At 44.8% G+C, this 44,289-nt stretch carries 34 protein-coding genes and 2 tRNA genes (1 of these 36 only partly in view); 16 read left to right on the top strand and 20 right to left on the bottom strand.

All coding sequences use genetic code 11. The features are described from left to right. The 3 genes from I3257_RS08245 to I3257_RS08235 form a co-directional block, all read right to left on the bottom strand. Positions 1 to 625 (bottom strand): thrombospondin type 3 repeat-containing protein (locus tag I3257_RS08245; protein ID WP_238049379.1); only part of this gene is annotated, 625 nt, incomplete at its 3' end. Positions 626 to 664: 39 nt separating this feature from the next. Continuing rightward, the gene (locus I3257_RS08240; protein WP_238049378.1) at positions 665 to 1,933 is read right to left on the bottom strand and encodes an FAD-dependent monooxygenase; all 1,269 of its coding nucleotides are present in this window, start codon (positions 1,931 to 1,933) and stop codon (positions 665 to 667) included. 73 nt (positions 1,934 to 2,006) lie between these two features. Further along, positions 2,007 to 3,314, bottom strand: a complete 1,308-nt coding sequence (locus I3257_RS08235) for an FAD-dependent monooxygenase (RefSeq protein WP_238049377.1) — start codon at positions 3,312 to 3,314, stop codon at positions 2,007 to 2,009. A gap of 630 nt (positions 3,315 to 3,944) precedes the next feature. On the opposite strand from I3257_RS08235, the gene I3257_RS08230 reads away from it, so the two are divergent. Both I3257_RS08230 and ybeY read left to right on the top strand, forming a co-directional pair. Beyond that, on the top strand, positions 3,945 to 5,039 hold the full coding sequence (locus I3257_RS08230) for a PhoH family protein (RefSeq protein ID WP_045451672.1): 1,095 nt from the start codon (positions 3,945 to 3,947) through the stop codon (positions 5,037 to 5,039). A 152-nt stretch (positions 5,040 to 5,191) separates the two neighbouring features. Continuing rightward, positions 5,192 to 5,806 carry an rRNA maturation RNase YbeY gene (ybeY, locus tag I3257_RS08225; protein WP_238049376.1) on the top strand — a complete coding sequence of 205 codons (615 nt, stop codon included), beginning with the start codon at positions 5,192 to 5,194 and terminating at the stop codon, positions 5,804 to 5,806. Positions 5,807 to 5,823: 17 nt separating this feature from the next. Here ybeY and I3257_RS08220 read toward each other — a convergent pair whose 3' ends face one another. Both I3257_RS08220 and I3257_RS08215 read right to left on the bottom strand, forming a co-directional pair. Further along, positions 5,824 to 6,699: a mechanosensitive ion channel domain-containing protein gene (locus I3257_RS08220; protein ID WP_045451667.1), complete on the bottom strand. Its 876-nt coding sequence runs from the start codon at positions 6,697 to 6,699 to the stop codon at positions 5,824 to 5,826. A gap of 108 nt (positions 6,700 to 6,807) precedes the next feature. Next, positions 6,808 to 7,695, bottom strand: coding sequence for an energy transducer TonB (locus I3257_RS08215; protein ID WP_060490580.1), 888 nt, complete (start codon positions 7,693 to 7,695; stop codon positions 6,808 to 6,810). A gap of 518 nt (positions 7,696 to 8,213) precedes the next feature. Here I3257_RS08215 and I3257_RS08210 point away from each other — a divergent pair. Next, on the top strand, positions 8,214 to 8,993 hold the full coding sequence (locus I3257_RS08210) for a hypothetical protein (RefSeq protein WP_238049375.1): 780 nt from the start codon (positions 8,214 to 8,216) through the stop codon (positions 8,991 to 8,993). 141 nt (positions 8,994 to 9,134) lie between these two features. Here the strand turns inward: I3257_RS08210 and I3257_RS08205 are convergent, their stop codons facing one another. The 14 genes from I3257_RS08205 to ndhC form a co-directional block, all read right to left on the bottom strand. Then, positions 9,135 to 9,980 carry a ferredoxin--NADP reductase gene (locus I3257_RS08205; protein ID WP_238049374.1) on the bottom strand — a complete coding sequence of 282 codons (846 nt, stop codon included), beginning with the start codon at positions 9,978 to 9,980 and terminating at the stop codon, positions 9,135 to 9,137. 165 nt (positions 9,981 to 10,145) lie between these two features. Then, the gene (gene nuoN, locus I3257_RS08200) at positions 10,146 to 11,624 is read right to left on the bottom strand and encodes an NADH-quinone oxidoreductase subunit NuoN (RefSeq protein ID WP_238049373.1); all 1,479 of its coding nucleotides are present in this window, start codon (positions 11,622 to 11,624) and stop codon (positions 10,146 to 10,148) included. A gap of 3 nt (positions 11,625 to 11,627) precedes the next feature. Then, positions 11,628 to 13,253, bottom strand: coding sequence for an NADH-quinone oxidoreductase subunit M (gene nuoM / locus I3257_RS08195; protein WP_201539525.1), 1,626 nt, complete (start codon positions 13,251 to 13,253; stop codon positions 11,628 to 11,630). Between the two features lies 1 nt (position 13,254). Beyond that, positions 13,255 to 15,129, bottom strand: a complete 1,875-nt coding sequence (gene nuoL / locus I3257_RS08190; protein ID WP_238049372.1) for an NADH-quinone oxidoreductase subunit L — start codon at positions 15,127 to 15,129, stop codon at positions 13,255 to 13,257. Between the two features lie 4 nt (positions 15,130 to 15,133). Further along, positions 15,134 to 15,442, bottom strand: coding sequence for an NADH-quinone oxidoreductase subunit NuoK (gene nuoK / locus I3257_RS08185; protein WP_045445153.1), 309 nt, complete (start codon positions 15,440 to 15,442; stop codon positions 15,134 to 15,136). 98 nt (positions 15,443 to 15,540) lie between these two features. Further along, the gene (gene nuoJ, locus I3257_RS08180) at positions 15,541 to 16,287 is read right to left on the bottom strand and encodes an NADH-quinone oxidoreductase subunit J (RefSeq protein ID WP_201605368.1); all 747 of its coding nucleotides are present in this window, start codon (positions 16,285 to 16,287) and stop codon (positions 15,541 to 15,543) included. After that, positions 16,284 to 16,832 (bottom strand): NADH-quinone oxidoreductase subunit NuoI, encoded by a 549-nt coding sequence (gene nuoI, locus I3257_RS08175; protein WP_238049371.1) that lies wholly within the window; start codon positions 16,830 to 16,832, stop codon positions 16,284 to 16,286. Before nuoI ends, nuoJ begins: the two co-directional genes overlap by 4 nt. 68 nt (positions 16,833 to 16,900) lie before the next feature. Further along, positions 16,901 to 17,944 carry an NADH-quinone oxidoreductase subunit NuoH gene (nuoH, locus tag I3257_RS08170; protein WP_238049370.1) on the bottom strand — a complete coding sequence of 348 codons (1,044 nt, stop codon included), beginning with the start codon at positions 17,942 to 17,944 and terminating at the stop codon, positions 16,901 to 16,903. A 1-nt stretch (position 17,945) separates the two neighbouring features. Continuing rightward, the gene (gene nuoG, locus I3257_RS08165) at positions 17,946 to 21,008 is read right to left on the bottom strand and encodes an NADH-quinone oxidoreductase subunit NuoG (protein WP_238049369.1); all 3,063 of its coding nucleotides are present in this window, start codon (positions 21,006 to 21,008) and stop codon (positions 17,946 to 17,948) included. 10 nt (positions 21,009 to 21,018) lie between these two features. Continuing rightward, a complete protein-coding gene (nuoF, locus tag I3257_RS08160) occupies positions 21,019 to 22,443 on the bottom strand; it encodes an NADH-quinone oxidoreductase subunit NuoF (protein WP_238049368.1) in 1,425 nt (474 codons plus the stop codon). Beyond that, on the bottom strand, positions 22,440 to 22,949 hold the full coding sequence (gene nuoE / locus I3257_RS08155) for an NADH-quinone oxidoreductase subunit NuoE (RefSeq protein WP_087815841.1): 510 nt from the start codon (positions 22,947 to 22,949) through the stop codon (positions 22,440 to 22,442). Before nuoE ends, nuoF begins: the two co-directional genes overlap by 4 nt. A gap of 187 nt (positions 22,950 to 23,136) precedes the next feature. Next, positions 23,137 to 24,912, bottom strand: coding sequence for an NADH-quinone oxidoreductase subunit C/D (gene nuoC / locus I3257_RS08150; RefSeq protein ID WP_238049367.1), 1,776 nt, complete (start codon positions 24,910 to 24,912; stop codon positions 23,137 to 23,139). A 246-nt stretch (positions 24,913 to 25,158) separates the two neighbouring features. Next, entirely contained in the window at positions 25,159 to 25,827 is a 669-nt protein-coding gene (locus I3257_RS08145; RefSeq protein WP_025653094.1) for an NADH-quinone oxidoreductase subunit B, read from the bottom strand. A gap of 120 nt (positions 25,828 to 25,947) precedes the next feature. Then, positions 25,948 to 26,571, bottom strand: coding sequence for an NADH-quinone oxidoreductase subunit A (gene ndhC, locus I3257_RS08140; RefSeq protein WP_055124534.1), 624 nt, complete (start codon positions 26,569 to 26,571; stop codon positions 25,948 to 25,950). A gap of 901 nt (positions 26,572 to 27,472) precedes the next feature. Here ndhC and I3257_RS08135 point away from each other — a divergent pair. The 6 genes from I3257_RS08135 (at position 27,473) to I3257_RS08110 (ending at position 34,709) form a co-directional block, all read left to right on the top strand. Beyond that, the gene (locus I3257_RS08135) at positions 27,473 to 29,506 is read left to right on the top strand and encodes a UvrD-helicase domain-containing protein (RefSeq protein ID WP_060490569.1); all 2,034 of its coding nucleotides are present in this window, start codon (positions 27,473 to 27,475) and stop codon (positions 29,504 to 29,506) included. A gap of 112 nt (positions 29,507 to 29,618) precedes the next feature. Further along, complete coding sequence (gene mgtE, locus I3257_RS08130; protein ID WP_201581019.1) at positions 29,619 to 31,022, top strand: magnesium transporter; 1,404 nt, start codon at positions 29,619 to 29,621, stop codon at positions 31,020 to 31,022. A 110-nt stretch (positions 31,023 to 31,132) separates the two neighbouring features. Beyond that, the gene (gene dut, locus I3257_RS08125; protein ID WP_045444733.1) at positions 31,133 to 31,597 is read left to right on the top strand and encodes a dUTP diphosphatase; all 465 of its coding nucleotides are present in this window, start codon (positions 31,133 to 31,135) and stop codon (positions 31,595 to 31,597) included. Between the two features lie 90 nt (positions 31,598 to 31,687). Next, on the top strand, positions 31,688 to 33,466 hold the full coding sequence (locus I3257_RS08120) for a phosphomannomutase/phosphoglucomutase (RefSeq protein ID WP_238049366.1): 1,779 nt from the start codon (positions 31,688 to 31,690) through the stop codon (positions 33,464 to 33,466). Between the two features lie 82 nt (positions 33,467 to 33,548). Further along, entirely contained in the window at positions 33,549 to 34,463 is a 915-nt protein-coding gene (gene argB / locus I3257_RS08115; protein WP_238049365.1) for an acetylglutamate kinase, read from the top strand. 12 nt (positions 34,464 to 34,475) lie between these two features. Beyond that, entirely contained in the window at positions 34,476 to 34,709 is a 234-nt protein-coding gene (locus tag I3257_RS08110) for a hypothetical protein (protein WP_055124538.1), read from the top strand. A gap of 31 nt (positions 34,710 to 34,740) precedes the next feature. Here I3257_RS08110 and I3257_RS08105 read toward each other — a convergent pair whose 3' ends face one another. Beyond that, positions 34,741 to 35,112: a Spx/MgsR family RNA polymerase-binding regulatory protein gene (locus I3257_RS08105; protein WP_238049364.1), complete on the bottom strand. Its 372-nt coding sequence runs from the start codon at positions 35,110 to 35,112 to the stop codon at positions 34,741 to 34,743. 226 nt (positions 35,113 to 35,338) lie between these two features. On the opposite strand from I3257_RS08105, the gene leuS reads away from it, so the two are divergent. The 7 genes from leuS to I3257_RS08070 form a co-directional block, all read left to right on the top strand. Then, on the top strand, positions 35,339 to 38,026 hold the full coding sequence (leuS, locus tag I3257_RS08100; RefSeq protein ID WP_238049363.1) for a leucine--tRNA ligase: 2,688 nt from the start codon (positions 35,339 to 35,341) through the stop codon (positions 38,024 to 38,026). 73 nt (positions 38,027 to 38,099) lie between these two features. After that, positions 38,100 to 38,819 carry a hypothetical protein gene (locus I3257_RS08095; RefSeq protein WP_238049362.1) on the top strand — a complete coding sequence of 240 codons (720 nt, stop codon included), beginning with the start codon at positions 38,100 to 38,102 and terminating at the stop codon, positions 38,817 to 38,819. Positions 38,820 to 38,877: 58 nt separating this feature from the next. Then, entirely contained in the window at positions 38,878 to 39,954 is a 1,077-nt protein-coding gene (gene holA / locus I3257_RS08090) for a DNA polymerase III subunit delta (RefSeq protein ID WP_238049361.1), read from the top strand. Positions 39,955 to 40,189: 235 nt separating this feature from the next. Beyond that, positions 40,190 to 41,530 (top strand): efflux RND transporter periplasmic adaptor subunit, encoded by a 1,341-nt coding sequence (locus tag I3257_RS08085; protein WP_238049360.1) that lies wholly within the window; start codon positions 40,190 to 40,192, stop codon positions 41,528 to 41,530. Between the two features lie 192 nt (positions 41,531 to 41,722). After that, positions 41,723 to 43,672, top strand: coding sequence for a MacB family efflux pump subunit (locus I3257_RS08080; RefSeq protein ID WP_238049380.1), 1,950 nt, complete (start codon positions 41,723 to 41,725; stop codon positions 43,670 to 43,672). A 335-nt stretch (positions 43,673 to 44,007) separates the two neighbouring features. After that, positions 44,008 to 44,083 (top strand) — tRNA-Lys (locus I3257_RS08075). 159 nt (positions 44,084 to 44,242) lie between these two features. After that, a tRNA-Lys gene (locus I3257_RS08070) sits at positions 44,243 to 44,289 on the top strand; it runs 129 nt beyond the window's last position.

Here is a 44,289-nt window from a genome sequence, read left to right as displayed (position 1 = left end):
TTTCAGTTTCAGTTTCAGTTTCAGTTTCAGTTTCAGTTTCAGTTTCAGTTTCAGTATTAGCACCTTCATTATTAATACCAAGCTGAATTTTATCCCTGCAATCAAACGCCAAAATTTTATCAGTAACAATCCCTTGCTCTACTAAATAATCTTTGACTAATTTCACGCGATTACTCGCTAAGCGCCTATTATTAGGCGTGGCGTTAGTGGCTTGACGGTTTTCAGCTTCAGTTTTGGAGATATGGCCTGATAAAATGGTAACTAAATTAGGGTTATTACGCGTTTTTTCAGCGACCTTTTGTACTTCAGTTAAATAAGCTTCGTTGGTTAGGGTAAAACTATCTGAGGTGAAATAGACTCGAATATCCATTACTAGTGACCCAATCAGATTGACCGCCACTGGACAGCCATAGGGATCAACCTTGACCCCTTCAGCAGTGTTGGGACAGTTATCAAGTTCATCGGGCACGCCGTCATTGTCTGTATCTGCAAGTGGCTCTATCAATACTTTAGGTGTGTTGTCTACATTTTTATCTATTGTATTATTTTTAGGTGTAGATTGGCAGGAGGCTAAAATAAAACTAGCTATTACGACAGCTATCGCCATCCATGACTGAGTCTTCATACGCTATCCTTAGTTTAGTTAATAACTTCATTCAAACCTCTAAACCCCACTCGCCTGCTTAGCAAACAGTCTCATCAATGGCTTGATTTTGCCAACGCGATACATACCTTCATTACGAATTTGTTGAATAGGACGCATCTGTGCAAGCGACCCTGCGAATAGCCAATTAAGCGCGGAAAAGCTATGCATCATCAGGCTATTATGTGGACGACGCAAACGCTCGTAGCTACGCAACGTTTGATTGCTGCCCCAACTGGTTCCACCACTACGTTCAAAATCATGTGCCAATTGCTCGCTTAAAGCCTGTACATCGAGCATGCCCAGATTCAACCCTTGACCCGCCAGTGGATGGACGCCATGCGCTGCATCACCGATCAAGACTAGGTTGTCCGCGACGTAGCTTCTCGCTCGTTGCGCGGTCAGTGGAAAACTAGCGATTGATTCAATCTGAGTGATAGCACCTAGCTCATAGTTACTGGCAGCAGCCAATTTATCAGCAATGACGCGCGCGTCCTCCTCTATCAACGCCAATGCTTGATTACGCGGCAATGTCCATACGATCGACTGCCAATGTTGTGGGTTGGCTTTATCTGCATCAGTAATATCAGCGAGCGGCAATAACGCCAGCGTACCTGTGGGCAGCATCGCCTGACGGGCAGTCGCTTGATGCGGTTTTTCGGTGTGAATCGCACAGCAAATAGCGGTTTGATTATAATCGAGTGTGTCCAGCCCAATCGCCGCTTGCTGGCGCACAAATGAGCCACGACCATCGGCACCAACCAGCAGCATCGCATCGATAGCAGTATGATTGTCTAGCGTCACCCGGTAGCCTTGATCTGCACCTAACCAATCCATGTTTGTAACTTTTTGCCCCGCGATAATGGTTAGATAGTCACTGATATCATCTTCATACAGGCATTGCCATAACGCATGCTCAATGACAGCAGGCTCGACCATGCTACCGAGCATTTGCGGTAAATGATTGTTAGGATGATTATCGCCGCTATCGCCAAATAATAGCTCACCCATACCGTTTAGTTGCCATACCTGCATTTGCGAATAATCGGCTTTGCGCTCTGATGCTGCTATCTTTTGCCATGCGCCCACGTCTTTAAGTAAGTTAATACTAGCAAGACTCAAGGCATAAACGCGCGCATCCCGCTTGCCAAGCACCTGTTGCCATTCTGAGTCATCACGTGCAGAGCGAGCATCAATTAACGTCACAGGCATTTTTGCTTGCGCCAACTTTAAAGCAAGCGTTGCCCCAACAATACCGCTACCGATAATCAGCGTATGATTATTTTTCATAAGTTATTCCTACAGTTAAGTACAATCGTATAGAACATTGGTCTAAACCGTTAATATACCGTGATATGGCAAACTAGGACTTTAATCCCATAGCATAGTTAGCGACTAGTGGCTTAATATTTGGCAGTTTATCAAAGGCAACCAAGGCCACATTCCTTGCCAACTTGATGGCTGGATTAGGATGGGTAAAACCATGTACCACGGCATCACAGAAGCGAATGACGCGTTTTTGATCGCTTAGACGTGCTTTTTCATAGCGTTTTAACAGTTGCGTATCGCCGATGTCTTCGCCCTTTAGCACTTGCGCGCTCATCATTTGTGCCAGCACATGGGCATCACGCATACAGAGGTTAAAACCTTGTCCAGCGACAGGGTGCAAGGTATGGGCAGCATTGCCCATGATGACACAGCGACCCTCTACTTGCTTGTCTGCCAGTACACGTGTCAATGGATAAGCGCCGCGGCGACCAGCAGCGACAAACGTGCCCGCACGCTCACCAAAGGCTTGCTGCAATGTCGCTAAGAAATGCGCATCATCTTCTAAGTATTTATTTTCTTCACCTTTTGGACATACCCAAACCACAGAGCGTCTATAGCCATTTTGATAGTCGTCATTGCCGTCACCTTCTGGATCGGTCAGTGGCAACACCGCCAGTGGCCCTGCTGGACTAAAACGCTCTATCGCCACATGTGCGTGTGGCTTGTCAGTTTCTACCACACCGACGATAGCGGTTTGCTGATAATCATAAATCGTCGTGCCAATATTTAATAATTGGCGTACCGTCGAATCGCGACCATCGCAAGCGACTAAAACACTGGCCTGCAATTGCTGCTCATGTTCCTCTTCACCATAATAGTTAAAGCTGAGCGTCACCCCATCCGCTTGTTGGGTCACGGCGCTGACACTGGCATTATCGATCAAAGTGATTAATGGCTCTTGCTGCGCGGCTAATAAAAGCTTACGTCCGAGCCACGCATTTTCCATCACTTGTCCAAATGACTCGACCCGCTCTTCAGCTTTATTTAATTGTGCACGCCCAAAGCTGCCTTGCTCACTAATCTGCACCGCATCGATACGACAAGCATGACTTTGCAACTCATCCCATAACCCAATCTCTTGATAAATCTGTACCGTACGACGTGACAGTGCTGTATTGCGGCTGTCTAAATAATGGCTGCGATTGCTGTCATCATTTGGGCTGATGGTTGGGTAGCTATTTTTTTCTAATAACGTGCTAGCAATACCATGATGTGCTAGTAACAGTGCAAATGACAATCCCACATGACCACCACCAGCGATGAGGACTTGCTGCTCAGTAGCTGCCTTTTTATGTTCAAACTTTTTTTTAGCATTCGATAAATTTACATCAGTATTTTGCATTATTATTCCTAATTTTCATGTCTATTTTACGCTGTTGGGCGCACGCACTATAAGCGATGAATGATCGCTAGAATTCTTTTAATTTTTTAGGGCGTATTGAACATTCGAACATTCACACATCGGCATAGCATTAGTCGAATGTGTCATACGCCCTAACCTTCGTCAGCTTTCATCATTTTATTCATATTTTAAACTCAGCGATAAAGCACTACGACATCATCCATAGATTACCACAGATCGCCTCCAACTCTGTCGCCTTAACAGTAGCCAAAACGTATACCTGAAACGCTTGATTTCGTCACGCTCTAAACGTGATTTACAATGCCGTAACCCGCTCAAAATTAGACATAAAAATATCAATGTCGATAAGCGGTTGCAATCGTCGTACAAAAACAGTGGCATCTGTTCGACGTATGGCTTGAAATTTAAAATCTATCGACCATAATAAAGGCAAGACCGTTACTTATCATCACTCCTAAAACGAATAATAATTCTACGTCATTTCTATCTCTATAACGTAAAGCCAAGACCATAACGACCGACCATTTTATCTCTTAAACCCGCAATGCCATCAAAACCAAATCATAGCATTGGGGTACATAATAAAAGGATAATCGCTTGACTGATTCCATGAGCCGCCGTATAAAGTTTGAATCATTGACACCCGCACAGCTCAAAACCGTGCTTGGTGAATACAACAATCACATGAAATATATCCAACAACGCCTCGATATCAAAATCATGCAGCGTCAAGGTGACTTCTGTTTGAGTGGCGACATATCGAATGTCGAGCGCGGTGAACGTATTATTTATAAACTGGTAGATGAGGCACAGAATACCAAGGACATTAGTGCAGCGGAGCTACATCTTATTATCCAATCGAGCATTTCTCGTGATGAAGATATGGAAGCGGATGAGCAAGAAGCCAAGGATAATGCAGACGCTGAGGCGGACTTAGAATCAGCTCACGAGTTTACGCCAGTTAGCTTACGCACGCGTAAAGGTCGTATCATTCCTCGCGGTGGCAATCAGCAGACCTACGTCCAAAACGTACTGAACTCTGATGTCTCATTCGGTATTGGCCCTGCTGGTACGGGTAAGACCTATTTAGCCGTGGCTTGCGCCGTGGATATGCTTGAGCGTAATGAGATTGAGCGGATTTTATTGGTGCGTCCGGCGGTAGAAGCTGGTGAAAAACTGGGCTTTCTGCCAGGTGACTTGACGCAAAAAATCGATCCCTACTTGCGTCCATTATATGATGCGCTATATGAGATGATCGGCGTTGAAAAAGTGGGCAAGCTGATTGAAAAACAAGTCATCGAAATCGCACCCCTTGCCTATATGCGCGGTCGTACGTTAAACAACTCGTTTGTCATCTTAGATGAAGCGCAAAACACCACGCCTGAACAGATGAAAATGTTTTTGACCCGTTTGGGTTTCGGTTCACGAGCAGTAATTACAGGTGATATTACACAGGTCGATTTGCCACGTGGTCATAAGTCAGGCTTAGCGCAAGCAATGGAAATCTTAAGTGGTATTGAAGAAATTCATATCACCAAGTTTGATTCAAAAGATGTGGTACGTCATCAATTGGTACAGAAAATTGTAGAAGCCTACGATGTTTATGATGAAGAACAAGTAGCATTAGAAGAAAAGCGTAAGTTTGAGCGCAGAAAAGAGCAAGAGCGTAAACAAGTTATTGCTAATGCTGCAGCCAAGCTATAAACGGTCTAGCCTGCTACTTAATGTTATAAAAATGCAAAGCCGGATTACTATCAGTAGTCCGGTTTTTTACGACTAGCATTTTTTAGGTTTAGTCATAGGTTCTATCGAATGATAAAGTACACCATCTTACAATAAAGTAAAAGGATAATGGCATGAGCCAAGAGAAGGGTAACAACAGTTTTGACAACCATGATGCAAATGAGCGTGCTGGCGATGATGCCAGTTTGGCAGTACTTGATATCAGTGCCACCAGTAGTATCGATGATGACATACTAGACACTTTTTATGATCGTAAGCACTTACAGTCTGTGATGATGGCAGCGTTGGATTATATCGATAGGCGCATTAAAGAAGGTCTAACGCTACCCTATTTTGTAGATATCGACCCTGAGCTATGGCAAGAAAAATCTAAAGCATTAGACATATACATTACCGATGAAATTGAGGGTCAGGCATTAAATCTGGAAGCACGCGGTAAGGATTATGCGACCAATATTTTATCTTATCCAAGTGATCTGCCAGCCGCAATTATTGAGCTGATGCCAACGCTCCCCCTCGGTGAGCTGGTCATCTGTCATGGCGTCATAGTACGTGAGGCCGCAGAGCAAGAAAAGACAACCGCACAGCACATTAGCCACTTACTGATACATGGTGTGCTGCACTTATTGGGTTTTGATCATGAGCTTGGACAAGCCGAGCAAGATGAGATGGAACGGTTTGAAATTGAGATTTTAGCAGATCTCAGCCTTCCAAACCCTTATACTTAATTCATATTTTTTAGCGACTAGTCTTTGGTCATCGGTAGCTTTTGTGCTTGACTCATCTGATTAATCATCTGATCCAGTCCTTTAACATGGACATTACGCTGCGGGAATGGAATGTCGATTTTTTCATCATCTAAGGCGTATTTGAATTGCTCCAGCAAATCACACTGCATGGTCCACCAGTCAGCATTGGTTGTCCAAATATTTAGCGTCAAGTCTACCGAGTTATCACCCAAATTGGTGACGCGTACGATAGGTTCAGGGTCAGTAAAGGCCAACGGATTATTTTTTGCCAAATTCAACATCACGTTTTTGGCAGTTTTGATATCGGCATCATAGCCAATACCGACCGTGATATCGACACGGCGGTTGGGTAGCGCCGTATAGTTCGTCACAGCTGAAGTCGTAATATCACTATTTGGGATAATGATATCGTGATTGTTTATCGTCGTTAGGTGGGTATTGACCAAAGTAATTTCTGTTACGGTCCCTGTGTAGCTGCTGATTTGCACATAATCGCCGCGCACAAAGGGGCGAAACGTCACAATCATGATGCCAGCGGCAAAGTTAGACAACTGATCTTTTAGTGACAGACCAATGGCTACTGCAGCGCCGCCCAATATAGCGACGACCGAGGTGGTCTGTACGCCAACCTTACTCAAGGCAGCTAATGCAACCACGACCAGTAGCACCCCATAGATTAGACGACCTAAAAAGTTCGCAACGGTGTCATCTAAGCGACTACGCAACATCATTTTGTGAGCAACGGTGACTGCCTTTTTGGCAAGCCAGCGACCTACGACGAATATTAATATCGCTAGCGCAACTTTAATGACCAAGCTTAATGCGTTACTGGTTAAGTTGGCAACATCTATTGTAAAACCTAAAAATTCCATACTGACTCTTTATTTTATAGCGGTGTGTGGTATTCGTTTGTTATAAATATTGGTATCTTATCTGTTTGCAGCGTAGCTAACGCTCATCATCTATATATTGAATTCGCCCTAATAAGTAACATCCACTTTATCGCTGTAACGATAGGTACGTATCAAACGTAGCTCAACAATATCTTCCATGTCTTTGGTGAATTTACCAAAGGGCGCTGCTTGGCGTACCGATTGCTTTGCTGCTTCATCTAATAATGTGGAGTTGGAGCTTTCAAGCAGACGTATGGCTTTAATATTACCATCACTACTGATGATGACCATAAGGCGTACTTCGCCCGTGATACCTTGTGCCCGTGCCTGCATGGGATAATGCAAATTCCCAATGCGTTCGACATGCTCACGGAAGGTGTTAATATAATCAGCCGCAGCACCACGCGTCGTCGAGTTGCTATCGACCGTCACGACTTTTGATTTGGTTGCATAGACTTGCTGACGTTGAGACAGCTGTGTCTCTAAGGTAGCGATTTGTTTACGCAGACGCTCTTCTTGCGCCATCATATCATCTTGTGCTTGCTTGCTATCATTATCAGACTCCACACTCGCTTGACGCCAGCTTAAGGTGGTACGCAGATAGCTTTCTTGATAATGCTGCTGGCGTACTTGACGCTGTAGGCTAATAACATCTTGCGTTTCACTTATTTGCTCAGCAGACAATGGGCTGATTTGGTCGTTCTCTTGTCTTAATTGCTCCTCCACTGTGCCGCCACCTTCTTGGGAAGCATTAGCAATAAAGTGAGCGTCTTCATTTGGCTGCATATTGTCAGTTAGCGCTTTTGCCACATCTTGCATCATTGCTGCAGGATCTTTGCCCATCGAAAAGCCAATACCAAAAATAATAATGGCGTGTACGGCCACAGCGATAACGATGGCCACCGGTAAACTAACATCCCGCTTAGGAGCTTGCGCGGAAAAATGATAGCTTTGTGAATCTTTGATATAGGCCACAATGGGTCTCAGCTTATGAATATGAGCTTATAAATACAAGACAGCAAATAATAAGCGTTATGATAATGGGCAGGATTTATACTGACGCTATCATAACATGACATAGAATTCTGTCGCTAGCACAACCGTTGCCGACTCATTTTAATCCACTTACACATGATTTATCTCCTTTGGTCAATTTATTGACGAGCGGAACCAGCAAAAATGATATAACACCAATGCGGCTATATCATAGCTAGACCGTATTTTGAACATATAAGCATTACCAATTAAATGATTTGCGACAAAACCCATGTGTCCATTTTGAAGCCATCATATTTGTTATATACTGTTTTATAATTTTTGTGTCATTAGGGCGGGTTAAACAGGCATAAATAGACAGGGCTGATTTAGAAAAAATGCTTGTAATGACCACTCGCCAGCTTTCATTAAAGAACAGTCTGTCTGTCATTTTTTAATCAGTCGCTCTTTATGCCATTGAGTCAGCTACCTCCCCTATAATTATAAGGATAATAAGTTTGAGTGATTTTGATAACAGGAATAATTCAGACAATTTTGATGAATTTTTTGAAAATATGGGCTATCGTTTCGACGAATCATTTAGCGATGGTTGGGAGCGCCTTACCCAATCAATCAAACAGATATATCATAGAACGACTGATAAATTCGAAGATGAGTTGTCGCTGCCAGTGGCACAGATTTATGTCAATGATGCGCTGCAGAAGTTCGTCACTGATAATGTAAAAGCCATCTTAGAGTTACGTGTTGAGATGCATGATGACTGGTTCCGCTTATACTGTACGGTCGATGCTGGTGGCATTTATGCAGAGGTGGCGAGTAATTTTAGTTTGATTCATGTACAGCTCGATCGTAACGTCCAGCGATTTGTCTTTGGTCAACAGACTTATACTGATGTGCTAAATCTACGTTGTGAGTCGTTTATTAAGCGCCAAGGTATCAAACTGTTTATTTGGTTTTATCACACTATTCTGAAAAAAGATCCTTTAGGCTTTATTCTCTCTTATATCAATATCGCCCGTGCAAAAGACGAGGTTATCTACCTTGATATCAATCGCTGGTTAAAAAAGAACAAAAAAATCATGAGCACTTTGCATAAAGTTCAAGTCAACTATGGCGAACTTGAAGAAGAGCAAATGATTTTGAAAACTCAAATCAATTATCGTGATTTATTGGCTGCCAGCAGTAACGAAGATATTATCGGCGATGATGATGAGCCTGAGCTGATGCAAGGCCCTATTAATCCAATCGATGATGCGACTGAACCGAGTCAAGTATAAATCCCTCAGTATAAAAATGACGTTTTTTAGTTAGCAAAAAAGCGCTGACACTTAGAGACTACTTTTGTCTTTTAGCGTCAGCGCTTTTTTATCAAGCAAATTTTCAATGGCTTCTAAAGCGTGCCGTCATCAATCATACAACTACCAGTAATTTTCTACTGCAATATTTCCCTCGCCGCGACGATTCATCACCAGACCTAAGGTCTTGAGCGCTTCTTTGGTGTCTTCCACCATGTCTGGATTACCACATAACATGACGTGCGTGCTATCAATATCTAAGGCTATCCCTGCGCGCTCTTGTAGTAGCGTGCCATCCAGCAGCAGCTTGGGCAGACGCTCTGTCAGGGCGCCTTCGACAGGTTCACGGGTAACGATGGGAATAAAGATTAATTTTGCAGGATTATCAACCAGAGAACCAAAATCTTCTTGCAAGCTTTCAATCTTGTCAATATAGGCAAGCTCTTCTATCGAGCGCGCACTATAAGCCAATATGATGTGCTCGTAATCTTCCCACGTCTGCAAATCTTGTAACATTGATAAAAATGGTGCCAAGCCCGTTCCAGTCGCGAGCAGCCATAAATCTTTTGGTAAAGGCTTTTGATAACGTGCTAACGTCAAAAAACCAAACGGCATAGTATTGAGTAGTAGCTCATCGCCCACTTCTAAATGCTGCAACTGCGACGTAAATGCACCATCAGGAATCACAATAGAGAAAAATTCTAATACTTCATCAAACGGCGAAGAGACGATGGAATAAGCCCGAAAGATGTCTTCGTTTAGTTTCTCCTTCTGTTCTTCATTAGCGGCGGCATTACCTGCTGCACGCTGCTGTTTATAATATTTTAATTGACTGGGATTGACGCCCAAACGTACAAATTGACCCGCAGTAAACTTAAAGCTATCAGGACGGCTGACAGTGAAGCTAAATAGGTTTGGTGTCCACGTGGTCTTACTAAGCACGGTTACTGTCTGAATATTATCACTCATAAGAATTATCGACTCACTTTTTAGTAATCATTATTTTTATCAAAACTTTGAACGACACACAATAAAAGATGCGCCAAGCTTATCATAAAGCTGGCGCATCTTGGGTTTCTGACCGTAATAACAGATAAGCAGCGGTATCAGCATACCCCTACTTACCCTTTTTATTTACCAAATACGTGCCAGACTTGCCCATTCAATCATGCTGTTTGGCAAAATACCAAAGAAGATAATCATCGCAGTTACCGCAATAACCATAATCCCGCCAGTACGCATCGCCCATTGGCTAGAAACGTCAAACTCAATGAACTGTTTAGGACGTTTAAAGAGGGTGAGCATTACGCGCAGATAATAGAATAAGCCGATCGCACTACCCAAGATAATCATCGCTGCTAAGAACCAATTGGTTCCTTGTACCGCTGCCAATATCGCAAATAGCTTGGTAATAAAACCAGCCGTCAACGGAATGCCTGCCAATGACAACATCATAATAGTCATAACCGCAGTCAATACGGGACGACGCCAAAACAGCCCTTGATAATGAGTCAGCTCATCAGCCTCACCAGATAAACGATAAGGGCTCGACATCAAGGTTACAACGCCAAAGGCACCGATAGAGGTTAATGCATAAACCGCCATATACATACTAGAGATACTATCCGCTGCCGCGCCGATACTGACGATGACAATCAACATATAACCCATATGGGCAATGGATGAATAACCCAATAGGCGTTTGAGGCTGGTTTGACGTACTGCTAATAAGTTACCGATCAAAATAGATAAAGTTGCCATGACCATTAACAGCATTTGCACCGATGGCAATGCCAATAAAGACGTATCGATTAAGAAACGAACCGCCAAGCCCATCATAGCTACTTTTGATACCGATGCTAAAAAGGTAGCGATTGGTGCTGGAGCGCCTTCGTATACATCTGGTGTCCACATATGAAACGGCGCAGCAGAGAGTTTGAAGGCGATACCAAACATCATCATCGCCGCACCAAGTATCAGAAGTGGCGACTCAAAAACATCACCCAATACCATACTGATTGGCTTAAAGGCGAGCGAGCCTACTTCGGCATAGATAAATGCCATACCCATGAGTAATGTCGCCGATGCCGTCGCTGACAGCACCAAGTATTTCAACCCTGACTCGAGCGAGCGGTTGCGCATATAGGTATATGACAGCATGCCGTATAGCGGTATAGACAGCATCTCTAAGCTCATAAAGAATGACGCTAAATGCTGAGCACTGACCATCAGCAAAGCACCAATCGTCGATAGCAACATGAGCAAATACAGCTCTTCTTTATTATCCTTGAGGTTGGCTAAATACGCATAAGATAACGTACAGCAAGCCAATGCACAGATAAAAATAATCACCATATTAAACTGAGCAAAGTTATCAATAACGAATAACTGCTCAGCATTTGGTACGAGAGTACCGCTATTCACAATCCCTGTCATTTGCCCAATGAGGGTAAACAGACCAATATTTAAGCCGACGACCGTTATCGTACCAGTCACCATATGTGAGCGTTTAATTGCGATGGCAATCATGACCACCAATACCGTAATAACGACGGCAATGATTGGCGCATAAGGCAACAATCCCATCAAATCATTCATCGTAATATCATTCATGACTTAACGTGCCTCCATTGCATCAAGCAGTTGCGACGCATCTACTTGTGTGACTTGACTGTATATATAAGCATTATTGATCCACTGCATCGCATGACTTGAAGTATCAAGGAACGGCTGTGGATATAGACCAAGCCAGACCAAACCTGCAGCGAGCATCAATAACAATGACAACTCACGCTTGCCCAAATCTTTTAATGGACGCGTAGGCAAACCATGTGCTTTGGTTTCTTGCATGGCGACTGCTTCGATGTTATTTTTGCCAAATAATGCACGGTGAATCAAAATAAGCGAGTATAGCCCTGCTAGTACCAGACTGAATGTTGCAAAGACCACAAATACTGGATACTGAGCAAAAGCACCAAATAAAATCATGAACTCGCCGATGAAGTTACCTGTGCCCGGAATACCGAGCAATGCCGCACAGAAGAACATCAGTATCGGTGCGTAGTAACGGAACTGACCCCACATACCACCCATCAAGGTTAAATCACGCGTATGTAGACGCTCATATAACTGCCCTGCCATGATGAATAGCGCTGCTGAGCTTAAGCCATGTGCCAGCATCTGAATCATCAGACCTTGCAAGCTGAGTAAGGTTCCAGCATAAATTGCCAATACCACAAAGCCCATATGCGAGATACTGGTATAAGCCAGTAGACGCTTCATATCGGTCTGCATAAAGGCGAGCCATGCGCCATAAAAGATACCAATCGTACCCAAGGTCATGGCAATCGGCGCAAAATCTTGTGATGCTGCTGGGAATAACGGCAACACAAAACGAATCAAACCATATGCGGCGGTTTTAATTAGCACCCCTGCCAAATCCACTGAACCTGCCGTTGGGGCTTGTGCGTGCGCATCTGGCAACCAGCCATGGAACGGAATAATCGGCAGCTTAACGGCAAAGCCAATAAAGAAGCACAGCATGATCGGATATTCCCAGCCGCCAAGTGACGTACCGAGCAAATCATTATAATTAAAGCTGACCACCCCTTTTTGAGCGTAGCTGATAATGACCAATATCAAAATACCGACCAGCATAATAAGCCCAGACGCTTGGGTATAAATAAAGAACTTAGTCGCTGCGTATTCCTTGGTTTTGCCAACCACATCATGACCCCAAATAGCGATCAAGAAGTAGATAGGAACCAGCATCATCTCCCAAAAGAAGAAGAACAAGAACAGATCAATGGCTAAGAAAACACCAATAACGCCGCCCAAACTCCACAAAAGGTTGAGATGGAAAAAGCCGACTCGACGCTGAATCTCATTCCACGAACAAGCCACTGCAGCAATACCGAGCAATCCTGTCAACGCCACCATCATCAGTGACAAGCCATCCATCGCTAAATGGAAGCTAATACCAAAGCTCGGTATCCATGGCACACTAAATTCAGCAACCCAAGGCACAGCAGCGTCTGGCGCAATGACTTGTTTACTCATGCCACTAAAGTCGCCGTATTGCCACATCACTAGCGACAACACAAAGGTCAACGTCATACCGATTAGAGCAATCCAGCGCGGCAGACGTTTATTAAAGCGCTCGACCAACCAACATAGCAATCCTGCAATAAAGGGAATTGCGATTAATGCTGGTAGCATCCACGTTTGTTGTAACTCAATCATCTTATACCACCGTCATCATTACCAGCACTAGTAATACAGCCATGCCCAAGCCAAAGCTTGCAGCGTAACCTCGAAGTGACCCAGTTTGCGTCGCAGACAATACCTTATTACCAGCAGATGCCAGCTTAGGTAAGACGAGCCACGCTTTATCGATAGGGTCGGCTTTAAATAAGCGGCCGATGAACAAAAAGGGTTTTACAAAAATTACATCGTATAGCGCATCAAAACCTAGACCATGATAACACCAGTGATATAGCGCCCCACCAACACGTGAGCGCTTAAAGCGGGTGAGCATGCGACCTTTATCCACCACATATAATAGCGCCGCTATTATTAGACCAGCCAGCATCGCACCCATGGCGATAAACTCAGCCGTATGCTTACCATGCGCTTGACCAGCGACTTCCAATAAATGCCCAACACTCTCTGGCAAGACGCCTTGTAATGGTGGAGTGATAAATGCACCCACTGCCGTTGATAATACGAGCAACACACTAAGTGGCAGCCAATACGACACACCAGATAACTTATGCGCGTGGGTCTTTTCTTCACCAAAGAAGATAATCCAAATCATACGGAAAGTATAAAGTGCGGTTAAAAATGCGCCGAATACACCCATATAGAATAAGACCATGTGACCGGTTGCATAACTCTCCCAAAGAATCGCTTCTTTAGAATAAAATCCGACCGTGACCCAAGGTATTGCCGCAAGTGCACCGCCACCAACAATATAGCACCAAAAGACCAACGGTATCTTTTTACGTAGACCGCCCATCTTAAAGATGTTTTGCTCATGGTGTACCGCAAGGATGACGGCACCTGATGATAAGAATAACAGGGCTTTAAAGAAAGCATGGGTCATCAAATGGAAGATCGCCCCTTGCCATGCCCCAACGCCGAGTGCTAAGAACATATAGCCAATTTGGCTCATGGTTGAATAAGCAAGAATACGTTTGATGTCGGTTTGTGCCAGCGCACAGAATCCAGCAACGACCAACGTCAACGCCCCTACGCCGCCGACCCAATATAATAAAATACCAGGCGTCAGCTCAAACAATGGATGTAGACGAGCGATTAAATAAACACCTGCCGTGACCATCGTTGCCGCGTGAATAAGCGCTGATACTGGCGTCGGACCTGCCATTGCATCAGCAAGCCATGTATGTAGTGGTAGTTGGGCTGATTTACCCATCGCGCCGCCAACCAACATCATGGTGGTCAACATCATCGTTGGATTGTTGATATCGAATACTTCTGGCGCACGGGTAATAATCTCTTGAATATTAAGCGTACCGAATTCGCGGAATAATAAAAACAGACCGAAGGCTAAGAATACATCACCCACGCGCGTCACCGTAAAGGCTTTCATCGCTGCAAGACCATTGGCGCGGTCATGGTAATAAAAACCGATCAGTAAGTACGAACAGATACCAACGCCTTCCCAGCCAAGATAAAGCAAGAACAAGTTATCTGCTAATACTAACAATAGCATACTGGCAACGAACAAGTTCATATAGCTAAAGAAACGGGCAAAGCCAGTGTCACCTTTCATATACCAAGCGGCAAAGAGATGGATTAAAAAGCCAATCCCAGTGATGACACCCGTCATCGTCAGTGCCAAACCATCAAAGCTCAGACCGAAACTTGGGGCAAAATCCCCGACTTGGAACCATGTCCAAAGCGGAATCTCTACGACCGTTCCTGCTGGATTATTGGTTAAAAAAGTATAACTAACGATTAGCGTGCATAGTGCTGATAACAGCATACTACCGACACCGACAATCGCTGCCACCTGCTCTGTTAGCTTGTCGCGCATAAAGGCCAAAATCAAAAAGCCAACGAGCGGGAATATAAAGGTTAATGGTAATAAACTCATGACATCATCCTTTCATCTCATTGGCGCTATCGACATCGAGATGCCCACGCTGATGATAAAACCGCAATAATATTGCCAAACCAATGGCGGCCTCTGCTGCTGCCAAGGTCAAAATAAAGATAAACATAATCTGTCCATCTGGATCAACCCAACGACTGCCTGCCACCACAAATGCTAATGCTGTTGCATTCATCATGATCTCAAGGCTCATTAGCATAAATAGGAAGTTACGTCGTACCATGACGCCGCACAGACCAATGGCAAATAAGATACCTGCCAAAATCAGTCCATGGCTCATGGGTATCATGCCCAGTACATTCTGCGCCTCAGCAACCGGCTGTACTAAGCCGGCGACCTCGTGGGCAAACGGCACGTTTGACACATCTTGTGCCACGCTCGCTGCTAGTACCATTAGTCTGACTCCTTGCGCGTGACTTTATTCACACCCAGCTGCGTACCTGCATTCATACTTACATAGTCATGCGGGTCAACATCTTTATATTCGTAAGGTTCTGCCATTTTCGCCGCGTCAGCATCTATAGGCATGCCGTGATCATCGTAGTGTTTGATACTTGCGACATTAGCATTAGATCCTTGACTATCATTACTGTGGTTTGCATTAACAGTAACTTCATCAGCGATAGACTCTTTACCCAAATGATAAGCGGCGACTAAGGCTGCCAATAGTAGCAATGCAGCCACTTCTATCAACATCACATATTTAGTAAATAGCACCGTACCGACTGCTTTGGCAGATATTGTCGAGCCACCAATCATTGCCGCTTCGTCATGACCCATACCAATCATCGCATACAGCACAACCGCGATAATAATCGTTAACCCTGTCGGTAGCGCCCAAGTGCCCGCATCAAGCCAGCGCTCTTCACGCTCATCATTGCTCATGCCTAAATTAAGCATCATAATAACAAAGACAAATAGCACCATAATAGCACCGGCATAGACGACAATCTCTAACGCACCAGCAAATGGCGCGCCTAGGACGAAAAATATCCCTGCGATTGCCAGTAATGACACAATCATCGATAAGATAGCATGCACTGGATTGGCTTGAGTCACGACGCGCAGACTGGCAAATATGGCCACTGCTGCAAGCGAATAAAACCCAGCCAGTTCAGGATGGTTCAAAATATTCATCATGGTAGCAAGCTCCTTAGATCAATCGGTGCAGCTTCGTTTTGTGCTGCGCCTTTTGGTTTGTCCGCTACCGCCATACCCGTCACACGATAATAGTTATAATCAGGATATTTACCCGGCCCTGAAATGAGCAAATGCTCTTTTTCATAGACCAAGTCTTGGCGCTTATATTCACCCAACTCAAAGTCAGGCGTCATTTGAATGGCTGTCGTTGGACACGCCTCTTCACACAAGCCACAAAAAATACAGCGCGAAAAGTTAATTCGAAAAAACTCTGGATACCAGCGACCGTCGTCACGCTCAGCTTTCTGTAATGAGATACAGCCGACGGGACACGCCACCGCGCATAAATTACAAGCAACACAGCGTTCATCACCATCCGGGTCACGCGTCAGCACAATACGTCCACGAAAACGCGGCGGCACAGGTACCGGCACCTCAGGATAAAGAATGGTGTCACGCGGTCTGAGCGCATGACTATTGACCATCCACATGCTGCGGACAATGGTAAATAGTCCAATGACGGTCTTTTTTATGGTAGTAAACATGGGATTATTATCCTTATCAGCTTTACCCTAGTTCATCAATGATGGCTAGTGATGGCTACTAGTAATGACTATAACGTTGGGGAAAAGATCAAAATGACCGCAGCAGTAACCAACAGATTAATCAGCGTTACTGGCAGACAAACTTTCCAGCCAAAGTTCATCACTTGATCATAACGCGGACGCATGAGTGAGCCTCGAGCCAAAATAAACATGGTCATAAAGAACAGTGTTTTAATCATGAACCAAAAAGCTGGTGGAATAAATGGAATATCTAAATTAAAAGGTGCAAGCCAACCACCGAAGAACAAACAAGTCATCAAGGCAGAAATCAAGACAACGTTGACATACTCTCCGATAAAGAACATACCGAACTTCATGCCAGAATATTCAACATGATAGCCTTCAGCCAGCTCTTGCTCTGCTTCTGGCTGATCAAATGGATGTCTATGCGTAACGGCAACACCAGCAACGACAAAGGTCAAAAAGCCAAAAAACTGTGGGATGATATACCAGCCGTCCGCTTGCGCTTCGACAATAGCGCGCAAATTAAATGAGCCTGTCAATGCGACTACGCCCATCAGTGATAAGCCCAAGAAGACTTCATAACTGATCGTTTGTGCAGCAGAGCGCAAACCACCCAGTAGCGAGAATTTATTGGCAGAGGCCCAACCACCGAACATCACTGCATAGACGGCAATACCTGCCATCGCAAAGAAGAACAGAATACCAATGTCCCAATCAGCCACGCCAAGCGTCGGCGAGATAGGAATAATGGCAAATGAGGCCAATGCGGTAAACATCGCGACCGCAGGTGCCAAGGTAAACATAAACTTATCGGTAAAGTTCGGCGTCCAATCTTCTTTAAAGAAGATTTTGAGCATATCAGCAACCAGCTGCAACGAACCAAAGGGTCCGACGCGGTTTGGACCGTAACGGTCTTGCCAGAGTGCTAGCATGCGGCGCTCATAGACAATCATCATAGCGGCAACCATAACCACGACCAAGAAGATGACCAGTGATTGCCCGACCATAAATAAAATGGACCAAGCATCAAAGCTCATGCTACCAGCCAAGAAGCTTGGCACATCAGGGATAATACGGGTAACTTGCATATTACACCTCCTGTGTGGTGGTCGGTGCTGTGTTCATTTGCGCAGCATCGTTATTGTTCATCATATCGTTAGCCATGCTACCCATCATCGTCACTGGTGCATCCACTTTGCGAACCGACGCTGGCATTGATGGATGAATAATACTCACCTGCCCAACTGGGTAACCAATACAGCCTTCTGCTAAATAACCGACTATCTGTACTGGCAAGGTGATTTGTTGCTTATCAATCTCAATCGCTAAGTAATCGCCATTAGCGATGTTCCAGTCCTTAGCATCATCCATCCCGATACGCCATGCAGCAACAGGCAGTTGCTTCGCAACCACTGGGCTACGTGACGCCATCATAGAGCTGGCATAAATATTATGGATAGGCACCAGTTTGGCTTGTCCTTGCTGCATATCCGTCGTCGTCACAGATATAGCATCTGGTGCAACATATTGACGTGTTTCTAAACGTGCTAGCTGATCGAACATGCGCACACCTGGATCACCATTTTTCAGATGACCGCCGACCTTATCTTGGTATTTGTTCCACGCTTGCGGTGAGTTCCAACCTGCCGCATTGGCAAAAGGAATCATCGAGCTTGGTGTTTCTTTACCGCTATAACCTTCCATTGAAAAGGTCAAACCGGTGTCTAAATCTTTTGGCTGCATCGGCTCATGCACAGATATCGGCGCACGCATGGCGGTACGGCCTGAATAACGACGCGGCTGACGAGCAATTTTAAGACCCGTCATACGGTAATCGGCATCAGGAGCAGCATTTTTAATACCCGCAAGCTTAGGATGTGTAGCAATTAATGCATTGATGACGTCATCTAGCTGCGTCCAATCGACATCACGACCCTCGATGATGCTATGCACGGCATGTAACCAGCGCCAGCCCTCTTTAATACTGCTCATTGGATGATAGTATTCGTTGTCGTAAACTTGGAAGAAACGCTGTGCACGACCTTCAGCCGATATCAACGTACCGTCTGCTTCTGCAAAACTAGCCGCAGGTAATACAATATCGACATCTTTGTGCCAATCAAGCAACTGATGATCTAGCGCAATGACGGTTTTGTCGGCTAATAGTTGAGTCAACTTACTGGCATCAATGGCATCAGTCAGCTGATTTTCAGCGACGATGACCACATCGAAATCAGTCGCTAACAATTCTTCGACTGACTGACCGCCAAGCATGCAAACACCCATACTATTGGCATCGGTAACCGTTAGGTAAATACCTGCTTGTGCCTGATATTTATTGTTTACTTCTTTCAGCTCAAGTTTTTTAGCAGGAGCGCGTTCTACATTGTCTTGAGTTTCTGTATCAACACCGCTTTCAGGTTTGTTTGGTTTAGCAGATAGCTCTTTATCTTCTATTTGCGCTTGCTCATCACGAACTTGAGCATTATGCGTGTCCACTTGCTGCTGTTCAGTCGCTTTAATGGCTGAGCGTTTTTGCGTCAATGCTTGAGTAATCTGCGCCGCTGCTTCGATCAACGTGGTAGACGATAAGCTGCTACCCGAGATAACCAACGGCTTATCAGCTTGAATCAAGTCATAAGCGATTTGCTTCGCTAATGCTTGCATACCGTCAGTATCAGCACTAGCATCAGCATTTTGTTCAGCTGTTTGTGGGTCTGTTATGTCTGCTAAATCATTAGCGAAATTGACAATTTCATCAGCCACTTTGAAACCAAGTTTAGTAATATCTTCAGGGGTCGCCACCACACTCACTTTACTGATGTCTTCTAGCTTAGTTTGCACTACATCGATGACATAAACTGGGCTTAACGCATCTTGAGCAATACGTTTAACAGGCTCGGCAAGCCACGGCTGTGTTTGTAGCGCCGCTGCCATTTTTAGGCCTTCGTTTTTTGCCGCTTGGCGTACTGACAGCGCGACACGCGATGAGGTTTGGGTGATATCTTCACCCAATACCAATACCGCATCATAGCTTTCGATAGCAGTCATGCTTGGGTTATAAATACCATCAGTACTCAATACTTCAATGCATTTATTGACCAGTGCTTGCTGCTGATGATTGAGACCTGTTGAAAACTTATCAAAGCCAACCAGATTTTTTAGTGCAAAGTTGGTTTCTAAACTGGCACGAGGTGAGCCAATACCAATGACTTTTTTATCTTTGATACGTTTGATAGTTTCATCGAGTGCATAGTCAATATTGATTTTGACATGCTTATCGTTGATACGCTCAAGCGCTTGGGTTGGACGGTCATCACGATTGACATAGCCATAACCGAAGCGACCACGGTCACATAAGAAATAGCGGTTTACTTCACCGTTATAGCGGTTTTCAATACGGCGTAATTCACCATAACGTTCACCTGGTGAGATGTTACAACCTGCTGAGCAACCATGACAGATGCTTGGCGCATATTGCATGTCCCATTTACGGTTATAACGCTCAGAATGCGTTTTATCGGTAAAGACACCCGTTGGGCATACTTCCGTTAAGTTACCTGAGAATTCGCTTTCGAACTGGCCATCTTTATCACGACCAAAGTAGACGCGATTGTTTGAGCCGTAAACACCCAAATCTTCGCCGCCTGCGTAGTCTTTATAAAAACGGACACAGCGATAGCAAGCGATACAGCGGTTCATCTCATGCGCGATGAATGGGCCAAGCTCTTGGTTATGATGCGTGCGTTTGGTGAAGCGATAACGACGACGGCTATGACCTGACATATAGGTCATGTCTTGCAAATGGCAATGTCCGCCCTCTTCGCAAGTTGGACAGTCATGTGGATGGTTGGTCATCAGTAACTCAACCATCGACTTGCGGAATGCTTTGGCTTCATCGTCAGTAACAGAGATATACATGTCATCGCCCGGAGCGACCATACATGACATCACAAGACGACCACGACCTGCTTCCATGTCTTCTTTGTTTTGGAATTGCTTGACCGCGCACTGACGGCACGAGCCTACTGAGCCAAGGGCTGGATGATAACAAAAATACGGCACATCAATGCCTAGTGATAAGCAGGCTTGTAGCAAGTTATCTGCGCTATCTACTTCGACAGTGGTTCCATCAATATGTATGACTGCCATGCCGCTCTCCTTATTTCACTTCTGGCTGTTGATTGGCTGCCGCATCAATGACATCGACACCAACCGCCTGCGCGATTTTTTGATCAAACTCTGGACGGAAATATTTAATCGCACTCATCAGTGGTTCCATCGCACCCGGCGCATGTGCACAGAAAGTTTTACCAATCCATAAGTCACGCGTAAGGCCTTCTAGCTTTTCCACATCGCCGACTTGCCCTTCACCATCATTGATAGCAGTAAGCAGTTTGACACCCCAAGGCAGACCGTCACGGCATGGCGTACACCAACCGCAGGATTCGCGTTGGAAGAAAATCTCGAGATTACGAACGAGTGGCACCATATCTTGCGCTTCATCAACGACCATAATTAGCCCAGTACCCATACGGCTACCTGCTTTTTGAATGGTGTCAAAATCCACCACCACATCTAAATGCTCAGTGGTTAAAAAGTCAGTAGAGGCGCCACCTGGTAGCCAAGCTTTCAGTGTTTTACCTTCTTGCATACCACCCGCTAAATCCTCAATGATTTCGCGTGCCGTATAACCAAACGGTAACTCCCACAGACCTGGATCATTGACTAAACCTGAGCAGCCAAACAGTTTGGTACCCGGTGTCTGGCTCTTGCCTTTGATGTTAGATAATGACTGATACCATTCAACACCATGGTTTAGGATGGCTGGCATGTTACACAAGGTTTCAACGTTGTTGACGACGGTTGGACGACCCCATGCACCAGAAATTTGTGGAAACGGTGGTTTGGTACGTGGATTAGCACGGCGACCTTCTAAGCAATTAATCAGTGCCGTTTCTTCACCGCAGATATAGCGTCCAGCGCCAGTATGCACGTGCAAGTTAAAGCTAAAGTCTGAACCTAAAATATTCTTGCCCATTAGATTGTTGGCCAAGCATTCTTCGATAGCAGTGACCAAACGCTGGGCGGCTAAGATATATTCACCACGGATAAAGATATACCCGTCAGTTGCACCAATCGCATGAGCGGTAATCAACATACCTTCAATCAGCTGAAACGGTAGGCGCTCCATTAATAGACGGTCTTTAAAGGTGCCCGGCTCCATTTCATCTGCATTACAGATGAGGTAACGTGGCAAGCCATCTGGTGGTGACATGAATGTCCACTTCAAACCAGCATTAAAACCTGCACCGCCACGACCTCTGACGTTGGCAGCTTTAATCATATTGCCAACTTCTTTAGGCGATTGAATCAAAGCTTGCTTTAAGCCATCAAAGCCTTTTAACGACTCATAGGTGGTCAAATCTAGTACGGCATCATGATGTGCTAGACGCCATGTTAACGGTTTGGTTTCGCTAGTCGCTGTGGCTTTATCACCATAAATTGGAATGCGCTGCTCATTGAGCTGGCTAGGTGCTTTGCCTTGACTACGTTGAGCAATCTGCTCTGAAAGCGTTAATCTCATGCGTATAGCTCCAATAATTGCGTTACCTCTTCAGGCTGGACTGGACCATAGGTGTCTTCGTCAATCAACACAGCAGGGCCTTTGTCACAATTACCTAAGCAGCAAATTGGCAATAGCGTAAAGCGACCATCAGCCGTCGTCTGACCATACTCAATACCCAGCTGCGATCTGATCTCAGCAGACAAGGCTTCATAGCCTGTCAAATAACAAGCCACTGAATCACAAATAAGGATAACGTGGCGACCGACAGGCTGACGATAAATACGGTTAAAGAAAGTAGCAACCCCGTCCATATCTGACATCGGAATGTCTAGAATATTGGCAATGGCATTCACTTGTGCGTCATCGACCCAGCCGTTGCGCTTTTGCACGATTTTTAGCGCGTCTAGCGAAGCAGCACGTGCTTGCGGGTAATGGTGCATAAACTCATGAATAGCCGCAATTTCCTCGCTAGTGAGGATGCTTGCCACATCTACTTTTGGCATTTTGTCGGAAACAATTTTCATAGTCTTCTATCTGTCCTCACTCATCACGCTTTATCAGCTAATAGCGACAGTCTTATAAGTGTCGCTATATGGCAAGATATCAACATTTTGGTGTGCCATTTGGCAATGATATATTGATAAACGTATTTCTTTAATAACGATAATTTTCTGATCAAAGCATTAGATTAAAGTATTAGCTGTCACAGTACTAACGATCACAATCAGCCATCACAATATCAATCGATGCCAAATACATAATGGCATCAGAGACGAGCGAGCCATTAATCACCGATGGCATCTGCTGCAAATGCGCAAATGTCGGCGTACGAATACGGGTACGATAGCTCATCGTCGCCTTATCTGAGGTGATGTAATAGCTGTTCAGACCTTTGGTCGCTTCTACAATCGTCGTACACTCGCCCGCTGGCATCACAGGACCCCAAGATACTGAGATAAAGTGATTAATCAAGGTTTCAATATCGTTCAAGGTACGGTCTTTCGGCGGTGGTACAGCGAGTGGATGATCGGCTTTATAAGGGCCTTGTGGCATATTATCCATACACTGGCGAATGATACGCAATGACTGACGCATCTCTTCGACTTTGACCATACAGCGATCATAAGCATCACCGTTGTAACCGACTGGCACTTCAAAGTCGTAATTCTCATAGCCCATGTATGGACGCGCTTTACGCAAATCAAAGTCAACGCCTGTCGCGCGCAGACCTGCACCCGTAACACCCCAAGCAAGTGCTTGCTTGGCATTGTACTGAGCAACGCCTTGGGTACGACCTTTTAGCACGCTATTTTGCAATGCCGCTTTGACATATTCGTCCAAGCGTTTTGGCATCCAATCTAAGAACTCACGAACCAGACGCTGCCAGCCACGTGGCAGATCAGCAGCCGTACCGCCAATACGGAACCAAGCAGGATGCATACGATAGCCAGTCACGGCTTCGATGACGTCATAGGCTTTTTGGCGATCGGTAAACATATAGAATACCGGGGTCATGCCGCCCGCATCCTGAATGAACGTACCGACAAATAGTAAGTTATTGGTAATACGGAAAAACTCACTCATCATCACGCGAATGGTTTCAGCGCGCGGTGGAATCGTAATTCCTGCCAGCTTTTCAACCGACATGATGTACGGCAGCTCATTCATCACTCCACCGAGGTAATCGATACGGTCGGTATAAGGAATAAATGAATGCCAAGTTTGACGCTCAGCCATCTTCTCTGCGCCGCGATGGTGATAACCGATATCAGGGATACAATCGACGACTTCTTCACCATCAAGCTGTAGTACTAAACGGAATGCACCGTGAGCAGAGGGATGGTTAGGACCGATGTTCAAGAACATAAAGTCTTCATCACGACCTGAGCGTTTCATGCCCCATTCTTCTGGGACAAAACGCAGGTTTTCTTGCTCGTATTGTTGCTTTGCGGTGTTCAAGAAATACGGGGTAAATTCAGTCGCGCGCGCATGATACTCTTTACGCAGTGGATGACCTTCCCAGTATTTTGGCAATAAGATACGGGTCAAATGCGGATGACCGGTAAAGACAATACCGAACATGTCCCACACTTCACGCTCATACCAGTTGGCATTTGGCCAAATATTGGTAGCGCTCGGCACATTGACATCGTCTTCACTCAGCGCGACTTTAATACGTACGTCACTATTACGCTCAAGCGACATTAGGTGATAAAACACTGTAAAGTCACTGTCAGGCAACCCTTGGCGATGTTGGCGTAAGCGCTCATCTATCGCTGACAAGTCAAATAGCATGACGTATGGCTGGGGTAATTTACGCAGGTATAGAAGAATATCCAGCAAATCAGCACGTGCCACCCAAACCGTTGGAATCTCATCCACAGTGTGCTGCACGACAAACTTACCGGCATACTTCTGCTCCAGCTCGGTGATAACCGCTGGAACAGGCTTAATGTTAGGATCTATGTTTTCGACTACCGTGACCATGAATGATGTATTCCTTCATTAATCATCATTGAGCTATGTTGAGCCTAACCGAGCTATGTTAATCATAACTGAACCATGTTAATCATAACTGAACTACGCTAAACATAAGCGAACTACGATGAATATATGCGTACTGAGCACTTTTACGGATTGTGTATGATTGAGCCAAGCTAAAACATGATATAGCCAAATAATTTATGCCTAATATGCTATTTATCAAATGCAGTTTGGCTGCAGGCTCGCTGATTAAATACTGTCTGGGCTACGCAAATTTTTCACAGCGATACGATCTGCTTGCTTACGGTCACGCTCAGGCGTCATTTGTGGCTGATAGATACCCTGATCATTGACATGAATACCTAGCGGGCGACGCTCTTTAGTAATCGACTCTTGCAGCAACATCAAGCCTTGGATCAACGCTTCTGGACGCGGCGGACAACCGGGCACATAGACATCAACAGGGATAATTTTGTCCACACCTTGCACGACCGAATAGATATCATACATACCGCCAGAGTTGGCACAGGCACCCATCGAGATAACCCATTTTGGCTCAAGCATTTGCTCATACAGGCGCTGAATAACCGGTGCCATTTTGACAAAACAAGTACCAGCGACGATCATCACATCCGCCTGACGGGGCGACGCACGGATAACTTCGGCACCAAAGCGTGACAAATCATGAACGGCGGTTAAGGTGGTGGCATATTCGACATAACAGCAAGAGGTACCAAAGTTAAATGGCCAAAGTGAGTGCTTGCGCCCCCAGTTTGCTGTTGAATGGACGAGGTCTTCGAGACGACCCATAAAGACGTTTTTATTCACTTCGTCTTCGATTGGATCATTGACCGTTTGACTGGTCTGTGCAGGATAGACATCTGCATCAGGGTTGGCTTTTGTTAATGTGTATTTCATAACATACAACCTTTATATTAGGCGAAGCGCAGCAATCATCTTGCTTCCGCTATCGCCTTAACTTCTATTATTAATAAGCGACCATTTTGCAGTAATGTGCCACAAGACCGTCAAAAGCGATTAGCGTTTGACTTTGTCTTGTTGCGCAGATGTAGCAAAATCCATGGAAGTCACATTACCAGTAGTATTAATATGATCGATATTTTGCAAGTGACGACGGTTGGTCTCGATATTGTTCGAGACATTAATCTGCCCTGAAGACTGGGCTGGTATCTTGCCAGTTGGATCGACCATCAGCTCATCGACGCCATCAAACTGCGTAATATCTGCCAAATTAAAACCTGCCGGAGCTGCATATAGACGTGGTTGCTTGCGACGCTTGTCCGATGGTGCCCAATTCATCGCACCCAGACTGAGCTCGTATACCAAGCCTATGATCAAGATGGTAATGAATATCGCGGCAGCGGCGAAGCCCAACCAGCCTGCTTCACGTACTGAAACGGCATAAGCGTATAAATATAGCGCTTCTAAATCAAAGATAACGAAGAAGATTGCCACCAAATAGAATTTGGCAGACAAACGAATACGGGCGTTGCCAGCTCCGACAACACCCGCTTCAAATACTTCTTCTTTTTGTGAGCCCTGAGAGCGACCGCCAAGCAAACGCGGCACAACCAGCATAAAGACCACTAGCCCAATGGCGGCTAAGATAAAAGCAATGGCTGACCAATTAAAAGCAGACATGATAATACGTGCTCCTCACCCAATCGAGTGTCAAGCGCAGCGCACATACTCACAAACTATAGAGTGGTAATGGCGACTGGCATAACGCAGACGAAAACACAAAGTAACTGCCATTGGGTCTTAATAACTCAATGGCTCATATAGATACTGTGCTGGTAATAACCAATTATCAAGCTTATTGACGACGATGTCAGACATGACCAACTATAGATACTCCGATATATAACGGAGAAAGGCTGGTCGCCTAACGCATCTTCTAACAACGTAAGATCAACGTATTAAATCAATATCATATTCGATAGTTTATTTAATTGATTTAATAGCTCATTACACGTGGTCAACAATGACGAGACAACTGGCATAAATTATTTACGTACTATACGCATATCAGTGCCTAAAAGCTAGTTTTTAACTGTATTGAACGGTCACTTTATAGGTGAAAGAAACATGTTTTTTTTGCCATGAATTATGATATAGACGTTACCTTATATTAAGCCCAAATCCACATTTTTGAATGGACGCTAGTATATATAGTATAAGTCACGAAAAATTAACGCTTTTTTACTGGGTGCCGATCCTTGAACTCCTCCCCAATGTGACGGTTTTTGCTTTATAATAACCCGCCTAATTGCATGGTAGTATCAGCGGCTGTTTTAGCGATGGCTCTCTTGATTAATTGTCACAAAATATTAATGGTCATGAGCGTGATTAGCGGATAGGTTGATTAACCTTATCGACGCCATGTTTTGATATCGAGATGATGCAACAAGCTATAATGCTATGTTGCCGTCTTGCGCTATCGATCTGCCTCATACGTGCCGTTTTTATCTCACTGAGCAACACTTGATATCAACACTCGTCTTTTTTGCTTTCTTTTTGCTTTTGTCTTACAGGTCACCTTATGAGTCAACTTAATCCCAAACAACAAGAAGCGATGCTCTACGTATCCGGTCCATTGCTTGTGCTAGCAGGTGCCGGCTCCGGTAAGACATCGGTGATTACCCGCAAGATTGCGTATCTAATCGAAGAATGCAACATGCCAGCCGAGCGTATCACCGCGGTGACCTTTACCAATAAAGCGGCGCGCGAGATGAAAGCCCGTGTCAGTAAATTGCTGCCGAGTGAAAAAACTCGCGGGCTGACGGTGTCCACCTTTCACCAATTTGGGCTACAGTTTTTGCGTTATGAGCTGATTCATACCCCGCTCAAGGGTAACTTCTCCATCATGGACAGCGACGACAGTAAGCGTTTGCTGATGGAGTTGATGATGCGTGACAATTTAAGCGGCGCTGAAAGTCGTGAATTGGTCGGCAAAGCCATTAAAATGATTTCTGACTGGAAAAACGATCTGATTGAACCAGATAAGGCGATGGAAACCTTAGACGATCCAGAAGACATGATCTTCGCCACCCTCTATGCCTTATATGAGCGTAATCTGCGTGCTTATAATGCCGTCGATTTTGATGATTTAATTGTCCTGCCGACCAAGATATTACGTGAAAACAGAGAGCTGCGCGATAAATGGCAAAACCGTATTCGTTACTTGCTCGTCGATGAATATCAAGATACCAACACTGCCCAGTATGAGATGATTAAATACTTAGTCGGACCGCAAGGGCGTTTTACCGTCGTGGGCGATGACGATCAATCTATCTATGCGTGGCGCGGTGCAAAACCTGAAAACATGGCGTTACTCAAAGAAGATTTCCCAAAACTCAAAATCGTCATGCTTGAGCAAAACTATCGCTCGACCACGCGTATTTTGACCTCTGCCAATGCCGTTATTACCAATAACGAGCATTTATTTGAAAAGAAACTCTGGTCAGATAAAGGTCAAGGTGAAAAAATTCGCATTATTAACTGTCGTAATGATGATGATGAGTCTGAGCGTGTGGCAAAAGAGATTGTCACTCATAAACTACGTTTCGGTAATGAATGGGAGCAGTACGCCGTTCTTTATCGCAGTAACTTTCAGGCGCGCATGCTAGAGGCGCAGTTGCGTCAACTGCAAGTGCCTTATAAGTTGTCGGGCGGTCAGTCGTTCTTTGCGCGTAGTGAAATCAAAGACATCATGGGCTATCTGCGTTTGATTCTGAACCCTGAAGACGACAGTGCGTTTTTGCGTATTATCAATACGCCTAAGCGTGGAATGGGGCCAGCAACGCTAGAGAAGTTAGGCTTATTTTCACAAGAGCATAGCATCTCGCTACTCGCTTCTTGTACGCATGCAGGGCTCGCGCATGTTTTACCGTCGAAGGCTTATGGTACGATAAAGGAGTTCGGTGAGTTTATTGAACATTATACGCGTGAGCTGGATCAGCATCCTGACCCTGTGCCTATCGTTCGTCAAATGATTGATGAAACGGGTTATATCGACTTTGTGCGTAGCGACGCCAAAACCCCACAACAAGAAAAAAACCGTATCGATAATATTGATATGCTCTACACTAGTATTCAATCGCTGATTAATCGCGCTGAAGAAGACGAAGATCGCACCATTGATACCATCATTCGTAAGCTGGTGTTGCTAGATATGCTCGAGCAACAGCAAGAAGAAGAAAATACCAACAAGGTTAACTTGATGACCTTGCATGCAGCAAAAGGCTTGGAGTTTGATTTTGTGTATATCATGGGGCTTGAAGAAGAAATGCTACCGCATCGCAATTCTATCCTAAGCGAGACGGTCGAAGAAGAACGGCGCTTGATGTATGTGGGCATTACTCGTGCGCGTCGAGAGCTGACATTGACGCTAGCGACTCAGCGCCGTGCGGGCGGACAGATGCGTGTCACTTCTGAATCGCGCTTTTTAGATGAGTTACCAGAAGAGCATATCGACTGGCCAGCCAAGGCGAAAAAGAAAAAAGCGACTAAAGACCCAGAAGCCGTTGCTGATGAATACTTGGCTAATATTCGCGCTTTATTGGGTAATCGTTAGCGTTAGGCTCAACACTTGAGAGCATCACCAGTTAGCGACATGAGAAATTAGCACTTATTCGACATTTTAGTGTTTGTTATTATTTATACTTTCTAAAAACTTTGGAACCTTTATGCCTACCCCTATGCCTGATCAGGAACGACCATCTACGCTACAGGGAGATTACAATCCGGCAGAGTATAGCGGCGAATATAAGCTTCTATACCTGCAAAGTTTGGTTGCTGACAAGGCATACGAGGCGATTACTGAGTTTTTAGAAAAGCAGTCCAAATATGAGATTGCGAGCCTATTAGAATCGTTCCCTAGCCAAAATCGCTTATTGATTTGGGCACAAGTACCAGAAAACATCAAAGGCGAAGTGCTTGCCGAGTTAGAGTTTGATACACGCCAACCGCTGTTAGAAAACGTCTCATCGAAAGACATTTCCTTATTTACCCAAGACCTTGATGCGCAAGACATCTCTGAGATTTTAGACACCGTCACCGAAAGTGTGCGTACCTCGGTCATGGCAACCTTGGATGAAGACATCCGAGTACAGGTCAATAAGCTCGATACCTATGCTGACTGGGAAGTCGGTCGTTACATGGATCCTGACCTCATTCAGATCAGGGATGATATCAGCCTTGCAGAAGTACAGAACTGGCTACGAGAAAATGACGATTTGCTCGATGATGAAAGCCAAGAGCTGCTGGTTGTCGATCAAAGCCAACAATTACTCGGGCTGCTCAGTCTGGTCGATTTGATTAAACATGATCAAACTACCTTAGTCTCAGAATTGATTGATAACGCCATCACCATTAATGATCGCTTAGACATCCAAGATGCCGCAGCGATTTTCCGCTCAGAGGACATTCGTTTTGCCCCCGTTATTAATAGCCATGGTGAGTTGGTCGGTCAGTTAAATGGCGAGGACATCATGGAAATTATCCAAGATGATGTCGATAGCACCATGAAAAACCTCGCGGGTGTCAGCCAAGATGAAGAGCTGTTTGCGCCTATTTTAACCAGTGCTAAAAGCCGCAGTATTTGGCTAGGTATTAACCTGTGTACCGCCTTATTGGCTGCGGCTGTGATTGGTCAGTTCGAGGCGGTACTGGCAAAAGTGGTGGCGCTGGCGATACTCATGCCTGTGGTCGCGAGTATGGGCGGTATTGCTGGGTCACAAACTCTGACAGTGGTTATTCGTGGTATGGCGATGGGTCAAATCGGTGGTTCCAACCGTTTGTGGTTATTAAATAAAGAGCTGTGGGTTGGCGCGATAAACGGTATCATATGGGCGATAATCATGGCGATTATTGCCCAACTATGGTTTCATGACATTAAAATCAGTGCCGTCATTGGCTTTGCCATTGCCATTAATATGACCGCCGCCAATGTGTCAGGCATTAGTATTCCACTGCTCCTAAAACGCATGAATATTGACCCTGCCCTATCCGCCTCGGTTATCTTAACCACCGTGACGGATATCGTCGGCTTTATGTCATTCTTGGGTTTGGCAAGTGTGTTGATACTATAGTCACATAGCCAACGTTAAAACTATATTATTTAGAAATCATATAGTTTAGAAATTATCTTATTTAGAAACAATGTTATTTAGAAACTATCCAACCGTTAAGTGAGTGCGTTATGCAAGCTGTACAAGTTAAAGTATTAAACCCTAAAATTACTGAAGATAAAGCGTTCTCGTTACCGACACGCGCCACTGATGGCAGCGCTGGTATCGACTTGCGCGCTTGTATTGATGAGCCATTGACGATTAAAGCAGGTGCCACACATTTAATTGGTACTGGTTTGGCGGTTTATATCCAAGATCCTAACTTTGCAGGGATGATTTTACCGCGCTCAGGTCTTGGTCATAAGCACGGTATCGTCTTGGGTAATTTGGTTGGCTTGATTGATGCCGATTATCAAGGTGAGCTGATGGTCAGTATTTGGAATCGTAGTAATGAAGACTTTGTGTTGAATCCTGCGGAACGTATGGCACAATATGTCGTCGTACCCGTTGCCCGCCCTGAGTTTGAAGTGGTGTCAGAGTTTAGTGATACCAGTGCACGTGGTGCAGGCGGCTTTGGACATTCAGGCCGCCAGTAATTAGTTATCATTACTGATTTGCCATTTTAATTGTACTTTAGTCATCACAAAATCACCATCACGTGAATCACGCCATAAGGAGAGTAAGCGATGCCGTCTTTTGCTGCGCAGCAATGCTTATTTCGTGCTTATGATATTCGTGGTTCACGCCAGCATTTTACCACTGATTTTATTCAAGCATTGGGCAAGGCATTTGCTCAGCTTTACAGTGTCGCAGATTGCAACTCAACCGCAGCTCCTGCCAAAGCCTGCTTACCAAAACCAAGTATCGACCTTAAAAGAACCGTCATTGTGCTTGGTTATGATGTGCGTCTCGGTAGTGATACTATCGCTCAGAGATTGGCTAACTTACTCACTGAATATGGCCTACAGGTTATCCAGCTGGGGTTAATTACTACCCCCATGATGGTTTTTTGGGCAGAGCAATATTCTGGTCATGGCATTATCGTCACCGCCAGTCATTCTGCTAAAGACATTTTAGGTATTAAATGGTTGGTCAACCATCAATCTCCGAGCCATGCAGAGATTCAGTTGCTTTGGCAAAAAACACGGGGTAACTATGCCTGCTACCTCAATCACGCTCAAGCACAGATTGATGCTCAAAATACGCTGAAAAATACAATTGCTAGATCTATTTGTAATCAACCTTTCAATTTATCTGATGCACAAGTCGCGACGACTTATATTGAGGCTATCGCTCAAGTTTTTAAGCAAATTCATCCCTGTAATAAACCACTTCTCAAAAATAACCAACAACCATCTGACACCCTTGATGTGGTGGTGGTCATAGATTGTATGCATGGGGCGACCAGTAATATCGCCCAGCGTTTATTTGAGCATTTTTGCCAGCAGGTCATCATGCTTAATGACACCGCAGATGGCAGTTTTCCCTCTGGCAATCCTGATCCCACTGAACCACACCGTCTCAAACAATTACAGCGAAGTGTGCGTCAACATCAAGCAGATATAGGTATCGCTTTTGATGGCGATGGCGATCGCTTAATGATCGTCGATAATAGCGGTAAAGTTGTCACGCCCGATCACTTGCTATATTTATTAGCGCAAGTGGCGCTGACCGAACACCCTGAAACGCTGTGTTCTAAAAGCCCAAGCCATTCACAACTGCCTTTTCAAATCCTTTTTGATATTAAATGCTCCCATCATCTACCGAAACTCTTGTCTGAGCTTGGCGCAACACCTGTGCTCAGTAAAACGGGCAGCAGCTTTATGCGCCGACAGATGCAGCAGTCTGCTGGTCAAATTGTCTTTGCGGGTGAATTGTCAGGGCATTTCATATTTAATGATAGCCGTTTTATTATTTATGATGACGCCATGTACGCGGCCTTGCGATTGCTGCATTGGCTAGCGACTTACGATGCTCACGGTAAAAAATCTCTGACTGATATTACAGAGCAATTGCCTGCTATGGTCAGTACAGCGGATCATTATTTGCCGATGCCTAAAACCCTTAAAAAAGACGATGCTATCGTCGTACAGCTGACCAAATTTTGTCAGTATTTACGCCAACTCGTGGAAGCGACTGTAGCAGAAGATTCTGATGATCATTGGATAGCTACTAGCCAGCCATCGCTTTGCCGTTGTTCGATGAGTCGGCAATATATGACGCCCAAGCAAGCCAAATGCTTATTGCCAGTGGGGACGAAGCTGAGCTGTATTGATGGCGTGCGTTTAGATTTCGCCCATGGTTTTGGGGTGCTCCGCCAATCAAACACCAGTCACAATCTTACCGTACGCTTTGCTGGTGATAGCATAGAAGACTTACGCGACATCCAAGCAAAATTTGCCGCTTTATGTCGCCCATTTGATAAAAAACTGGCGGAACAAATTGTCGCTATTCCTGCCGAATAGTTTTGAGCAAAATAGTTACCGTCAAAGTAGTTGCTGTCAAATAAAAATATGACTTTTTAATACCATAACTTAGGAGTTTATAATGACGCTTAATTTAGATGATGCCAAAAACACTGCTGAAGTATTGACCACAGCGCTGCCTTATATCCAGCGCTTTGTTGATAAGCTTATCGTGGTCAAATACGGCGGCAATGCAATGACAGATCCTGCGCTTGAGAGCTCATTTGCCCGCGACATCGTCTTGTTAAAAACCGTTGGCATTCATCCCGTGGTCGTGCATGGCGGTGGCCCACAAGTGGATAACTTATTAAAAGAGTTGGGGCGTCAGTCAGACCGTATCGATGGGATGCGCGTCACCGATAAAAGTACCATGGATATCGTCGAGATGGTCTTAGGTGGTAGCGTCAACAAATCTATTGTTAGCTTAATCAACAAACACGGTGGCCGCGCCATTGGTCTGACGGGTAAAGATGCCAATTTAATCCTAGCCAAAAAACTGATGATGGAAAAAATTGGCGCAGATGGGATTGCTGTGCCCATCGATTTAGGGTTTGTCGGTGATGTGGTCAGTGTCAACAAAGACGTGATTAACATGCTCATTGCCTCTGACTTTATTCCTGTCATCGCGCCACTTGGGGTCGATAGCGAAGGCAATACGTACAATATCAATGCCGACTTGGTTGCAGGTAAAGTAGCCGAATTTTTACAAGCTGAAAAGCTCATGCTTCTGACCAATATCAAAGGTGTGCTGGGTCGTGACGGCGAAGTCGTGACTGGACTCACACCAAAGAAAGTCGACAGCCTCATTGAAGACGGCACTATCTCAGGCGGTATGATTCCCAAAATCCAATGTGCACTTGATGCGGTACGTAGCGGCGTGAAAAGTGCGGTAATCGTCGATGGTCGCGTGCCTCATGCCACATTGTTAGAGATTTTCACCAATGAAGGGGTTGGTACATTAATCAGTCGTGATTTAGGCTCATCATTGGCCGAGTAGCAGGAGTAAATCATGGCATTATGGCTCTGGTGTCTACTTTTTATCTTAGAAAGCTTGTATTGCTGGTGGATTATTGGCTATGGTGGCGCAAAATGGATAGAAGGGTGGAAGTCATTTTTCCTTATTGAGTGGTTTGCACTAGATTGGAATGCTGAACAAATTCGCTTTTACGTCTTGCTTATATGGCTCGCAAGTGTGATTTGGTTTATTTTAGGTGTTATAAAGCCCGAGCTAAGAGGTTCTTAGCTCGGGCTTTATTGATGGTAGCCGTATTCTTTTACGGAAAAACTTTATCAAACTCAGCTTCATCATAACCGCATAGTAATATATTCTTATTTTTATCAGTCAGCTCACCTTCAACTATCGGACGCTTAATCATGCTGGTATTTTCTACTAGCAAATCAATGGCGTTATCTAGACTAGCATCAGCCGCTTGCTTTTGACTGTCGTCTAGTTTGCGCCATGTGGTGCCACGCTTGTTCAGTACTTTATCAATACCTAGCTCATTTACCCAATGCTTAACGCTATCTTTATCGATACCTTGTTTTTTATAATCATGAAAATCATAACTGACACCTAGCTCGTCTAGTTTGGTAAAAGCTTTTTTCATGGTGCTGCACGATTTGATACCGTAAATAGTGATGCTCATAAAAACTCCAAATCAATGATTATTATTCTGTTTATTATACCTAAGCCTATAGGTATTTGGTTTATGATAACCAAAACATTAAAAACCCGCTCAAATTTTCGAATTTGTATTCTTCGTCATGCGTAAACGCCCTATCATATCGTCGCAATTTTCGCCAAATTACGCTATGCTATGGCATTGTGAAATTTCACCCAATTTATTCGTATTAATCAATCTCGAGCCAACTATGAGCAATACAGTGACATCTGACCAAGCTGAAAACAATCATTATAACCCACAAGCGATAGAAGCGGCGCAGCAAGCCAAATGGGCAACTGACAAGCGCTTTGAAGTGAGCAATGAGCCAAGCGATAAGCCAAGTCGCTATATGCTGTCGATGTTCCCTTACCCAAGCGGTAAGCTGCATATGGGTCACGTGCGTAACTATACGATTTCTGATGTACTGAGCCGTTACTATCGACTCAAGGGCTATGAAGTCATGCAGCCTATGGGCTGGGATGGTTTTGGCTTGCCAGCAGAAAACGCGGCGATTGCTAACCAAACTCCACCTGCCAAATGGACGTTTGCCAATATTGACAGCATGCGCGCGCAGCTTAAATTACTGGGTTTGTCTATTGACTGGTCACGTGAATTTGCTACTTGCAGCCCTGAGTATTATCAGTGGGAGCAATGGTTGTTTTTACAGCTATACAAAAAAGGCTTGGTCTACAAAAAACTGTCAACAGTCAACTGGGATCCTGTTGATAATACCGTCTTAGCCAACGAGCAAGTCATCGATGGTAAAGGCTGGCGTAGTGGTGCTGCGGTCGAAAAGCGCGACATTCCGATGTATTACTTCAATATCACCGATTATGCTGACGAATTGCTCGATGATTTGGATCAGCTAGAAGGTCACTGGCCATCAGAAGTATTGACCATGCAGCGCAACTGGATTGGTCGTAGCGCAGGCATGGAAGTACACTTCCCTTATGAGCTTGCTGGCGAGACCAATACCTTAGATGTGTTCACTACTCGCCCTGATACTTTGATGGGTGTGACTTATGTGGCGGTCGCGGCCGAACATCCGCTAGCGCAGTATGCCGCTGAGCATAATGAAGCGATTGCGCAATTCTGTGCGCTTTGCAAAAAAGGCTCAGTTGCAGAAGCAGACCTAGCTAAAGCTGAAAAAATCGGTATGGCTACTGGTCTTACGGTCACGCACCCACTCACTGGCCAAGAAGTACCTGTATGGGTTGCCAACTATGTGCTTATGAGCTACGGCTCAGGCGCAGTGATGGCTGTCCCTGCTCATGATGAGCGTGATTATGAATTTGCGATTAAATATAGCTTACCCATTAAACAAGTCATCGATATCCCTGTCGGCTATTTCGATGCGTTGGAAGCAGATGCAAAGGCGAACGATACTGAGATTAATCGTGCTTATACCGAACGCAATATTTTGGTCAATTCAGGCGAATTTGATGGGTTAGACTTTGAGCAAGCATTTGAAGCGATGCTGACCAAACTAGAACCACAAGAGCTTGCAAAGAAAAAAATCCAATACCGTCTCCGTGATTGGGGTGTTTCTCGCCAGCGTTATTGGGGCTGTCCTATCCCAATGGTTAACTGTGAGCATTGCGGTACCGTACCTGTCGAAGAGCAAGATTTGCCCGTTGTCTTGCCGACTGATGTCGTTCCTGATGGCCGTGGAAATCCGTTAAAAAACATTCCAGAGTTTGTCAATACGACGTGTCCTAAATGCGGTAATCCTGCTGAGCGCGAAACCGATACCTTTGACACCTTTGTGGAGTCAAGCTGGTACTATGCACGCTTTGCAAGCCCAAATGATGCGCAAAGCATGGTCAACAAATCTGCCGCCAATAAGTGGCTGCCTGTCGATCAATACATCGGTGGTGTTGAGCACGCGGTGATGCATCTACTTTATGCACGCTTCTTCCATAAACTGATGCGTGATGAAGACTTGGTGTCAGGAAATGAGCCGTTTGCTAATTTGATGACGCAAGGCATGGTATTGGCAGGGACATTCTATCGCCTAAATGCGGATGGCAGTACCACGTACTATTTTGCAGAAGACATTGATATCGACTATGACGAACGTGGTCAACCGATTAAAGCCATCTTAAAATCTGATGGGCAGCCGGTGACCATTGGCAAAATCGAAAAAATGTCTAAGTCAAAAAACAACGGTGTTGATCCGCAAATTACCATCGATAAATACGGCGCTGATACTGTTCGTCTCTATACGCTCTTCACCGCGCCTGCGGATCAAACGCTAGAATGGTCAGATGATGCGCTCAAAGGCCCTTATAACTTCGTTAAAAAAGTATGGCGTATTGCTACTGAACACATGCAAGCGCTTACTGCCGCGAACCTAAGTATCGAGACGCTGAACAATGAAGCTTTGAGCACTGATGGCTTAAGCAAAGAAGCCAAAAACTTACGCCGTAAAACTCATGAAACCATTGCTAAAATCGATAGTGATTTGGGTGATCGTTTGGCATTAAACACACCTGTATCAAGTTTGATGGAGCTTGCCAACGAGCTGACTGGCTTTAAGGCCAATAGCACGCAAGACCTACAGGTACAGCATGAGGCATTGACGGATCTGCTGATTATGCTATCCGTATATGCGCCGCACATTGGTGAACATTTACTTGAGCAATTGGGTTTAGATACCATTACCTTGAATTATCCAGAAGTTGATAAAAGCGCTCTGGTACAAGATATGATCACGATGGTAGTACAGGTCAATGGTAAAATGCGCGGTAAAATGGACGTAGCCCCAAATAGCGATCCAGAACAGCTAAAAGCACAAGCACGCTCAATGGAAAGTGTGGCAAAATTCTTGACTGGCGACATCAAAAAAGAAATCGTCGTCCCCAATAAGCTGGTAAACATCGTGGTGGTAGGCTAGATTTTTTAGGCTCAGTACTTTTTATTAGTTTAATGATTAGTCTGAGCCTTTTCATAATATTAGGATAGCGATTATGTCGTATAAATATCGAGCAGGTCAGTCACCCAAAGCCAGCTTAAGCAAAAAAGACGCTTTTGCCAAAAAATCAAGCGGACAAAAACTGGTGGCGGCTTTTCTGACTGCCCTGCCAATGTTTACGCTACTAGGTGCAACGGCAGCTATTAGTGGCTGCGGCTTTCAACTGCGGGGCTATGATGCACCGATGCTGCTTGATGTCGCCAAAACAGCCGTGATTCTAGAAGACAATCGCACCTCATTTCCGCTTAAGCTGCCATTGACAAGACGCCTAAAAACTTTAGGTGTTGAGGTCATTGACAACATGACAGCAGCTGATGTTGCGAACAATAACAAACAAGCAAGTGCTGAACCCATTGCCGCTATCACCATCAATAACGTGCGTTTTAAGCGTTATGAGCTGGTCGGTGTCTTGACAGAGATACGCTTGGTACTTTCAGCAGATGTCAGCTATCAGACCATGGAAAATGGCAAACCAATTACGCTAAGCAACCCTATCCAAGTCGAGCGTAGCTATCAATATAATGAAGCATCGGTGAGCACTGATGATCAGCAAGGCGATCAAATTCGTGACTGGCTCTATGACAGTTTGGCACGCCGAATTACTGATCAATATGTCGCCATCTCCCTACCAAAAGTCAGCTCTTCTGGAGTCAGACAATCTGTGCAAAGCGGTAATGGCTCAACGTCGATCGCGGTGGTAGTGCCAAACCCATAATGTAGAATGCACGACACATTCCACGTTTATTTTCATCAATCTGTGTACTTATTACCCTATGCAAGATACCTTTATACAAGCCTACCCAAAGCTACTACAGCCTTCCGTTGCAGTCGCGGGCTTGTGGCTGGCGCATGGTGATGAGCCACTACTCAGTCAATGGCTCATCGATGCCCTGCGACCACATTGGCGCGCGCAGAATTACGCGATTAAGCGTATTGAGCTGATATCAGTCAAGAGCTGGCAAGAAGTATTGTCAGAGCTTGGTAGCCAGTCTTTATTTGATGATGCCAGTGCACTCATCGTGACGGGTAACCATAAGCCTGACAAGGCGGTCATCACTGAGCTTGAGCGCTTTGCCGTTGAAGCTCAAACAGGGACGCACAGTCATAGTTTATTATGGCTCACGCCCAAACAAGACAAGCGAGCGCAGAGCAGCAAGTGGTTTACGCCATTTGCTCAATATGGTCATGTCATTGATTGCAATTTATATAATGAGCAGCAACGACAGCAGCTACTGCAAATACAAGCTCAGCAGTTTGGTTTACGGCTATCGCAAGAAGCCTGGCAGCTGCTTATGTCGCATACTGAGCACCATCTGCTAAGCGCTTATCAGACCTTATGGCGGCTATCCTACTTATTTGCGCCGCAGTTAGTCGCTAAGAATATTGAGGCTACTCAACAGGCTGATCACTCTACACAACTTCCAAACAATGTTGCCTTAGACATTAAGGATCTACAAGCCGCGTTGGTCAGTGATGCACAGTTTAGCGTCTTTGATTTATCGGATGCAATGCTTGCCGGTAACAGTACGCAAGTCGCCAAAATCATGTTTCAGCTGAAAGCCACCGACGAGCCAACCACCTTGGTATTATGGGCGGTTAGTAAAGACATGCGGCAAATTATGCAGTTGATGGATGGACAAGACCCGCAAGCGCTTGGTATCTGGCGCAGCAAACAAGGACTGTATCAACAAGCTTGCCGCCGGCATTCAAATGCGCAAACTCAAGAATGGCCTGCCCTACTTTATCGCTGTGATCAAGCCATCAAAGGTCTCATTCGCCAGCCAGCGTGGGAGCTACTATTACAGGCAGCGCTTGAGTTGTCAGGTAAGCGGCTGTTTACTGCACGATAAATAGCAATTATTCTTAATATACGTCAACGTCTTCATTACTGGCGTAGTCGATTTTTAATCCCCTCCTATTATGATGGCATCCTATCTAAAATTTAATTTTGATAACTTTCAGCGTAGTGCTTTGTCTCCTTCCATAAAAACCACCTTAACCTTTCTTAAACTAATTACCATTCCCTTTTGGACTTCAAGCCTCTACTATATGTACACTTGATTTCATTGTGACTGGATTGTTGTTATGCGCAAAATAAGCAAAAAGTCTGCTATCAAATGGGGTGTCATCGCCTTAATCATTGTAGCATTAGGGGCTTTGGCCTATACTTTTTTAAAACCAGAGGAAGAAAAACCCAGTTATTTAACCGCACCTGTTGAGGTTGGTGATATCGAAAACAATGTCATGGCATCAGGTAAAGTTAAAGCACTTAATACCGTTGATGTTGGTGCACAGGTTTCTGGTGAGGTCACAAACCTCTATGTAGAAGTGGGTGACGAGGTGAAACAAGGTGATTTGATTGCACAGATTGATCAAGTGACTCAGAAGAACAGCCTGAGCAATGAACAAGCCAGTCTTGAGCAAAGCGAAGCCGCGCTACAAAGTGCGCAAGCAGAATCGTTAAGCAAACAAGCCAGTCTAAAAAGTGCCTATGCTGATCTTGCCAGCCGTCAGTCTGAGCTTAAACAAGCACAGTCTGATTTTGCACGCCTGCAAGGACTGCTCGCTATCGATGCGATATCACAACAGGATTACGATACACAGGCAACAAAAGTTCAAACAGCGCAGGCAGCGGTCGCCAATGCACGCGCTGCTATTGATACGGCACAAGCCGCCATTGCAACAGCCACTGCAAACATTAATAGCCAACAAGCAGCATTACGAAAGTCTCAAACCAATGTCGCAACGGCTCAAGAAGACCTTAGCTATACAACGATTCGCGCGCCAATATCAGGTACTGTCGTCTCAGTGACCACAGAGCAAGGCACGACGGTCAATGCCAATCAAACAGCCCCGACCATCGTCACTTTAGCAGATTTGTCTACTGTTAGAATCAACGCACAAATCTCCGAAGCCGATGTTATCAATGTCAATGCTGGTATGCCCGCCTACTTTAATATCATCGGTAATCCAGACAAGCAGTATGATGCGACACTGACAGCTATTGAGCCGGCACCCGAGGAAATTAGCAAGACCAGCTCAACCGATTCTGCAATCTACTATGTTGGCTACGTAGAAGTAGCTAACCCTGAGCGATTATTTCGTATTGATATGACCGCCCAGATTTATATCATCATCGATCAAGCCAAAGACGCGTTGCTTGTGCCATCAGCAGCCATACAAGAAAGACCCGCAAGAAATCAAACTGAAGGTCAAGCAAAAACCAGCAAGGTTGTACGCGTACTAAATGATGACGGCACAGTAGAACCTCGCACAGTAGAAGTGGGCATTGATAACCGAGTAAATGCGCAAATTTTGAGTGGTGTGAAGGAAGGTGAGCAGGTTATCATCGGCGAAGGTAGTGCCAATGCTTCAGGTAAAGGTGGTGGTCGTACTCGTATACCTGGTGGTACTCCAAGGATGTAATTAATTCTTTGACTATGTTAACGATGAAAGGGCTTGAGCAACTTAGCCCTTTTCTCACGACACTCACTATCTTTGATTAAAGACATTGCTATGACTATATCTCAATCTGCTAAACAGCCGACCGACAGCACTAACACATCGACAGAATCTCACTCACAGAATAACACTACATCTATCGCTGACAAGCCCATTATGGAGCTGTCGGGTATTATTCGAGAGTTTGCTGCTGGCGAGCAAACCATTCGCGTATTGCACGAGGTTAATTTAACGATTAATCAAGGTGAAATGGTCGCGATTATCGGGCAATCTGGCTCTGGTAAGTCTACTCTAATGAATATCTTGGGTTGCTTAGATCAGGCGACAGCAGGTGACTATAAGATTTACGGCCAATCAGCAAACAAACTAGAGGCAGATGAGCTGGCTGAGTTACGCCGAGAGCATTTTGGCTTTATCTTTCAGCGCTACCACCTACTCGGTGACATTAGCGCTAAAGATAACGTTGCCGTCCCTGCCGTATATGCTGGTATGAACACTGAGGCACGAATCAATCGCGCAGAAAAGCTCTTGACCGATCTAGGTCTTGGTGAAAAGGTAAATAATCGTCCTAGCCAGCTCTCAGGCGGTCAACAGCAGCGTGTTTCTGTTGCTCGCGCTCTGATAAATGGTGGCGATGTCATCTTAGCTGATGAGCCAACTGGTGCACTAGATAGCAAATCTGGCGAAGATGTGATGGCGATCTTACATGACCTAAATGCTAAAGGTCATACCATCATTATGGTCACTCATGATCCCAAACTTGCTGCCCAAGCCGAACGAGTTATTGAGTTAAAAGATGGCTACGTCATTGCAGATTACAAAACTGAGCATTATAAACCGACAACTCAACACCCAGAATCTATCCTCGGTGGACATCGTAAAAGTGCCTTTGGCAGTTTTGTGGATCGTTTGCTCGAAGCTTTTAAAATGTCCTTACTTGCCATGCGTGCACACAAGATGCGCACCTTGCTGACCATGTTAGGCATTATCATCGGTATCGCTGCGGTTGTGTCTATCGTTGGTCTTGGTCGAGGCTCTCAGCAGCAAATTCTCGCAAATATTAGCTCGCTAGGAACCAATACTATAACAGTGAATGACGGCTACCCTAGAGGCGACCCGCGACGTAAATATAATGACGACAACCTCACACCAGAAGATGCAGAAGCGGTCAGCAGTCAACCGTATGTTATCAATGTGAGCCCTCAAGTCAATACCAGCTCTAGTGTACGCTATCGCAGCGTGCAGGAAGACTCGACCATCAATGGTGTTGGTGAGTATTATCTAGAGGTCACTGGTGAGACGTTGGCATTAGGTCAAGGTTTCGATTCGCAAAGTATCGACCTTCGCAGTCAAGATATTATTATCGATGACAATGCCAAGAGTGCTTTTTTTGCAGATATAGATAACCCTATCGGAGAAGTCATACTCATCGGTAGTGTGCCTGGACGCGTGGTTGGCGTCCTTGAGGCAAGCGACGGTGGCTTTGGACCAAGTAGCACGACACCCGTCATATATATGCCTTATACCACTGTGATGTCACGTATAACTGGTAGTGCAAATATTGATAGTTTTATAGCACTGTTAGATGATAGTGTCTCATCTAGTGTAGCTGAGTCTGCTATTTCCGACATAATAGAAGGTCGCCATGGTAAAGATGATTTTAATATTATTAACTCAGACTCTATTCGTCAGACCATTGAATCGACCACAGGTACTATGACACTGCTCATCTCATCGGTTGCTGTTATCTCATTGATCGTTGGTGGTATTGGCGTGATGAATATTATGCTAGTATCGGTCACGGAACGCACTAATGAAATTGGGGTACGTATGGCAGTTGGGGCTCGTCAAAACGATATCATGCAGCAGTTTTTGATAGAAGCCGTACTCGTCTGTATTTTGGGCGGCTTATTAGGTATTGGACTGGCCTTTGCTATTGGTGAAATCATTAATAATTTTGCTGGTGATAGCTTTAAAGTGATTTACTCACCAACCTCTATCATTGCTGCCTTTATTTGTTCAACCTTGATTGGCGTTGTCTTCGGCTTTTTACCAGCACGTAATGCAGCCAAGTTAGATCCTGTTGAAGCACTTTCTAGAGATTAACCGCTATATTGCAAAATATTAGATAGCTGGATACGGCATTTCCTTTAAATTCACTGATAAACGTCAATAAAATGCATATTTTTTACTTTAATTGCACTTTTTTTATATTACGGGGTTGTAATTGTCCTGATAGTGTATATAATGTGCTCTCACGTTTAGGGATAGAAATTCTTTAAACGTTGAAACAAACTTAATGCCTCTTTTAATGTTGATTGACCTAATATTAAAAATTAAGTTTAAAGACATTTTTTAGATGTCTAGTTTTAATAAGTTTGCCTTTAAGGAAATTTATCTTGCAGAGTTAAAAAAGCCATGCTTTTTTTATACACTCTTCAGGGCCGATAGCTCAGTTGGTAGAGCAGTTGACTTTTAATCAATTGGTCCCGCGTTCGAGTCGCGGTCGGCCCACCATATTTAGTATTATGCTTGTTATGTACATTGCCCTATCAGGTATTGGCATAATAAGTAACAAAGTTTAAGAAGCTTTCTTTTAGAAAACTTCACCGAATTTACGAAGCTGTAAATTCACTTGCAGAGTTAAAAAAGCCATGCTTTTTTATATACTCTTCAGGGCCGATAGCTCAGTTGGTAGAGCAGTTGACTTTTAATCAATTGGT

This window comes from Psychrobacter sp. Ps7, assembly GCF_022129225.1.
Lineage (GTDB): Bacteria > Pseudomonadota > Gammaproteobacteria > Pseudomonadales > Moraxellaceae > Psychrobacter > Psychrobacter immobilis_A.
Note: the sequence above shows the minus strand (reverse complement) of the source record. Positions and strands in the feature narration are given on the sequence as shown.

Coding starts and splice junctions, on each gene's coding strand:
- I3257_RS08240 (WP_238049378.1), bottom strand. CDS start 1,933: ATGAAAAATAATCATACGCTGATTATCGGTAGCGGTATTGTTGGGGCA.
- I3257_RS08235 (WP_238049377.1), bottom strand. CDS start 3,314: ATGCAAAATACTGATGTAAATTTATCGAATGCTAAAAAAAAGTTTGAA.
- I3257_RS08230 (WP_045451672.1), top strand. CDS start 3,945: ATGAGCCGCCGTATAAAGTTTGAATCATTGACACCCGCACAGCTCAAA.
- ybeY (WP_238049376.1), top strand. CDS start 5,192: ATGAGCCAAGAGAAGGGTAACAACAGTTTTGACAACCATGATGCAAAT.
- I3257_RS08220 (WP_045451667.1), bottom strand. CDS start 6,699: ATGGAATTTTTAGGTTTTACAATAGATGTTGCCAACTTAACCAGTAAC.
- I3257_RS08205 (WP_238049374.1), bottom strand. CDS start 9,980: ATGAGTGATAATATTCAGACAGTAACCGTGCTTAGTAAGACCACGTGG.
- nuoN (WP_238049373.1), bottom strand. CDS start 11,624: ATGAATGATATTACGATGAATGATTTGATGGGATTGTTGCCTTATGCG.
- nuoM (WP_201539525.1), bottom strand. CDS start 13,253: ATGATTGAGTTACAACAAACGTGGATGCTACCAGCATTAATCGCAATT.
- nuoL (WP_238049372.1), bottom strand. CDS start 15,129: ATGAGTTTATTACCATTAACCTTTATATTCCCGCTCGTTGGCTTTTTG.
- nuoJ (WP_201605368.1), bottom strand. CDS start 16,287: ATGATGAATATTTTGAACCATCCTGAACTGGCTGGGTTTTATTCGCTT.
- nuoI (WP_238049371.1), bottom strand. CDS start 16,832: ATGTTTACTACCATAAAAAAGACCGTCATTGGACTATTTACCATTGTC.
- nuoH (WP_238049370.1), bottom strand. CDS start 17,944: ATGCAAGTTACCCGTATTATCCCTGATGTGCCAAGCTTCTTGGCTGGT.
- nuoG (WP_238049369.1), bottom strand. CDS start 21,008: ATGGCAGTCATACATATTGATGGAACCACTGTCGAAGTAGATAGCGCA.
- nuoF (WP_238049368.1), bottom strand. CDS start 22,443: ATGAGATTAACGCTTTCAGAGCAGATTGCTCAACGTAGTCAAGGCAAA.
- nuoE (WP_087815841.1), bottom strand. CDS start 22,949: ATGAAAATTGTTTCCGACAAAATGCCAAAAGTAGATGTGGCAAGCATC.
- nuoC (WP_238049367.1), bottom strand. CDS start 24,912: ATGGTCACGGTAGTCGAAAACATAGATCCTAACATTAAGCCTGTTCCA.
- I3257_RS08145 (WP_025653094.1), bottom strand. CDS start 25,827: ATGAAATACACATTAACAAAAGCCAACCCTGATGCAGATGTCTATCCT.
- ndhC (WP_055124534.1), bottom strand. CDS start 26,571: ATGTCTGCTTTTAATTGGTCAGCCATTGCTTTTATCTTAGCCGCCATT.
- I3257_RS08135 (WP_060490569.1), top strand. CDS start 27,473: ATGAGTCAACTTAATCCCAAACAACAAGAAGCGATGCTCTACGTATCC.
- mgtE (WP_201581019.1), top strand. CDS start 29,619: ATGCCTACCCCTATGCCTGATCAGGAACGACCATCTACGCTACAGGGA.
- dut (WP_045444733.1), top strand. CDS start 31,133: ATGCAAGCTGTACAAGTTAAAGTATTAAACCCTAAAATTACTGAAGAT.
- I3257_RS08120 (WP_238049366.1), top strand. CDS start 31,688: ATGCCGTCTTTTGCTGCGCAGCAATGCTTATTTCGTGCTTATGATATT.
- argB (WP_238049365.1), top strand. CDS start 33,549: ATGACGCTTAATTTAGATGATGCCAAAAACACTGCTGAAGTATTGACC.
- I3257_RS08110 (WP_055124538.1), top strand. CDS start 34,476: ATGGCATTATGGCTCTGGTGTCTACTTTTTATCTTAGAAAGCTTGTAT.
- I3257_RS08105 (WP_238049364.1), bottom strand. CDS start 35,112: ATGAGCATCACTATTTACGGTATCAAATCGTGCAGCACCATGAAAAAA.
- leuS (WP_238049363.1), top strand. CDS start 35,339: ATGAGCAATACAGTGACATCTGACCAAGCTGAAAACAATCATTATAAC.
- I3257_RS08095 (WP_238049362.1), top strand. CDS start 38,100: ATGTCGTATAAATATCGAGCAGGTCAGTCACCCAAAGCCAGCTTAAGC.
- holA (WP_238049361.1), top strand. CDS start 38,878: ATGCAAGATACCTTTATACAAGCCTACCCAAAGCTACTACAGCCTTCC.
- I3257_RS08085 (WP_238049360.1), top strand. CDS start 40,190: ATGCGCAAAATAAGCAAAAAGTCTGCTATCAAATGGGGTGTCATCGCC.
- I3257_RS08080 (WP_238049380.1), top strand. CDS start 41,723: ATGGAGCTGTCGGGTATTATTCGAGAGTTTGCTGCTGGCGAGCAAACC.